This is a genomic window from Aeromonas sp. QDB03 (assembly GCF_027707985.1).
GTDB lineage: Bacteria > Pseudomonadota > Gammaproteobacteria > Enterobacterales > Aeromonadaceae > Aeromonas > Aeromonas hydrophila.
The window spans coordinates 1-56,270 of sequence record NZ_JAPCJG010000010.1 but is presented as its reverse complement, the minus strand read 5'-3'; the positions used below and the strand labels follow the sequence as shown (position 1 = coordinate 56,270).

50 protein-coding genes (1 of these 50 running past the window's edge) are annotated in these 56,270 nt (G+C 63.8%); 19 read left to right on the top strand and 31 right to left on the bottom strand.

Annotated elements, in window-relative coordinates; translation table 11 throughout:
• The 3 genes from nagA to ast form a co-directional block, all read left to right on the top strand.
• Window positions 1–846 carry the 3' portion of an N-acetylglucosamine-6-phosphate deacetylase gene (nagA, locus tag PG900_RS19270; protein ID WP_270832066.1) on the top strand. 354 nt of this gene lie to the left of the window's left edge, so 846 of the gene's 1,200 nt are visible here — the last part of the coding sequence; the start codon falls outside the window, past its left edge; it ends in the stop codon at window positions 844–846.
• Entirely contained in the window at window positions 837–1,691 is an 855-nt protein-coding gene (locus PG900_RS19265) for a tagatose bisphosphate family class II aldolase (protein WP_024946167.1), read from the top strand. Before nagA ends, PG900_RS19265 begins: the two co-directional genes overlap by 10 nt.
• 102 nt (window positions 1,692–1,793) lie before the next feature.
• The gene (ast, locus tag PG900_RS19260) at window positions 1,794–3,704 is read left to right on the top strand and encodes a thermostable cytotonic enterotoxin Ast (RefSeq protein ID WP_270832064.1); all 1,911 of its coding nucleotides are present in this window, start codon (window positions 1,794–1,796) and stop codon (window positions 3,702–3,704) included.
• A gap of 85 nt (window positions 3,705–3,789) precedes the next feature.
• On the opposite strand, the gene pdxJ is transcribed toward ast, so the two are convergent.
• The 10 genes from pdxJ to rpoE form a co-directional block, all read right to left on the bottom strand.
• Window positions 3,790–4,527 (bottom strand): pyridoxine 5'-phosphate synthase, encoded by a 738-nt coding sequence (gene pdxJ, locus PG900_RS19255; protein WP_016349522.1) that lies wholly within the window; start codon window positions 4,525–4,527, stop codon window positions 3,790–3,792.
• A gap of 140 nt (window positions 4,528–4,667) precedes the next feature.
• Window positions 4,668–5,375: a DNA repair protein RecO gene (recO, locus tag PG900_RS19250; protein WP_017410656.1), complete on the bottom strand. Its 708-nt coding sequence runs from the start codon at window positions 5,373–5,375 to the stop codon at window positions 4,668–4,670.
• Window positions 5,376–6,275 carry a GTPase Era gene (gene era / locus PG900_RS19245; RefSeq protein WP_011704750.1) on the bottom strand — a complete coding sequence of 300 codons (900 nt, stop codon included), beginning with the start codon at window positions 6,273–6,275 and terminating at the stop codon, window positions 5,376–5,378.
• Entirely contained in the window at window positions 6,272–6,943 is a 672-nt protein-coding gene (gene rnc, locus PG900_RS19240; protein WP_011704749.1) for a ribonuclease III, read from the bottom strand. The genes era and rnc overlap by 4 nt, the downstream gene beginning before the upstream one ends.
• Window positions 6,944–7,867, bottom strand: coding sequence for a signal peptidase I (gene lepB / locus PG900_RS19235; RefSeq protein WP_016349520.1), 924 nt, complete (start codon window positions 7,865–7,867; stop codon window positions 6,944–6,946).
• A gap of 3 nt (window positions 7,868–7,870) precedes the next feature.
• Window positions 7,871–9,664 carry a translation elongation factor 4 gene (gene lepA, locus PG900_RS19230; RefSeq protein WP_016349519.1) on the bottom strand — a complete coding sequence of 598 codons (1,794 nt, stop codon included), beginning with the start codon at window positions 9,662–9,664 and terminating at the stop codon, window positions 7,871–7,873.
• A gap of 120 nt (window positions 9,665–9,784) precedes the next feature.
• Window positions 9,785–10,246, bottom strand: a complete 462-nt coding sequence (locus tag PG900_RS19225; protein ID WP_016349518.1) for a SoxR reducing system RseC family protein — start codon at window positions 10,244–10,246, stop codon at window positions 9,785–9,787.
• 93 nt (window positions 10,247–10,339) lie between these two features.
• Window positions 10,340–11,320: a MucB/RseB C-terminal domain-containing protein gene (locus tag PG900_RS19220; RefSeq protein ID WP_016349517.1), complete on the bottom strand. Its 981-nt coding sequence runs from the start codon at window positions 11,318–11,320 to the stop codon at window positions 10,340–10,342.
• A gap of 19 nt (window positions 11,321–11,339) precedes the next feature.
• A complete protein-coding gene (locus PG900_RS19215; RefSeq protein ID WP_011704744.1) occupies window positions 11,340–11,930 on the bottom strand; it encodes an RseA family anti-sigma factor in 591 nt (196 codons plus the stop codon).
• Window positions 11,931–11,952: 22 nt separating this feature from the next.
• Complete coding sequence (gene rpoE / locus PG900_RS19210; protein WP_005309371.1) at window positions 11,953–12,534, bottom strand: RNA polymerase sigma factor RpoE; 582 nt, start codon at window positions 12,532–12,534, stop codon at window positions 11,953–11,955.
• 182 nt (window positions 12,535–12,716) lie between these two features.
• On the opposite strand from rpoE, the gene nadB reads away from it, so the two are divergent.
• Entirely contained in the window at window positions 12,717–14,324 is a 1,608-nt protein-coding gene (nadB, locus tag PG900_RS19205; RefSeq protein WP_270802001.1) for an L-aspartate oxidase, read from the top strand.
• A 224-nt stretch (window positions 14,325–14,548) separates the two neighbouring features.
• On the opposite strand, the gene PG900_RS19200 is transcribed toward nadB, so the two are convergent.
• Both PG900_RS19200 and PG900_RS19195 read right to left on the bottom strand, forming a co-directional pair.
• A complete protein-coding gene (locus PG900_RS19200) occupies window positions 14,549–14,926 on the bottom strand; it encodes a protein YgfX (RefSeq protein WP_270801998.1) in 378 nt (125 codons plus the stop codon).
• A gap of 19 nt (window positions 14,927–14,945) precedes the next feature.
• Window positions 14,946–15,215, bottom strand: coding sequence for an FAD assembly factor SdhE (locus PG900_RS19195; RefSeq protein WP_011704741.1), 270 nt, complete (start codon window positions 15,213–15,215; stop codon window positions 14,946–14,948).
• 113 nt (window positions 15,216–15,328) lie between these two features.
• Between PG900_RS19195 and ygfZ the strand changes: the two genes are divergently transcribed.
• On the top strand, window positions 15,329–16,234 hold the full coding sequence (gene ygfZ / locus PG900_RS19190) for a tRNA-modifying protein YgfZ (protein ID WP_270801996.1): 906 nt from the start codon (window positions 15,329–15,331) through the stop codon (window positions 16,232–16,234).
• Window positions 16,235–16,247: 13 nt separating this feature from the next.
• Here the strand turns inward: ygfZ and PG900_RS19185 are convergent, their stop codons facing one another.
• On the bottom strand, window positions 16,248–17,126 hold the full coding sequence (locus PG900_RS19185) for a LysR family transcriptional regulator (protein WP_011704739.1): 879 nt from the start codon (window positions 17,124–17,126) through the stop codon (window positions 16,248–16,250).
• Window positions 17,127–17,250: 124 nt separating this feature from the next.
• Here PG900_RS19185 and PG900_RS19180 point away from each other — a divergent pair, with 124 nt between their 5' ends.
• Window positions 17,251–17,688, top strand: a complete 438-nt coding sequence (locus PG900_RS19180; RefSeq protein ID WP_011704738.1) for a PACE efflux transporter — start codon at window positions 17,251–17,253, stop codon at window positions 17,686–17,688.
• Between the two features lie 95 nt (window positions 17,689–17,783).
• On the opposite strand, the gene PG900_RS19175 is transcribed toward PG900_RS19180, so the two are convergent.
• Window positions 17,784–18,125, bottom strand: a complete 342-nt coding sequence (locus tag PG900_RS19175) for a hypothetical protein (protein ID WP_029302400.1) — start codon at window positions 18,123–18,125, stop codon at window positions 17,784–17,786.
• A gap of 193 nt (window positions 18,126–18,318) precedes the next feature.
• Here PG900_RS19175 and cutA point away from each other — a divergent pair, with 193 nt between their 5' ends.
• From cutA to PG900_RS19160, 3 genes are all read left to right on the top strand, one after another.
• Window positions 18,319–18,636 (top strand): divalent-cation tolerance protein CutA, encoded by a 318-nt coding sequence (gene cutA, locus PG900_RS19170; RefSeq protein ID WP_039214661.1) that lies wholly within the window; start codon window positions 18,319–18,321, stop codon window positions 18,634–18,636.
• Window positions 18,633–20,405, top strand: coding sequence for a protein-disulfide reductase DsbD (locus PG900_RS19165; protein WP_039214663.1), 1,773 nt, complete (start codon window positions 18,633–18,635; stop codon window positions 20,403–20,405). The genes cutA and PG900_RS19165 overlap by 4 nt, the downstream gene beginning before the upstream one ends.
• A gap of 124 nt (window positions 20,406–20,529) precedes the next feature.
• Complete coding sequence (locus tag PG900_RS19160; RefSeq protein ID WP_024946158.1) at window positions 20,530–20,943, top strand: hypothetical protein; 414 nt, start codon at window positions 20,530–20,532, stop codon at window positions 20,941–20,943.
• Window positions 20,944–21,129: 186 nt separating this feature from the next.
• Here PG900_RS19160 and PG900_RS19155 read toward each other — a convergent pair whose 3' ends face one another.
• From PG900_RS19155 to PG900_RS19110, 10 genes are all read right to left on the bottom strand, one after another.
• Complete coding sequence (locus PG900_RS19155) at window positions 21,130–22,434, bottom strand: NAD(P)/FAD-dependent oxidoreductase (RefSeq protein ID WP_270832062.1); 1,305 nt, start codon at window positions 22,432–22,434, stop codon at window positions 21,130–21,132.
• A gap of 220 nt (window positions 22,435–22,654) precedes the next feature.
• A complete protein-coding gene (gene fbaA, locus PG900_RS19150; RefSeq protein WP_011704732.1) occupies window positions 22,655–23,734 on the bottom strand; it encodes a class II fructose-bisphosphate aldolase in 1,080 nt (359 codons plus the stop codon).
• A gap of 116 nt (window positions 23,735–23,850) precedes the next feature.
• Entirely contained in the window at window positions 23,851–25,014 is a 1,164-nt protein-coding gene (locus PG900_RS19145; protein WP_011704731.1) for a phosphoglycerate kinase, read from the bottom strand.
• A gap of 62 nt (window positions 25,015–25,076) precedes the next feature.
• Window positions 25,077–26,087, bottom strand: a complete 1,011-nt coding sequence (epd, locus tag PG900_RS19140; protein WP_010635047.1) for an erythrose-4-phosphate dehydrogenase — start codon at window positions 26,085–26,087, stop codon at window positions 25,077–25,079.
• Between the two features lie 49 nt (window positions 26,088–26,136).
• On the bottom strand, window positions 26,137–27,066 hold the full coding sequence (locus PG900_RS19135; protein WP_103827897.1) for an ROK family protein: 930 nt from the start codon (window positions 27,064–27,066) through the stop codon (window positions 26,137–26,139).
• 180 nt (window positions 27,067–27,246) lie between these two features.
• Window positions 27,247–28,314, bottom strand: a complete 1,068-nt coding sequence (gene hemE / locus PG900_RS19130; RefSeq protein ID WP_024943205.1) for a uroporphyrinogen decarboxylase — start codon at window positions 28,312–28,314, stop codon at window positions 27,247–27,249.
• Window positions 28,315–28,456: 142 nt separating this feature from the next.
• The gene (gene nudC / locus PG900_RS19125) at window positions 28,457–29,236 is read right to left on the bottom strand and encodes an NAD(+) diphosphatase (RefSeq protein WP_269384753.1); all 780 of its coding nucleotides are present in this window, start codon (window positions 29,234–29,236) and stop codon (window positions 28,457–28,459) included.
• 200 nt (window positions 29,237–29,436) lie between these two features.
• Window positions 29,437–32,601, bottom strand: coding sequence for a bifunctional proline dehydrogenase/L-glutamate gamma-semialdehyde dehydrogenase PutA (gene putA, locus PG900_RS19120; protein WP_270801978.1), 3,165 nt, complete (start codon window positions 32,599–32,601; stop codon window positions 29,437–29,439).
• A 269-nt stretch (window positions 32,602–32,870) separates the two neighbouring features.
• Complete coding sequence (locus PG900_RS19115; RefSeq protein WP_011704726.1) at window positions 32,871–33,476, bottom strand: TIGR04211 family SH3 domain-containing protein; 606 nt, start codon at window positions 33,474–33,476, stop codon at window positions 32,871–32,873.
• A 152-nt stretch (window positions 33,477–33,628) separates the two neighbouring features.
• On the bottom strand, window positions 33,629–34,450 hold the full coding sequence (locus PG900_RS19110) for a potassium channel family protein (RefSeq protein WP_039214669.1): 822 nt from the start codon (window positions 34,448–34,450) through the stop codon (window positions 33,629–33,631).
• A 31-nt stretch (window positions 34,451–34,481) separates the two neighbouring features.
• On the opposite strand from PG900_RS19110, the gene PG900_RS19105 reads away from it, so the two are divergent.
• The 3 genes from PG900_RS19105 (at window position 34,482) to glnE (ending at window position 39,268) form a co-directional block, all read left to right on the top strand.
• Window positions 34,482–35,732 carry a methyl-accepting chemotaxis protein gene (locus PG900_RS19105; RefSeq protein WP_042064136.1) on the top strand — a complete coding sequence of 417 codons (1,251 nt, stop codon included), beginning with the start codon at window positions 34,482–34,484 and terminating at the stop codon, window positions 35,730–35,732.
• A gap of 91 nt (window positions 35,733–35,823) precedes the next feature.
• The gene (locus tag PG900_RS19100; RefSeq protein WP_029305142.1) at window positions 35,824–36,264 is read left to right on the top strand and encodes a GNAT family N-acetyltransferase; all 441 of its coding nucleotides are present in this window, start codon (window positions 35,824–35,826) and stop codon (window positions 36,262–36,264) included.
• Between the two features lie 130 nt (window positions 36,265–36,394).
• The gene (gene glnE / locus PG900_RS19095) at window positions 36,395–39,268 is read left to right on the top strand and encodes a bifunctional [glutamate--ammonia ligase]-adenylyl-L-tyrosine phosphorylase/[glutamate--ammonia-ligase] adenylyltransferase (RefSeq protein WP_270832060.1); all 2,874 of its coding nucleotides are present in this window, start codon (window positions 36,395–36,397) and stop codon (window positions 39,266–39,268) included.
• Between the two features lie 50 nt (window positions 39,269–39,318).
• Here the strand turns inward: glnE and PG900_RS19090 are convergent, their stop codons facing one another.
• The 4 genes from PG900_RS19090 to PG900_RS19075 form a co-directional block, all read right to left on the bottom strand.
• Complete coding sequence (locus PG900_RS19090; RefSeq protein WP_270832058.1) at window positions 39,319–40,053, bottom strand: SDR family oxidoreductase; 735 nt, start codon at window positions 40,051–40,053, stop codon at window positions 39,319–39,321.
• Window positions 40,054–40,108: 55 nt separating this feature from the next.
• Window positions 40,109–40,645, bottom strand: a complete 537-nt coding sequence (locus PG900_RS19085) for a GNAT family N-acetyltransferase (RefSeq protein ID WP_270832057.1) — start codon at window positions 40,643–40,645, stop codon at window positions 40,109–40,111.
• Between the two features lie 175 nt (window positions 40,646–40,820).
• The gene (locus tag PG900_RS19080) at window positions 40,821–42,971 is read right to left on the bottom strand and encodes an AsmA family protein (protein WP_270832055.1); all 2,151 of its coding nucleotides are present in this window, start codon (window positions 42,969–42,971) and stop codon (window positions 40,821–40,823) included.
• Window positions 42,972–43,174: 203 nt separating this feature from the next.
• Complete coding sequence (locus PG900_RS19075; protein ID WP_270832054.1) at window positions 43,175–45,322, bottom strand: prolyl oligopeptidase family serine peptidase; 2,148 nt, start codon at window positions 45,320–45,322, stop codon at window positions 43,175–43,177.
• A 235-nt stretch (window positions 45,323–45,557) separates the two neighbouring features.
• On the opposite strand from PG900_RS19075, the gene PG900_RS19070 reads away from it, so the two are divergent.
• From PG900_RS19070 to PG900_RS19050, 5 genes are all read left to right on the top strand, one after another.
• Window positions 45,558–46,769: a threonine synthase gene (locus tag PG900_RS19070; protein WP_270832053.1), complete on the top strand. Its 1,212-nt coding sequence runs from the start codon at window positions 45,558–45,560 to the stop codon at window positions 46,767–46,769.
• Window positions 46,766–47,431, top strand: a complete 666-nt coding sequence (locus PG900_RS19065; protein ID WP_270832052.1) for an amino acid ABC transporter permease — start codon at window positions 46,766–46,768, stop codon at window positions 47,429–47,431. The genes PG900_RS19070 and PG900_RS19065 overlap by 4 nt, the downstream gene beginning before the upstream one ends.
• An 89-nt stretch (window positions 47,432–47,520) precedes the next feature.
• Window positions 47,521–48,183 carry an amino acid ABC transporter permease gene (locus PG900_RS19060; protein WP_257689856.1) on the top strand — a complete coding sequence of 221 codons (663 nt, stop codon included), beginning with the start codon at window positions 47,521–47,523 and terminating at the stop codon, window positions 48,181–48,183.
• Window positions 48,180–48,941, top strand: coding sequence for an amino acid ABC transporter ATP-binding protein (locus PG900_RS19055; RefSeq protein WP_270832050.1), 762 nt, complete (start codon window positions 48,180–48,182; stop codon window positions 48,939–48,941). Before PG900_RS19060 ends, PG900_RS19055 begins: the two co-directional genes overlap by 4 nt.
• A complete protein-coding gene (locus tag PG900_RS19050) occupies window positions 48,938–49,774 on the top strand; it encodes a transporter substrate-binding domain-containing protein (RefSeq protein WP_270832048.1) in 837 nt (278 codons plus the stop codon). The genes PG900_RS19055 and PG900_RS19050 overlap by 4 nt, the downstream gene beginning before the upstream one ends.
• Window positions 49,775–50,078: 304 nt before the next feature.
• Here the strand turns inward: PG900_RS19050 and PG900_RS19045 are convergent, their stop codons facing one another.
• Together PG900_RS19045 and PG900_RS19040 are read right to left on the bottom strand one after the other, a co-directional pair.
• On the bottom strand, window positions 50,079–52,025 hold the full coding sequence (locus PG900_RS19045) for a MacB family efflux pump subunit (protein ID WP_442866159.1): 1,947 nt from the start codon (window positions 52,023–52,025) through the stop codon (window positions 50,079–50,081).
• Between the two features lie 2 nt (window positions 52,026–52,027).
• The gene (locus PG900_RS19040) at window positions 52,028–53,188 is read right to left on the bottom strand and encodes an efflux RND transporter periplasmic adaptor subunit (RefSeq protein ID WP_270832047.1); all 1,161 of its coding nucleotides are present in this window, start codon (window positions 53,186–53,188) and stop codon (window positions 52,028–52,030) included.
• A gap of 161 nt (window positions 53,189–53,349) precedes the next feature.
• Here PG900_RS19040 and PG900_RS19035 point away from each other — a divergent pair, with 161 nt between their 5' ends.
• Window positions 53,350–54,030 (top strand): response regulator transcription factor, encoded by a 681-nt coding sequence (locus PG900_RS19035; RefSeq protein ID WP_270832045.1) that lies wholly within the window; start codon window positions 53,350–53,352, stop codon window positions 54,028–54,030.
• The gene (locus PG900_RS19030; RefSeq protein ID WP_270832043.1) at window positions 54,027–55,310 is read left to right on the top strand and encodes a HAMP domain-containing sensor histidine kinase; all 1,284 of its coding nucleotides are present in this window, start codon (window positions 54,027–54,029) and stop codon (window positions 55,308–55,310) included. The genes PG900_RS19035 and PG900_RS19030 overlap by 4 nt, the downstream gene beginning before the upstream one ends.
• Window positions 55,311–55,339: 29 nt before the next feature.
• Here PG900_RS19030 and PG900_RS19025 read toward each other — a convergent pair whose 3' ends face one another.
• Complete coding sequence (locus tag PG900_RS19025; RefSeq protein WP_270832040.1) at window positions 55,340–55,840, bottom strand: NUDIX hydrolase; 501 nt, start codon at window positions 55,838–55,840, stop codon at window positions 55,340–55,342.
• Window positions 55,841–56,270 lie beyond the last annotated feature (430 nt).

Genomic DNA, 56,270 nt, shown 5'->3' with positions numbered 1-56,270 from the left:
CTGCTCGGCAGCTATCTGGAGGGGCCCTACTTCACCCCTGACAACAAGGGCGCCCATGATCCGGCCCTGTTCCGGGAGCTGGATCTGGCGGAGCTCGACCAGTTGCAACAGGTGGCACGAGGCACCCTCAAGGTGGTCGCCCTCGCCCCCGAGAAAACCGGGGCGCTGGCCGCCATCCGTCATCTCAAGCAGATCGGCATCCGGGTGATGCTGGGTCACTCCGCCGCCGACCATGACACCACCATGGCGGCGCTGGCGGCGGGGGCCTCCGGACTGGTGCACTGCTTCAACGGCATGCGCGGCCTGCACCACAGAGAACCCGGCATGGCCGGCGCAGGCCTGGTGCATCCCGATGCCTGGCTGGAGCTCATCGCCGACGGCCACCACGTCCATCCGTGCGTGCTCAGACTCTGCCACTGCTGCGCCAGGGATCGCCTGCTGCTCATCACGGATGCCATGCGCGCCGCCGGCATGCCTGACGGTCACTACCTGCTCGGCGACTACCGGGTGGAGATGAAGGACGGAGTGGTGCGCACCGAAAGCGGTGGCCTGGCGGGCAGCACCCTCACCCTGCTCGGCGCCGTGCGCAACATGGTGCAGCTGGCCGGCGTGCCGCTGGCGGAGGCCATCCGCATGGCTTCGCTGGCACCGGCCCGGATGCTGGGGATGGCACATCGCCTCGGCTCGCTGGCCGTCGGCAAGCAGGCCAACCTGCTCGCCCTGACCGCGGAGCTCAATCAACAACACATCTGGGTAGCCGGCCGGGAGATCCTCCCCGCCCCTGCCCCGCTCTCTTTCCCTGAAGCTGGTGCCCGCCAGGGTGCCAAGGAGTCCTCATGTATCTGATCTCGTCCCACGAAATGCTTAAAGATGCCCAGCGCCGCGGCTATGCGGTGCCAGCCTTCAACATCCACAACCTGGAGACCGTCGAGGTGGTGGCCCGCACCGCCGCCAAGCTGAACTCCCCGGTGATCCTGGCCGCCACGCCGGGCACCTACCGTCACGCGGGGGTTGAGTACCTGGTCTCCATCTGCGCCTCGGCCGCCCACCAGTACCGCATTCCGCTGGTACTGCATCTGGACCACCACGAGGACGAGCAGGATATCCACTACAAGGTCGAGGCCGGCATACACTCCGCCATGATCGACGCCTCCCACCTCTCGTTCGAGGAGAACGTCGCCAAGGTGCAGCGGGTCGTCACCTTCTGCCACCGCATGGGGGCGAGCGTGGAGGCCGAACTGGGCCAGCTCGGTGGCCAGGAGGATGACCTCATCGTGGACGCCGCCAACGCCCATCTGACCGACCCGGACAAGGCGGCCGAGTTCGTGGCGCGCACCGGCATCGACTCCCTGGCCGTCGCCATCGGCACGGCCCACGGCCTCTACAAGGAGGAGCCGCGCCTGGACTTCGAGCGCCTTGCAGCCATCCGGGCCAGGGTCTCGGTGCCGCTGGTGCTGCACGGCGCCTCCGGCATTCCCGACCGGGACGTGCGCCGCTGCATCGAGCTCGGGGTGTGCAAGGTCAACGTGGCCACCGAACTCAAGATCGCCTTCTCCGACGCCATGAAGGCGTTCCTGGCCTCCCACCCCGACGCCAGCGATCCGCGCCAGTATCTGGTGCCCGCCATGGCCGCCATGGAGGAGGTGGTCGCCGCCAAGATCCGCATGTGCATGAGCGACGGCAAGCTGTAATCCCCGAGCCGGGCCCGCTGCGGCGAGCCCGCCTCCATCCCGGTATCACAGGCGAGGTTCTGCCGACTCACATCTGACTCAAATCAACACATGGAGACAACCATGCACGCACGTACCGCCATGACGCTGCTGCTAATGCTGACCCCCTTCGCCCAGGCCGAAACCCTGTCGCTGGAGGGTGACCAGTACCGTATCAAGGTCGAAACCGATGCCGGCAAGTTCCGGGAGCTGACCTTCACCAATACCGCCAACGGCGATCTCATTCGCTCTGACAACCTGTTCGACATCAAGGGGACGGATGATCGGCTGACCCCCTCCGCCGATTTCAAGGTCACCGCATTCACCAAGAGCGACGACCGGATCGAGATGGCGTTGGAAAATGCCGACTTCGTGGTCAAGAGCGCCATCCGGCTGGGCCGGGACAAGCGCTACGCCAGCATCGACTTTGCCCTCGACACCCTCAAGAACGGCAAAAAGATCAACGACTTCTCCATGCTTCCCTTCCACTCCCAGGCGCCGTTTGTCTATGGCGCCATCAACAGCTCGCCCATCGTCAGCGACAGCTTCTTCATTACCCCCCAGAATCCGCTGGTCAATACCCGGGCCTACGAGGGTGGCGTCAGCCAGCTGATCCCGCTCAAGCTGCCGCTCGCCCAGGGCAAGCCGCTCAGCTATCGCACCTACGTCGGCACCTTTGGCGAGGGTCAGCTCAGGCGCGACTTCAACCGCTTCCTCAACGAGGCCCGCGATCGCCCCTACGCCCCCTACCTGCATTACAACTCCTGGCTCGACATCGGCTTCTTCAATCCCTACACGGAGGCCGAGGCACTCAAGCGCATCGATCAGTTCGGCGAGGCGCTGATCAGCCGGCGCGGCGTGCCCATGAACGGCTTTCTGTTTGACGACGGCTGGGACGATCGACTAGGCAACTGGGGTTTCAGCAAGGATTTCCCCAACGGCTTCAGCAAGCTCAAGCGTGCGGCCGAACGCTACCATGCCCAGCTCGGGATCTGGCTCTCCCCCTGGGGTGGCTACAACAAGCCAAGGGATGAGCGAGTCTCCCATGCCGCCGAGTTCGGCTACGAGCTGAGCGATGGCAAGTTCGCCCTCTCCGGCCCGGTCTACTACCAGAACTTCCACCAGAAGGTGATGTCCCTCATCAAGGATCAGGGGGTCACCCACTTCAAGTTCGACGGGACCGGCAATGCGGACAAGCTGATCGAGGGGAGTCGCTTCACCAGCGACTTCGATGCCGCCATCCACCTGATTGCGGATGCGCGAGCCGCCAATCCGAAGGTGTTCATCAACCTGACCACCGGCACCACCGCCTCCCCCGCCTGGCTGTTCTTTGCCGACTCCATCTGGCGCGGCGGCGATGACATCAACTTCTACGGACCCGGCTCCAGGGTGCAGCAGTGGATCACCTACCGGGATGCCGAGACCTATCGCTCCATCGTCAAGAACGGCCCCCTGTTCCCGCTCAACTCCCTGATGCTGCACGGGCTGGTCTATGCCAAACAGGCCAAGCATCTGGATCGGCAGTCACCGCAGGACTTCGCCGATCAGGCCTGGAGCTACTTCGCCACCGGCACCCAGTTGCAGGAGCTCTATCTCACGCCGGAACTGTTGAGCGGCCAGAACTGGGACCTGCTGGCCAAGGCCGCGCTCTGGTCACAGCAGAACCAGGCCGTGCTGTTCGACAGCCACTGGATCGGCGGCGACCCCACCCTGCTGGCGGTGTACGGCTGGGCGGCCTGGAGTCCGAGCCGCGCCTTCATCACCCTGCGCAACCCCTCCAGCCAGCCGCAGACATTCCTGCTGGAGCCTCAGCGCCAGCTGGAGATCCCGGCGGGCGAGGCCACCCGCTTCACGGTGCAGTCGCGCTATGGCAGCAATGCCAGCGTGCCGGCCACCCTCGATGCCCCCCGCCTCATCACCCTGGCACCGCTGGAGCTGATCACCCTGGAGCTGACTCCGGCGGGAACCAAACCCGCGGCTGCGAAAAAGTCCTGATCCGGACCAAGTTTGACCTGACAAAAAGGGACGCCGCGGCGTCCCTTTTCTCTTCGTGCCGCGGGGCTCAGCCCCTGCCGACAGCTCAGATCCCCTGACGGGCTTCCTGCATCAGCAGGCGCATGTCGCTGACCGCCTTGGCCAGGCCGTCGAAGGCGGCGCGGCCGATGATGGCGTGGCCGATGTTGAGCTCATAGAGCTCGGGGATGGCGGCGATGGCCTTGACGTTGTGGTAGTGCAGACCGTGGCCGGCATTGACCTTCAAACCCTTGCCGGCGGCGTAGGAGGCACCGGCGGCAATGCGCTTGAACTCGGCGTTGCGCTCGGCATCGGTGGTGGCATCGGCGTAACGACCGGTGTGGATCTCGATGAAGGGGGCGCCGCTCTCGGCGGCGGCATCGATCTGCAGCGGATCCGCATCGATGAAGAGGGATACCTGAGCGCCGACGGCCGCAAGACGGGCCACGGCATCGGTCACCTTGTCCAGCTGGCCGGCCACGTCCAGACCACCCTCGGTGGTCACCTCGGTGCGCTTCTCCGGCACCAGGCAGACGAAGTGGGGCTGGATGCGGCAGGCGATGCCGATCATCTCTTCGGTCACCGCCATCTCCAGGTTCATTCTGGTCTGGATGGTCTGGCGCAGGATCTCCACGTCACGGTCGGTGATGTGGCGGCGATCTTCGCGCAGGTGCACAGTGATGCCATCGGCACCGGCCTGCTCGGCCACGAAGGCGGCCTGTACCGGATCCGGGTACTGGGTGCCGCGGGCGTTGCGCAGGGTGGCGATGTGATCGATGTTCACACCCAGATAGATTTCACTCATTGAGGACTCCTTGAAACTCTTCATCTGTTGACTGCGCGGCTACCGCGCGGATATCCGTATATCAGCTTGTAGGTTCGATTAGCGCAGCGTAATCGGACCTAGGTAACATTCTTGCCGTGTCGGGTAACGCCGAAAAGTGGTTAACCCAGACTGCTTCGTCGCTTCAAAAACAGCTCCCGGCTCTTCAACTGGCGCCGCCCCAGATAGGGCTGCAGCGCCAGCCGGCTGAAACGCTTGGCCGCCTGCAGCAGGGGCGGACTGTCGAAGCGCCCCTCGGCAAAGGCCAGCAGGTGCGCGCCGAGAAACAGGGTACGGGGATCCGGCGCCCTCTCGCAAGCGACAAAGCCCAATTCACGCTCGAAGCCGTACAGCAGCTCGGGCTGGATCGGCGACTCGTCGTCGGCCGCATATTCGAAGTCCACCGCGTAGCCGAGCGCCTGCAGCAGCAGGAATTCGAAGCGGCGCAGGGGCAGCTCCGGCGTCTCGCCGTCGGCCAGCGCCATGATGGCACGCGCATAGGCGTCAAACACTTCCGGGAACGGGGTGTGGGCTTCCAGCAGGTAGTAGACCAGCTCGTTGAGATAGAGGCCGTAGAAGAGACGATCGCCGCCGAGCCGCAGGGAGTGATCCGGGCACTCGACCTGGGTGAGATTCTTGAGATCGCCCTTGCCGCGCCAGGCGATGGTGAGCAGGGTAAAGGGTTGCAACAGCCCCTTCAGAGGCGAGCGTGGCCCGCGAGAACCGCGAGCCACCAGAGTAAAACGGCCACTATCCTGGGTGAAAACCTCGACCAGCTGACTGGTCTCCCGATAGGGCCGACTGTGGATGACGAAAGCCGGGGTCAGCAATCAGTCGTCACCGTAGCCGAGACTGCGCAGGGCGCGCTCGTCGTCAGCCCAACCGGATTTGACCTTGACCCACAGCTCCAAGTGCACCTTGTTCTGGAACAGCCGCTCCATGTCGAGGCGCGCCTCGGTGCCGATGGTCTTGATCTTTTCGCCCTTGTTGCCGATGACCATCTTCTTCTGGCCATCGCGCTCCACCAGAATGAGGCCATGGATATGGTAAAGACCGTTCTCTTCCACCTTGAAGCGCTCAATCTCCACCGTCACCGAGTAGGGCAGCTCCTCACCGGTGAAGCGCATCAGCTTCTCGCGGATGATCTCGGAGGCCATGAAGCGGGAAGAGCGGTCGGTCACGTAGTCTTCCGGGAAGAAGTGGACGTTCTCCGGCAGCAGATCCTTGGCCCACTCGCGGATCTTCTCCACGTTGGTGCCCTTCTCGGCACTGATGGGCAGGATGTGGGCGAAGTTCATCTGCTGGCCCAGCCACTCGAGGTGCGGCAGCAGATCCTCTTTCTCCTTGACGTTGTCGATCTTGTTGACCGCCAGCACCACCGGGCACTTGAGGTGACGCAGCTTGCCCAGCACCATCTCGTCGTCCTTGGTCCAGTGAGTCCCGTCCACCATGAACACCACCATGGCCACGTCCCCCAGCGAACTAGTGGCAGCGCGGTTCATCAGGCGGTTGATGGCCCGTTTCTCTTCGATGTGCAGACCCGGTGTATCGACATAGATGGTCTGGTAGTTCTCCTCGGTGTCGATCCCCAGGATCCGGTGACGGGTGGTCTGGGGCTTCTTCGAGGTGATGCTGACCTTCTGGCCAAGCAGCTTGTTGAGCAGGGTGGACTTGCCCACGTTGGGGCGGCCCACAATGGCGACAAAGCCGCAGTAAGTGGTATCTGTCATGACAGTTTTTCCAATGCTTGCTGCGCAGCGGCCTGTTCGGCCTTGCGACGGCTGGTGCCGACCCCGACCAGCGGACCATCCAGGCCTTCCACGTCACACTGGACGGTGAACTCCTGGTTGTGGGCTTCGCCCTTGACGTTGGTCACTGTGTAGGTCGGCAGGGATTTGCGGCTTCCCTGCAGAATTTCTTGCAGACGGGTCTTGGGATCCTTCTGCTCTATGCCCGGCTTGATCTCGTCCAGGCGGCTGGCGTACCAGCCCAGCAGCAGCGTCCGTACCGTCTCAAGATTGGTATCCAGATAGACGGCGCCGATCACCGCCTCGACCGTGTCGGCCAGAATGGATTCACGGCGAAAACCGCCGCTTTTCAGCTCGCCCGGCCCCAGGATCAGGTGATCCCCGAGGTCGAACTCCCGGCCCAGTTCGGCCAGGGTCTTCTCGCGCACCAGGGTGGCGCGCATGCGGCTGAGATCCCCTTCCGCCGCCTGCGGGAAGCGGTGGAAGAGATCATCGGCAATCACCAGACTCAAAATGGAGTCACCCAGGAATTCCAGTCGCTCGTTGTGACGGGAACCGGCGCTGCGGTGAGTCAGCGCCCGGGTCAGCAGTTCTTGATCCTGAAAGACATGCCCGAGACGGGACTGCAGTCTGTTCATCTTGATATTCATTTACTTGATTCCGCCAATGCGGTTGAAGCGCACCCCTGTCGGTACCCAGCTTGGCAGCAGGGAGCCTTCTTCGCGCTCGAATTCAAAACTTATCCAGATAGCGACCGCCTTGCCGACCAGGTTCTGCTCGGGCACGAAGCCCCAGAAACGACTGTCGGTACTGTTGTCACGGTTGTCACCCATCACGAAGTACTGGCCTTCCGGCACTACCCATTCGTCTGGGTAGGTACCGGGCTGGCGGTAGTAACGGCCGACCATATCGGGCATCAGCGGGTTGCGCAGGGTCTCGTGAGACACCTCGCCCAGCTGCTCGGTATAGCGGTCAAGCGGGATCCCCATCTGGGTAAATTCACCCCTTTGTTCAAACTTGACGTCGAGCTTCTGGAAGCCCGGGCACGTTTTCCCTTCCTGCTCATCGCACTTGGGCCGGATCATCAGCTCCTTGTTGCGATAGATGACCCGATCCCCCGGCATGCCGACCACCCGCTTGATGTAGTCCACCCGGGTATCCAGCGGATACTTGAACACCACCACGTCGCCGCGTTTGGGCTCACCGGTCTCGAGGAACTTGGTGTTGGTCACCGGATCCTTGAGGCCATAGGCAAACTTCTCCACCAGGATGAAGTCACCCACCAGCAAGGTGGGCATCATGGAGCCCGACGGGATCTGGAACGGTTCAAAGATGAACGAACGCAGGATCAGCACGAGCGTGATGACCGGGAATACCCCGGCGGTCTGCTCGATCCAGACCGGCACCGGCGCCACCTTGGCCAGGGTTTTCTCGTCCAGATGGGCGCCGCCGTGGGCACGGGCCACGGCAATCTTGGCGGCCCGCTGCTTGGACCAGATCATCTTGTCCAGACACCAGATAACACCGGTGATCGCGCAGACCACCACCAGGATCAGGGAAAACGTGCTTGCCATCTATTAGTCCTTTCCGACGTGGAGAATTGCGAGGAAAGCTTCCTGCGGCACGTCGACACGGCCCAGAGACTTCATCCGCTTCTTACCTTCTTTCTGCTTGTTCAGCAGCTTCTTCTTCCGGCTCACGTCACCACCGTAACACTTGGCGGTCACGTCCTTGCGCAGGGCCTTGACGGTACTGCGAGCGATGATCTGGTTGCCGATGGCAGCCTGGATGGCGATATCAAACATCTGGCGCGGGATCAGCTCGCGCATCTTCTCCACCACCTGGCGACCGCGATACTGGGCGTTCTCCTTGTGGGTGATGATGGCCAGGGCATCGACCCGCTCGCCGTTGATCATGATGTCCAGACGGACCATGTCGGAGGTCTCGAAGCGCTTGAAGCCGTAGTCCAGCGAGGCATAGCCGCGGCTGGTGGACTTCAGGCGGTCGAAGAAGTCGAGCACCACTTCCGCCATCGGGATCTCGTAGGTCAGCGCCACCTGCTTGCCGTGGTAGACCATGTTGGTCTGCACGCCGCGCTTCTCGATACAGAGGGTGATCACATTGCCCATGTACTCCTGCGGCAGCAGGATGTGACACTCGGCGATCGGCTCGCGCATCTCCTTAATGCTGGTGATGGCGGGCATTTGGGCCGGGCTGTCGATGTGGATGGTGGTACCGTCGGTCAGCTCGATCTCGTAGACCACGGTCGGCGCCGTGGTGATGAGATCCAGATCGTATTCCCGCTCCAGCCGCTCCTGGATGATCTCCATGTGCAGCATGCCGAGGAAGCCACAGCGGAAGCCGAAGCCCAGCGCGGTGGAGCTCTCCGGTTCGAAGAACAGGGAGGCATCGTTCAGGGAGAGCTTGTCGAGGGCATCGCGGAACGACTCGTAGTCATCGCTGGAGATGGGGAACAGGCCCGCATACACCTGCGGCTTCACCTTCTTGAAGCCAGCCAGCGCCTTCTCGGCACCGTTCTTGGCCTGGGTCAGGGTATCGCCCACCGGCGCGCCGTGGATGTCCTTGATACCGCAGACAACCCAACCTACCTCGCCGCAACCCAGTCCCATGGTGTCCACCTGCTTGGGCGTGAAGATACCGATACGATCGACACCCCACACCTGACCGGTGCTCATCACCTTGATCTTGTCGTTCTTCTTGAGAGAACCGTTCTTGATCCGCACCAGCGACACGACGCCCAGATAGGAGTCGAACCAGGAGTCGATGATCAGCGCCTGCAGCGGCGCATCCGGATCACCTTCCGGCGCCGGGATCCGGGCCACGATCTCTTCCAGCACCAGGTCAACACCCAGGCCGGTCTTGGCGGAGCAGCGCACCGCATCGACCGCGTCGATGCCGACGATGTCTTCGATCTCTTCGGCAACCCGCTCCGGCTCGGCGGCCGGCAGGTCGATCTTGTTCAGCACTGGCACCACTTCCAGATCCATTTCCATGGCGGTATAGCAGTTGGCCAGAGTCTGTGCCTCAACCCCCTGGCCGGCATCCACCACCAGCAGCGCCCCTTCACAGGCCGCCAACGAGCGGGAGACCTCGTAGGAGAAATCCACGTGGCCAGGGGTGTCGATAAAGTTCAGCTGGTAGGTGTTACCGTCTTGTGCCTGGTAGTTCAGGGTCACACTCTGTGCTTTGATGGTAATGCCGCGCTCGCGCTCCAGGTCCATGGAGTCAAGCACCTGAGCCTGCATCTCGCGGTCGGACAGGCCGCCACAAGTCTGGATCAGACGGTCCGACAGGGTCGATTTACCGTGGTCGATGTGCGCAATAATCGAAAAGTTACGAATGTGTTTCATCGAGCAAGAATCACTCAAAATTAGGTTAGGGCCGGATATGGAGGCAGGATTTTACTGGATAACCCGGTCGACGGCCAATCTTTAGTCGACGAAGCACCAGAAATACAGGCCTGGACAGTGTCAGGAGAGGTGGCGGGTGGGCAGGACCACACCCAGCATGCGGGGACCATAAGCCCCCTGATCGAGCCGGTTGGAAAAGTAACGAACCAGTGAAAATCCGACAAGGCCACCCAGCAGGCAACTGAGGATGGTGACCCCCTCCCCGGCCGACAGCAAGGGAGCCAGCCAGAGTTGCCCCAGCAGGGCTCCCGCCAGCAGACAGAACAGCGGCAGCACGTAGACCAACGCAGCCCCCTGCAGAATGCTCGCCTGGGGGATGCCGAGCCTCACTTGCTGACCGACGCTCACCTCGATGGTGAGCGCCACCCGCAGCCGCTGCGCCTGCAACGGAAACGCCTTGGCTACCGTGCCGGTGCCGCAGTTGGACTGTTGATGACAACCGCTGCAGGCGGAGCGCCGTTCGCACTCCACCCAGGCATGTTGTCCATCAATGGCCACTACGGTTGCCAGCTCTTCGCTCATTCCACTCACAAGACGGTTCCACATTAACTAGACAGAGATTGACCCAATCTGAACATGACTGTCTGGATTGGGCAAGCAACAGTGCATCGGCAGCTACTGGACGGTCTCGTTGCGGGCCAGCGGTTGCACCGACTCGGCGATGCGTTTGGCGGTGTCTGCCGGCACTTCCCCCACCACGGTGATCTCGACCCCCACGTCATTGACATAGCTCACCAGCGAAGTAGCCCCCTGGCGGATCAACTGCTGGCGCACCGCCTGCTTGGGGTCGACCCGGGCAACGTAGACCGAGAGATCCACCAGCCCGTCGGAGAGCATCATGTAATCCACCGGCAGGCTGGTGGTCACCAGCTGATGCCGATCCCGCGAGAGCACCTTGAACCCCTCCGGCAACCAGGTCAGGTGCCAGTTCAGCTGCTGCTGTGGCGCCGGGTAGGCGTCTTCCAGTGCCAGTGCCTGAGGCAGCTTGCTGCCAGCCAGCTTCACCAGCCAGGGCGCCGGGGCAGGCAGCCTGTCCAGATCCACCCCCAGCACCTGTTCCACCAGATTGCCTTCCCGATCCACCATGTCCACCCGCACCAGCAGGTGGCTCTGCTCGTCGATCCAGAGCACGAAGCCGTACTTGTCGGCCTCTTTGGGCACCAGTCGCACGACCTGAGCCACCAACCCGGCCGCCCGGCTGCGACCGGCCAGCACGGGGTCATAGCTCTCCAGCACCCGTGGCAACGGCATCCTGACCAGGCTCGCCCACACACCAGGGAAGCGGGCACCCTTGAGGGTGTAAGGTTCGTGGGTATTTTCGAAGAAGGTGTACTCATCCTGGCGCTGCAGATACTCGATGGTCTTGCCATCGAGATAGCTGAGGTGAGCCACCTCCTTGCCATCGATCACGCCGTGGCTGAAGCGGATGGGTTCGAGGCGCCCCTGCCGGGCCTTGACCATGGATAATTCAAAATTCTGTTGCGAGACGGCACTCTGCATCTGCTGCAACAAGGCCTCGGCCGACTTGTCGTCGGCCGAGGCCTTGGCACTGATCAGCAGGAGAGAGGCCAGCAAAATACGGCTGGACTGGCGCACGTTCTGATCCCTAAATCCGTTATTCCTGAATCTGCTTGTCTTGCAGCAGACGCTGTTGCAACTGGTGGTCACGCAGGAAAGCATTGATGCGCTCGCGCTGCTCCTGCATCTGCTGCTCGCTCAGCCCTTGCTGACGGGCAGTGGCCCGGTTGCCATCCTGCGGGTAGTGCACACTCACCGGTGAAGCACTGCCACCAACGGGGATAGTGTTGAGTACCGGGTTGGTCGGCAACCCATCCTGCCCCTGATACTGCTGTACCCCGAAGATGACGGCGGCAGCGACCGAGGCGGCGATGGCGTATTGTCCCACCTGCTGGCCGGCACGGCGCAGAAACGGCACGACCTTGGCGGTACCCGGCTGCGGTGCGGCAGGTTTGCTCTCCACCGGCTTGGGCGCCAGGATAGTGGGTTCATCTTCCAGCGCAGCCATGATGCTGTCGCTCAGATCCAGTTGCAGATTGACCGGCAGGTCCCCCCGCATGGCATCACCAATCAGGTGGTAACGAGACCAGGTGTCTTGCAGAGCCGGATCCGTTCCCAGCTCGTTCAGAACCTCAACATCGCTCAAGTCACCGTCCATCAGGGCCGAGAGTTGCTCTTTAGTTGCCATAAGTTAACCTGTCTTTCCCCAGTTAATTCTCGATCAGAGGTTGCAGCTTTTTATCGATTGCTTCCCTCGCCCGGAAGATTCGGGATCTCACCGTACCCACCGGACAATCCATGATTTCGGCAATCTCTTCGTAGCTCAGCCCTTCCAGTTCGCGAAGGGTGATAGCTGTCCTCAAGTCTTCCGGCAAAGCTTCTATGGCAGAAAACACGGTGCGCTTGATCTCGTCGGTCAGCGTCAGGTTTTCCGGGGTAGCCACCTCTTGCAAGGCTTCGCCACCGCCATAGTATTCTGCCTCTTCCGCCTCTACGTCACTGCTGGGCGGCCTGCGCCCTTGAGAGGTCAGATAATTTTTGGCCGTGTTCACGGCAATCCGGTACAACCAGGTGTAAAACGCGCTCTCGCCACGGAATGTCGGCAGCGCACGGTAGGCCTTGATGAATGCCTCCTGCGCCACATCCGGTACATCGCCCGGGTTGTTGACATACCTGGCCACCAGGTTGACCACCTTGTGCTGGTATTTTTTTACCAACAGGTTGAATGCATTTTTATCGCCACGCTGGACCCGTTCAACCAGCTGTTCGTCCAGTAGATTCTGGTCGCTCATCAGAGCCGTAAAACCCCCATCAGGTTATCGTTTTTCTTTTCCGGCCCTTCCTAAGCGCACAAGTTCAGACAGGAGGAATCAGGGAAAGTTCGCTTGCATTGAAAAAAATGTGACGCAGGCTGCATCACCACCCTCGCTTGGGCTACCATGGTGCCAGTTCTTAATCCAGGCCAATGATACTTATGAAAGCAAGTGTTGAATACCTTTGCGACGTACTGATCATTGGCAGCGGTGCCGCCGGTTTGTCTCTCGCGTTGCGATTGGCAGACCAGGCCAAAGTCCTGGTTCTGAGCAAGGGGCCCATCAGTGAAGGGGCCACTTTCTATGCGCAAGGAGGCATCGCTGCCGTGTTCGACGAGACCGACAGCATCGAATCCCACGTGAGCGACACGCTCAACGCCGGGGCCGGGTTGTGTGACCCGACCGTGGTGGAGTTCACCGCCCGCAACGCCCGCGAATCCATCCAGTGGCTGATCCAGCAGGGGGTCCCCTTCGATCAGGAGGAGGACGCCGAGGGCGAATCCCACTATCACCTGACCCGCGAAGGGGGCCACAGCCATCGCCGCATCTTCCACGCGGCGGATGCCACCGGCAAGGCGGTGCAGCTCACCCTGATCGATCAGGTGCGCGCTCACCCCAACATCCAGCTGATGGAACGCTTCAACGCGGTCGATCTCATCACCACCCGCAAGCTGGGTCTGCCGGGCAACCGGGTGCTGGGCGCCTATGTCTGGAACCGCAACGCCGAGCAGGTCGAAGTGATCCGTGCCCGCTTCGTGGCACTGGCCACCGGCGGCGCCTCCAAGGTGTACCAGTACACCTCCAACCCGGACGTCAGCTCCGGTGATGGCATCGCCATGGCGTGGCGCGCCGGCTGCCGGGTGGCGAACCTGGAGTTCAACCAGTTCCACCCCACCAGCCTGTTCCACCCCGATGACCCCAACTTCCTGCTGACCGAAGCCCTGCGCGGCGAAGGGGCCTACCTGCGCCGTCCCGACGGCAGCCGCTTCATGCCGGAGTTTGACGAGCGGGCCGAGCTGGCACCACGGGACATAGTCGCCCGCGCCATCGACCACGAGATGAAGCGGCTCGGCGCCGACTGCATGTATCTGGACATCAGCCACAAGCCGGCCGACTTCATCATCAAGCACTTCCCGACCATTCATGAACGCTGCCTCGCGGTCGGCATCGACATCACCAAGGAGGCGATGCCCATCGTCCCTGCCGCCCACTACACCTGTGGCGGCGTGATGATCGACAACAACGGCCAGACCGACATCCCCGGCCTCTACGCCATCGGCGAGGTGACCTACACCGGGCTGCACGGTGCCAACCGGATGGCCTCCAACTCCCTGCTCGAATGCGTGGTCTATGCCCATCAGGCGGGGGCCGACATTCTGGCCAAGCTGCCGATGAGCGTGGAGCCGCCCCGTCTGCCGGTGTGGGACGAGAGCAAGGTGGAAGATTCGGACGAACTGGTGGTGATCCAGCACAACTGGCATGAGCTGCGCCTGATGATGTGGGACTACGTGGGGATAGTGCGTACCAACAAACGCCTGGCCCGGGCCAAGCGCCGCATCGACCTGCTCAAGCAGGAGGTGCAGGAGTACTACGCCCACTTCCGGGTCTCCAACAACCTGCTGGAGCTGCGCAACCTGCTGCAGGTGGCCGAACTCATCGTCAACTGCGCCCTGCAGCGCAAGGAATCGCGCGGCCTGCACTACAACCTGGACTACCCGGACATGCAACCGGACTCCAAGCCGACCGTGCTGACGCCGGAACGAGACTAACCCTTTCGCTTCGCAATGAGCCTGAGAGTCACACGGCCTGCACTGCTGCGACCCGGACTACCCGGACATGCAGCCGGACTCCAAGCCGACCGTGCTGACGCCGGACAAGGATTGATCCTGCCCGCCATGAACCAGCATTGCTGACGATGGATAGGGATTAATCGATCCGCCTCCCCCAGATGACCTCGCTCCGGCGGGGTCATCTGTTTTATGGGGAAGAGAGACTAGCGGGTCGGCTGGGAGCAGTGGATGGCGCGGGCCAGCGTACGGTAATGAGCTGGCGCCAGCGCATCGCTGAACAGCCAGAGCCGGATGGCGGGACGCTCCGCCGCCACCAGTTGCAGCCAGAGTACCCCGGGCCAAATGCGGCTGCCCGCCCCCAGCTGATAACGGTTGCCCTGCCAGCTGAGCCACTGACCGTCCCACTCCAGCACGCCGGTCATCCGGCTCGTGTCGAGCCAGGCGCGCCACAACCCCAGACCCCAGCAGGGCAGCAACAGGGCCCACTGCCAGCCGTGGATCAGGGCGGCCAGCGGCCACAGGATCAGCAGAAACAGCGACAACAGCAGCAGACGCTGCTGTCTGGAGACGGTGACGGGCATCGACACCCGTACGGATGGATCAACGCTGGCGATCGTGGCGGGCCTGATTGCGTTCCAGGATCAGCGGGATCATGGCGGCGAAGGCGGGGTCTTCCGGCACGCCGTGGCCCATGCTCCAGCGGAACAGCTCCGGATCCTCGCACTCCAGCAGGCGGATGAAGGTTTGCTGCTCCGCCTCGCTCAGACCGTCGAACTCGTGTTCGAAGAAAGGCATAAAGATCACATCCAGCTCGAGCATGCCACGGCGGCAGGCCCACTTCAGGCGGGATTTTTCAATTGGGCTCAACATGGAACTCTCCTTACAAAGACCCGGCGATGGTAACAGCTGGATTTTCCGGCTGACAAACATTCCTTACGTCTTTACCATGCAGGTCACATACTTTCTGTCTCTGGAATGCCATCGTGAGCCTGCCAACCCTTCCCGCCGAGCCAACCCTGTTCCCTCTGACCGATCTGGCCATCACCAGCCTGAGCGGCCAGGATCGCGCCAAATACCTGCAGGGTCAGGTCACCTGTGACGTCAACGCCCTGCAGCCAGGCCAGCACACCCTGGGTGGCCACTGTGATCCCAAGGGCAAGCTGTGGAGCGATTTTCGCCTGCTCTGCCTGAGCGATCGCCTGCTGATGCTGACCAAGCCGTCGGTGCTGGCCCGCCAGCTGCCCGAGCTCAAGAAGTTCGCGATCTTTGCCAAGGTCGAGATCAGCGAAAATCACGGCCAGGCGGTCGGCGTGGCCGGTCAGGGGACCGATGGCTGGATCGCAGGGCAATTCGGCCTGCAGGAGAGCGGCCTCATCGAGGGTGGCATGGCGGTGCGGGTCGAGGCCGACCGCTGGCTGCTGGTCAGCGAACAGCCGCTGGCGCTGACCCTGCCCAGCAGCCCCGAGTCGCTCTGGTGGGGACTGGAGATCAAGGCCGGCATCCCCCATCTGGAAGCCGTGCATCAGGGTGAGTACATCCCCCAGATGCTCAACCTGCAGGCGTTGGACGGTATCAGCTTCACCAAGGGCTGCTACATGGGGCAGGAGACGGTGGCCCGCGCCAAGTATCGTGGCGCCAACAACCGCGCCCTGTTCGTGCTGAGCGGCACTGCCGCAACGCCGGTTGCCAGCGGCGACACCCTGGAGATCCAGCTCGGTGACAACTGGCGCCGTAGCGGCATGGTGCTCAACGCCTGGCAGCAGGATGGCGAGCTGTGGCTCACCGCCGTGCTGCCCAAGGACATCGAAGCCGACGCCCGTTTCCGGCTCAAGCAAGAGGAAGGCTCAAGCCTGAGCCTGCAGCCCCTCCCCTATCAGCTGACCGAGTAAGCGAAGAGCCCTGCTAGCGCGCCCGCGCCAGCAGGGCCTCCTTGAGCCAGCGCCCCGCCTGCCCGAGCGGGCGGGCGCGATGCCACTGCAGCTCCAGTGCCAGCTCCGGCTGGGTAATGAAGTCCGGCTTGAGCACCACCACCTCGCCCCGGGCCAGCGGCCGGTGCAGCAGAAAATCAGGCACCGCCGCCCAGCCCAGCCCCAACTTGACCAGCTCGAGTACTCCCAGATCCCCCTCGACCCACCACACCTGCGCCGACAGGCGAAAGCGATGACGCTCCGTTCCTTCCCGTCGCCCTGTCACCATCAACTGGCGCGCCCCCTGCAGATCGCTCTCCCGCAGCGGCGCCTTGTGGGCCAGCGGATGCTCGGGGGAGACCACCAGCGGCATGGGCACCCCCCCCAGCGAGCGGGCGACGATCTCCCGCTGCGGGTGCTCCTTCTGATAGCTGATGCCGAGCTGGGCGCGGCCGCTGGTCAGCATCTCGGTGAGATCCTCCATCAACGGAAACAACAGCTCCAGCTCCACCGTTGGATAGCGGGTGGCGAACCCCTCCAGCACGGAGCCGAGCCAGGGCAGGTGGGAGTCATCGTCGATGGCCAGGGTCAGGCGCGACTCGACACCGGTGGCCAGCTCGCCGGCGATGGCCTGCAAGCGCTCGCTCTGGGCCAGCAAAATGCCGGCCTCCTGGCTGATGCGCACGCCCGCCTCGGTCAGCACCGGATAGCGGCCGCTGCGATCGAACAGCTCGAGCCCCAGATCTATCTCCAGATTGGCGATGGCGGTGCTGACCACCGACTGCGCCTTGCCTAACTGGCGCGCCGCCGCCGAAAAGGAGCCCGCCTGTGCGGCGGCCAGCAATACCCTGAGTTGTTCCAGCGATGGATTCATCGTCCTGCTCCTGCAAATGCGGTCATCTATCTATTTTAGCGATGTATACCAACGTGAAACTATCAACAAATAGGGATAGATTGCCAACCAGTCAGTCAACATACCTGTTTAAAGAGAGGAATTTATGCGTACCCGCAACGACCGTATCCGCCATGCCATCGGCTTTGAAGTGATAGGTCTGCTCATCGCCGCCCCCCTGGCCAGCTGGGTCACAGGTATCGAGCTCAGCCACATGGGGCCGCTGGCCATCCTGTTCTCGGTGCTGGCCACCGTCTGGAACTATGTCTACAACATCGGCTTCGACAAGCTGCTGCTCAAGTACCAGGGTCACCCGCACAAGACCTTGTGGCAGCGCGTAGTCCATGCGTTTGGCTTTGAAGGGGGCTTCATGGCGCTGACCCTGCCGGTCATCGCCTGGTGGCTGGATCTCGCCCTGCTGGCGGCGCTGGCGCTCAACATCGGCTTCGTGACCTTCTATCTGGTCTACGCCTTCATCTACAACTGGAGCTATGACAAGGTGTACCCGATCCCGGGCCAGTGGCAGCAGAACGCACTGGGTTGAACGACGGCAAAAAACGGCAGGAAAAACGAGGCACCATCATGCAAGGGGCATGATGGTGCTGGGGGAGGACAAGCCCGGCGGGCCTGCCGCGGCGTTCAGGCTTGTGCCTTCAGCTCTTCGGTCGGGGTCTCTGCCTCGGCCGACTCCTGCGTCAGCATGGCCTCGATGTCGCTCTGGTACTGGGTCAGCAGTCGCTGGGCCGCGACCATGTCACCCTTGTGCAGGCGCTCGAACAGATGGTGCTGCACCACGCCGTTGAGATACTCCACCGTGACCGGTTGCTCGAGGGTATCCAGCAACTCCTCTTTTTCCAGCTCGGCATTGATTTCATCGGCACTGGTACGCAGCAGACCGGCCAGTTGCACCAACATACGGCGCTCACCTTCGCGCAACAGGCTCAACATGCGATTTCTCTGCTGCTCATTCTGTTGGGTCATACATTTCCTTACGTCGAATGGGAACAAGCCCGCTCATTCTGCCTTGTCGCTCTGACAGCGTCTATCTCATGCCCCCCACTTATTTTCATGTCGCAGCCGCAAAGTGCGCCAGATGCTATTTGACCCGTCGCTAGGTATAGTAGCCACTGGTTTACGGGCGCCGAGCCGCCCCGATCGGACGAGATATTTCACCATGACCGACACCATTCTGGTGCTTTGCACCTGCCCGGATGAGGCCAGTGCCGACCTCATCTGCGCACAACTGCTGAACCAGCGGCTGGCGGCCTGCATCAACCAGCTGCCCGGCCTCACCTCCGTCTATCGCTGGCAGGGCCAGATCGAACGGGCCACGGAGATCCAGCTCATCATCAAGTCGCACGCAGCCCTGTTCGAGCCGCTGCGCCAGTGCATTCTTGCTCATCACCCCTATGAGGTGCCGGAGATCCTGGCGCTGCCCACAAGCCAGGGCCATCAGCCCTATCTCGACTGGATAAAACAGGAAACCTCATGACACCGTCTCGCCTGCTCTTTCCCCTGTTGTTGCTCTGTGCCCTGCTGGCCGGCCTGGGCTCACTGCCGGCCCGCGCCAGCAGCACGGATCTGCTGAGCGCCCTCGGCATCGAGGCCAGCGCCCAGCCCAAATTTTTGAAAGTGGACGAGGCGTTCGTCCTCGAGAGCGAACAGCAGGGCAATCGGCTGCTGCTGCGCCTGCGCATCGCCGACGACTACTACCTCTATCGCCACAGCTTCCGCTTCAAGGGGGAAAACCTCGCCTTCGAGGAGCCGGTGCTGCCCGCCGGCAGCGAGCATGAAGATGACTTCTTCGGCAAGACCCAGGTCTATTACCGGGAGGTGCAGATCCCCGTCACCCTGACCGAGGCCGGCCAGCAGGCCAGCCTCAAGATCAGTTATCAGGGCTGTACCGACGGCCTCTGCTATCCCCCCACCGACAAGCTGATCAGCATCCAGCCGCTCACCGCCCAGCAGAGCGAGCAACCTGACCAGCCCACACCGGCCAGCAGCCAGCAGGATCAGCTGGCGGCTGCCCTCGGCAGCCAGGGCTTCTGGCTCAGCGTCGCCGCCTTTTTCGCACTCGGGCTCGGCCTCGCCTTCACCCCCTGCGTCTTCCCCATGTATCCCATCCTGACCGGGATCATCGCCGGGGCCGGCCATCACCTCTCCACCCGCCGCGCCTTCCTGCTCTCCTTCGTCTACGTGCAGGGGATGGCGGTCACCTACACTCTGCTCGGGCTGGTGGTGGCCTCGGCAGGCTTGAAATTCCAGGCCGCGCTGCAGCATCCCTACGTGCTGATCGGCCTCTCGGTGATGTTCGTGCTGCTGGCCCTCTCCATGTTCGGGCTCTACACCCTGCAACTGCCGAGCAGCCTGCAGACCCGGCTGTCCGGCCTCTCCAACCGCCAGCAGGGCGGCTCCGTGCTCGGGGTAGGCATCATGGGGATGATCTCCGGCCTGGTCTGCTCCCCTTGCACCACGGCGCCGCTCTCGGGAGCGCTGATCTACGTGGCCCAGAGCGGCGATCTCTGGCTCGGCGGCGCGGCTCTCTATGCCCTGTCGCTCGGCATGGGGCTGCCACTGCTGCTGCTCGGCACCTCGGGTGGCAAGCTGCTGCCCAAGGCGGGCGCCTGGATGGACGTGATCAAGCAGCTGTTCGGGTTTGCACTGCTGGCGGTACCCATCCTGCTGCTCTCGAGGCTGTGGAGCGATCAGGTCACCACTCTGGCCTGGCTCGGCTGGGGGCTGCTGCTGTGCGGCTACCTCTATCATCACAACCAGCATCAGGGCCATTCGGTGGGTCGCAGCCTGCGCGGCTTCGTGCTGCTGCTGGCCATGATCAGCGCCGTGGTGGTGGGCAAGGATCTGCTGTTGCCACCCCAGGGTGCCAGCGCAGCCGCTCAGGCCGAGGCACCAGCCTTCATTCGCATCAAGACGCTGGACGATCTCAAGACCCAGCTGGCCGCCGCCCGCGGCAAGCCGGTGCTGCTCGATCTCTATGCCGACTGGTGCGTGGCCTGCAAGGAGTTCGAACACAAGACCTTCAGCGACCCCGCCGTGCGCGAGCGGTTCGGCCAGATGGTGCTGCTGCAGGCGGACGTCACCGCCAACGACGATGCCGATGTGGAACTGCTCAACGGCCTCAACGTGCTGGGGCTGCCGACCCTGATCTTCTTCGACCGCGCCGGCAACGAGGTGGGTGGCCAGCGGGTCACCGGCTTTATGGGGCCTGCCGAATTTCTCGGCCAGCTGGACAAGCTGCGCTGAGGCCGGGTGGCCCGTGCAACCGTGCGGGCCTCCGGTTTGACCGCCATTTTTCCGGCAATCCCTTGTATATGATCGACAGCGTGGCAATATTTGCGCTTTCCCGTCTCGTTCGTCCGGAGTTTTGATGAAAAAGTGGTTCATCCCCCTGCTAGCCCTCTGGCTGTATGGCTGTTACGCAGGTCCAGGTGAAGAGGCAATCCGGACCCAGGTCACCGCCAAACTGCAGGCAGACACCGACGCCAATCTGTTCGAGATCAGTGACTTTGCCATCCTGGACAAGGAAGAGCGCATGGAAGGAGTCTATCTGGTCAAGGTGAGCTACCAGCTCCACTTCAAGCAGGGGATGGAACAGCTGCAGGTGCTGCACGACGAGGATCTGGTCTATGACAGGGTCGGCCCCTTCCAGCAGGAGATGGGGCTGATGGAGCTGGAACGCAAATACGGCGAGTTCGAGGCAGGCCAAGTGCTGCCGCAGCAGGCCGAAGTGTGGATGATGAAAACCGAGCAGGGCTGGCGTCTGGCCGAGCCCGCCCACTGACACGCAACCGGCCAGAATACCCAGGCTGACTCAGGCCTGGGTATCCGCCCTATCCCCCTCGCTAGCCGGCGCGCAGCCCCGTTCAGTACACGGGATGGGCGGACGCTGATTGTTGGACAGCTCCAGCTAAATAGCAGTATCAATCCGGCCAACCACCACGCCGTGGCGCACCAGATTCAGCCTCCCTTAGAACAGATCCTTGAAGCGGTACCAGAGCATGCCGAGCGCCAGCAGGGGCGAGCGCAGCGCCGGGCCGCCGGGGAAGGTCATGTGGGGCACGCTGCCAAACAGATCGAAACCCCGGCTCTCCCCCTTGATCGCCTCCGCCACCAGCTTGCCCGCCATGTGGGTGGCATTGAGACCGTGGCCGGAATAGGCCTGAGCATAGAAGACATTGGGCTGCTCCGGCAAGCGGCCGATCTGGGGCAGCCGGTTGGCCCCGATGCCTATCATGCCGCCCCACTGGAATTCGATGGCGGTATCCGCCAGCTCGGGAAACACCCGCAGCAGCTTGGGCAGCATGAAGGCCTTGATGTCGCGAGGATCCCGGCCCGAATAGTTGCAGGCACCGCCAAACAGCAGCCGACCGTCGGCGGAGAGACGGTAGTAGTCGAGCGCCACGTTCTGATCGCACACCGCCATGTTCTGCGGCAGCAGGCGCTGGCGCAGCCGCTTCTCCAGCACCTCGGTGGCGAGGATGTAGGAGCCCGCCGGCAGCACCTTACCCCCCAGCTCGGAGTTGAGGTCGTTGAGATAGGCGTTGCAGCCGATCACCAGGTAGTCGGCGCTGACCCGGCCGTGGGCGGTGGTGACCTGCAGCCGATCGCCATAGTCGATGTGCACCACTCTGGACTGCTCAAACAGGGCCACACCCAGGCTGGCCGCCGCGCGCGCCTCACCCAGCGCCAGGTTGAGAGGGTGCAGATGGCCGGAGCCCATGTCGATCATGCCGCCGATGTAGCGATCCGAGCCCACCACACTGTGAATATCCTCCCGTGCCACCAGCTTCACCTCATGCCGGTAGCCGAGGCTCGCCAGGTGCGCCGCCTCCTCTGCAAACCCGGCCAGATGGCGCTGACGGGTGGCGAGATCGCAGTAGCCCCAGCGCAGGTCGCAGTCGATGTTGAAGCGCTCGATCCGCTCGCGTACCAGCTCGACCGCCTCCAGCCCCATCAGATCCAGCTCGCGCACGCCCTCTTCACCAATCCAGCGGGCGAACTGACTGGTGTCGTGACCGATACCGCGAATGAGCTGACCACCGTTGCGCCCGGAGGCGCCCCAGCCGATGCGGTTGGCCTCCAGCAACACCACCTTGTAGCCGGCTTCGGCCAGATTGATGGCGGTGTTGAGACCGGTGAAACCGCCGCCAATGATGCAGACCTCGGCATTCAGTTCGCCACTGAGCTCAGGCCACTGCTGATTGTCGTTGCGGGTGGCCGCGTAATAGGAGGCCACGTGCTCCTGATGGGGGTAGTGCTTTCCTGCCTGCATGCTCAGCATCCTGCCTTGATAGCGTTGCGTTTACTAAAATAAACGGCCTGTCATCGATAATACTCAGCCACTCGCCGCCAATCCAGCCCGCAGGGATCACAGAAATGCAAAAGGTGCCTCGAAAGGCACCTTGTTCACGTCCACTGGCGACCCCGCCATGCTGCAATGCAAAAGGCGCCCCGCAGGGCGCCTTTTCATGCAATCAAACTACCGTAACGAATTACAGTACGTCGATGGCGTTCAGGTCGGAGAACGCCTTCTCCAGACGAGCGATCATGGTAGTCTGGCCGGCACGCAGCCATACACGCGGATCGTAGAACTTCTTGTTCGGCTTGTCGGCGCCTTCCGGGTTGCCCAGCTGACCTTGCAGGTAGGCTTCGTTCTTCTTGTAGAAGCCCAGAATGCCTTCCCAGGTCGCCCACTGGGTGTCGGTGTCGATGTTCATCTTCACCACGCCGTAGGAGATGGATTCGCGGATCTCTTCCAGAGTGGAACCTGAACCACCGTGGAATACGAAGTCCAGAGACTTGGCAGGGATGCCGAACTTCTCGGAAACGTACTTCTGGGAAGCGTCCAGGATGGACGGAGTCAGCTTGACGTTACCCGGCTTGTAAACACCGTGTACGTTGCCGAAGGAGGCAGCGATGGTGAAACGCGGGCTGATCTTGGACAGACGCTCGTAGGCGTAGGCCACGTCTTCCGGCTGGGTGTACAGGGCGGACTGGTCCATGTGGCTGTTGTCGACACCATCTTCTTCGCCACCGGTGCAACCCAGTTCCAGCTCCAGAGTCATGTTCATCTTGGCCATGCGGGTCAGGTACTCGCAGCAGATGTCGATGTTCTCTTCCAGAGACTCTTCGGACAGATCCAGCATGTGGGAGGAGAACAGCGGCTTGCCGGTTTCGGCAAAGTGCTTCTCGCCCGCGTCCAGCAGACCGTCGATCCACGGCAGCAGCTTCTTGGCGGCGTGGTCGGTGTGCAGGATGACCGGTACACCGTAGGCTTCGGCAACGGCGTGAACGTGCTTGGCACCGGAGATGGCACCGATGATGGCAGCTTGCTGGCCTTCCAGTTTCAGACCCTTACCGGCGGTGAACACGGCACCACCGTTGGAGAACTGAACGATAACCGGTGCTTTCACCTTGGCGGCAGCTTCCAGTACGGCGTTGACGGAGTCGGTACCGACGCAGTTGACGGCCGGCAGAGCGAAGCCGTTCTCTTTCGCGATGGCGAACACTTTCTGAACGTCATCACCAGTGATCACGCCGGGTTTTACGAAGTCGAAAATTTTCTTAGACATGTTTAATCGTCCTGTTCTCGTATGCCGTTAATAAAAAATGGGGGGTTCATCATGAACCGGCACAGCGGGCACATGATAAACGAAACGGGAGGCTTTTGCCCCCCGTCTCGGGTCAATTAGGCTTTGGCGCGCTGTTCCAGAATCGCAACAGCCGGCAGTACCTTGCCTTCCACGAACTCCAGGAAGGCGCCGCCGCCGGTGGAGATGTAGGAGACCTTGTCGGCGATGCCGAACTTGTCGATGGCAGCCAGGGTGTCACCACCGCCAGCGATGGAGAAGGCCGGAGAAGCAGCGATGGCTTCGGCGATCACCTTGGTGCCTTCAGCGAACTGGTCGAACTCGAACACGCCGACCGGGCCGTTCCACAGGATGGTCTTGGCGTTCATGATGATGTCGGCCAAGGCCTTGGCGGAATCCGGGCCGATGTCGAAGATCATGTCGCCGTCGGTCACGTCAGCGACGGACTTGATGGTGGCCGGGGTGGACTCGGAGAACTCGGCACCGACAACTACGTCGGTGGTCACCGGGATGTTGGTTTCGGCAGCCAGTTTCTTGGCGGTGTCGATCAGGTCGTGCTCGCACAGGGATTTGCCGACGTTGTGACCGGCAGCAGCGATGAAGGTGTTGGCGATACCACCACCGACCACCAGCTGGTCAGCGATCTTGGAGAGGGATTCCAGTACGGTCAGCTTGGTGGAGACCTTGGAGCCGCCCACGATGGCAACCATCGGGCGCTCGGGCTTCAGCATGGCTTTGCCCAGGGCTTCCAGTTCACCCGCCAGCAGCGGGCCGGCACAGGCGACCGGTGCGAACTGGGCCACACCGTAGGTGGAACCTTCGGCGCGGTGAGCAGTACCGAACGCATCCATTACAAAGACGTCACACAGGGCGGCGTATTTTTTGGCCAGCTCTTCGGTGTTCTTCTTCTCGCCTTTGTTGAAGCGGCAGTTTTCCAGCACAACCAGCTCACCGGCGGCGACTTCTACGCCATCCAGGTAGTCTTTGGCCAGACGAACCGGGCAGGACAGTGCGTCTTTCAGATAGTTGACAACCGGAGCCAGGGAGAATTCTTCGTTGTATTCACCCTCGGTCGGACGACCCAGGTGGGAGGTGATCATCAGCTTGGCGCCCTTTTCTAGAGCCAGCTTGATGGTCGGCAGAGTCGCCACGATACGTGCATCGGAGGTGACCTTGCCGTCTTTTACCGGCACGTTCAGGTCAGCACGGATCAGAACGCGTTTGCCCGCCAGATCCAGGTCAGTCATCTTGATAACAGACATATTCAGTCCTCTATATTTTCAGGTAATGTTAAAAACAGTAACCTTGCGCCCGGTGCAGGCTCTCAGCCTGCGGCCATCATGGCCCGGGTGGTATCCAGCATGCGGTTGGCGAAGCCCCATTCGTTATCACACCACATCAACATCTTGACGAGGTTGGCATCGCTGACCCGGGTCTGGGTACCATCAATGATGCAGGAGTGAGCATCATGATTAAAGTCTACGGAGACCAGTGGCTCTTCCGTGTAATCCAGAATACCGCTTAATGTACCTCTGGATGCCCGTTGCAGGGCTTGATTTACGTCAGTAACCGTCACTTTTTTACGAACAGTAATACTGAGATCCATTGCCGTTACATTGATGGTCGGTACCCGCACCGCGATCGCCTCGAACTTGCCGGCGAAGTGGGGGAGGATCCGCTCCAACCCCTTGGCCAGCTTGGTATCCACCGGGATGATGGACTGGCTGGCAGCGCGGGTTCGACGCAAGTCGCTGTGGTAGGCATCGATGACTTGCTGATCATGCATGGCCGAATGAATTGTCGTAATAGTACCACAATTTATCTCGAATTCTCGATGCAATGTTTCGATGACAGGGACCACGCAGTTGGTGGTACAGGAGGCGTTGGAGACGATCCGCTCGCGCCCGGTCAGCACCTGATGGTTGACCCCGTAGACGATGGTGGCGTCCACGTCCGCCTCGGCCGGATGGGAGAACAACACCTTGCCCGCCCCCGCCGCCAGATGCAGCTCGGCATCGGCCCGCGAGCCGAACACCCCGGTACAGTCCAGCACCACGTCCACCCCCAGCGCCCGCCACGGCAAGCGCGACGGATCCCGCTCGGCAAACAGGGAGATGAGATCCTCCCCCACCAGCATGCTGTTGCCGGCCAGCTGCACCGGATGGTGGAAGCGACCGTGGCTGGTGTCGAAGCGGGTCAGGTGCACCATGGCTTCGGGGGCGGCCAGCTCGTTGATGGCCACTATCTTGATGTTCTTGTCGCGGCCGCTCTCGTAGAGGGCCCGCAGCACGTTGCGGCCGATCCGCCCGTACCCGTTGATGGCAATCTTGATCATGAAAATTCCGGGTCCTCAGCATGGACAAAGGGACAAGCGGATGGCTGACTCACGACAGCAGGGCATCCTGAAATTCACCGCGGGCCAGCAGTGCCGCCCCGAATACCCCGGCGCTGTCCCCCAGGGCTGGAGCAATAATGGGGGTGGCGAAGCGGGGATTAAAGAGGAAGGGCAAAATAGTCTCCCGTCCCACGCTGTACAGGCTCTGCACGTTGCCGACCCCGCCGCCGATGACGATCACATCCGGATCCAGGATGTTGACCACGTTGGCGAGCGCCTGGCCAAACAGCAGATGCAGCCGGTCGATGGTGAGCTTGGCCACGTGATCGTGAGCCGTCGCCGCCACTATCTTGGCCAGTGGGAGGTGACGCTTGGCCTTGGCCTCGTACCAGGCCTCCAGCGCCGGGCCGCTGATGAAGGTCTCGACGCAGCCGCGCTTGCCGCAGTAGCACTCGGGGCCGTCGGGCGAGAGCACGTTGTGGCCCCACTCGCCAGCGATGCCGTGGTGACCGTTGAGGATGCGACCGTTGATGACGATGCCGGAGCCCACTCCGGTGCCCATGATGATGCCGAACACTACCTTGGCATCAGGGTGGTGCTGGCGCACCGCCCCCAGATGGGTTTCCGCCAGCGCGAAGCAGTTAGCGTCGTTGGCGATCAGCACCGGCACGCCGAGCCGGCGCTCCAGATCTTCCTTGAACGGCTTGCCGTTGAGCTCGGTGGTGTTGCAGTTCTTCATCAGGCCGGTTTGCGGATCCCGCGCCCCCGGCGTCCCCATGCCGATAAGCGTCGGCCGCTGACCGATCTTGTCGGCGCACTCTGCCACCAGTTTGGCGATCTGGCCGATCATGTGGTCATAACCGCCGGCACGCTCGGTGGGAATGCGATGGCGCAGCAGCACCTCGTCCCCTTCCAGTACCACGCATTCGCACTTGGTACCGCCAAGGTCGATACCCCAATCCAACAACCTGTTGCTCATCCTGCCTCCAGCCATGACCTTGGGGCGTCAGGCCCGGGTGCACCTTGCCGTGCCCGCCTGCCGTCGACCGCCCGCTACCGGGTTGCAGTGTAACCCGAGCGGTGGTCAGGATGCAGCCCCCGCCGCAGACAGCAAAACGGGGCCCGCAGGCCCCGTTGGTCACTGTGCTGTCGGCGGCGCTCAGCGGCCGTGGTACTGGGCGGACAGCTCGTGTACCGCGTTGACGAACACGCCGGCATGTTCCGGGTTCACATCCTGATGGATGCCGTGCCCCAGGTTGAAGACGTGGCCGTTGCCGTGGCCGAAACCGGCCAGGATGGAGGCGACCTCTTCACGGATGCGAGCCGGGCTGGCGTAGAGCATGGAGGGGTCCATGTTGCCCTGCAGCGCCACCTTGTCGCCGACCCGGCGCTTGGCGTCGGCGATGTCAGTGGTCCAGTCCAGACCCAGTGCATCGCAACCGGTGGCGGCGATCTGCTCCAGCCACTGGCCGCCGTTCTTGGTGAACAGGGTGACCGGCACGCGGCGACCATCGTGCTCGCGGATCAGGCCATCGACAATCTTGTGCATGTACTGCAGGGAGAAGTCGCGGTAATCGCGCGGGGTGAGCACGCCGCCCCAGGTGTCGAACACCATGACCGCCTGGGCACCCGCCTTGATCTGGGCGTTCAGATAAGCAATCACGCTGTCGGCCAGCTTGTCGAGCAGCAGGTGCAGGGTCATGGGCTCTGCATACATCATCTGCTTGATCTTGGTGAACGCCTTGGAGCTGCCCCCCTCCACCATGTAGGTGGCCAGGGTCCAGGGGCTGCCGGAGAAGCCGATGAGCGGCACTTCGCCCTTGAGCTCGCGGCGGATGGTGCGCACCGCATTCATCACGTAGCCGAGTTCATCTTCCGGATCCGGCACCGGCAGCGCCTGCACGTCGGCCATGGAGGTGATCGGACGCTCGAAGCGCGGGCCTTCACCCTGCTCGAAGTAGAGACCCAGCCCCATGGCATCGGGCACGGTGAGGATGTCGGAGAAGAGGATGGCGGCATCGAGTGGATAGCGGCGCAGCGGCTGCAGGGTGACTTCACAAGCCAGCTCGGCGTTGCGGCACAGGGACATGAAATCCCCCGCCTGGGCGCGCGTGGCCTTGTATTCCGGCAGATAGCGGCCAGCCTGGCGCATCATCCATACCGGGGTCATGTCCACTTCCTGGCGCAGCAGGGCACGCAGGTAACGATCGTTCTTCAGCTCTTTCATCCCAGTTCCTGAGTCATATCCAGCATAAAATGGCGGATATGATACCACTTTGTGCGCGGCGGGGGGCGGCTCAAACGCCTGCCGCCGCCGTTGGAGTGCAAAGATGTGAAGGGGCGCAAACAAGCGCCCCTCTTTGCATCCCTCAGGCCTGCTCGCCGAGGCTGAGCTCGATCAGCCGCCGCGCTATGGTGCCGTGGGGCGGCAGCCTTGGCAGCCCGTCGGCCTCGAAGAAATCGGCGGCCACCAGCTCTTCGTCCTGCACCCGGATCTCGCCACTCTCATAATCGGCGGTGAAGCCCATCATCAGGCTGTGGGGAAACGGCCAGGGCTGGCTCGCCACATAACGCACGTTGGTCACCCGGATGCCGCTCTCCTCGAACACCTCCCGCGCCACGCACTGCTCGAGGTTCTCCCCCGCCTCCACGAAGCCGGCCAGCACGGTATACATGGGATCCTCGGCCTGATAGTGACGGCGGTGGGCCGCCAGCAAGATGGCGGCCCCCTTGCGCACCGCCACTATGATGCAGGGGGAGATGCGCGGATAGACCAGGTGGCCATGGCGGCACCCTTGCGCCCACTCCCCCGCCTTCGGGCTCATGGGGGCGCCGCACTCGCCGCAGAAGCGGTGGGTGCGGCGAAAGGTGGCGAGTTGCCAGGCGCGGCCGGCCAGCTGAAAGCCCGTTTCATCCCCGGCCACCATCAGCTGGCGCAGGGGAGTCAGGGTCGCGGTGTCGGCCGCCTCCCCCAGATCCAGCAGCAGGCAGGGCAGCCCGTCCCACTCGTCAAAGCGCTCAAAGGCGGCATGCTGCAAATGGCTGGGCAGACAGGCACGGGGGCCTTGTGGAATGCGCCCCTGGTCATCCAGCAGGACGAGGTGATCGCCCCCCAGCACGAACCAGCGGGCCTGTTCGGTTAATGGCATAAATGCAGCACTCTTTGTTGTGACGTCGGTCGGAATGCGCGCCCGGGGCTGGGCGGCGGTGACGGATGAAAGCGACAACCAGCCACCATATTAAGACGCGGCAAGCCGGGTGGCGACCCCAAGATGGCGGCTTTTCAATGCTCATGAGAACGCCCATGAAAAAGGCCGCCCGCAGGCGGCCTGATGTTGGTCACGGTCGATCAGGCGTCGCCCATCGCCAGCAGGGAGGCGTTGCCGCCCACCGCCGTGGTGTTGATGGTGCGGGTCTTCTCGGTAATGAAACGGCTAAGGTAATGAGGGCCGCCCGCCTTGGGACCGGTGCCGGAGAGGCCCTGTCCGCCGAACGGCTGCACCCCGACCATGGCGCCGATCTGGTTGCGGTTGATGTAGACGTTGCCCACGTTGATGCGGCTCGCCAGCTCCTCGGCATGGGATTCGTTGCGGCTGTGGATCCCCAGCGTCAGGCCGTAACCGGTGCCGTTGATGTCGCTGATCACCTTGTCCAGATCCCGGGCGGCGTAGCGCACCACGTGCAGGATGGGGCCGAACTGCTCGCGGGTCAGCTCGCGGATGGAGCCGATCTCCAGCGCGGTCGGCTGCACGAAGTGGCCCCCCAGGGTCACGGCCGGCATCGGCGCCTGGGCGATCAGGCGGGCACGCGGGATCATGTGCACCAGGTGCGCATCCAGCCCGGCCTTGGCCTCGGCGTCGATGACCGGGCCGACGTCTGTGTTGTGCTCGGCCGGGTTGCCCACTTTGAGCTCCTGCAGGGCACCGGTCAGGATCTCCAGCACCCGCGGCGCGATCTCTTCCTGCAGGTAGAGCACCCGCAGGGCGGAGCAGCGCTGGCCGGCGCTCTGGAAGGCGGCGCTCACCACGTCGCGCACCACCTGCTCCGGCAGGGCGGTGGAGTCGACGATCATGGCATTCTGACCGCCGGTCTCGGCGATGAGCGGCAGGATGGCGCCATCGCGCTGGGCCAGAGTCATGTTGATGAGCTTGGCGGTCTCGGTGGAGCCGGTGAAGCAGACGCCGCCGATGCGGGCATCCGCCGTCAACTTGGCACCGACGGTGGCGCCGTCACCGGGCAGCAGTTGCAGCACGTCGCCGGGAATGCCGGCCTGATGGGCCAGAGTCACCGCCAGATGGGCGATGAGACCGGTCTGCTCCGCCGGTTTGGCGATGACGGTGTTGCCGGTGGCCAGCGCCGCGGCGATTTGGCCGAGGAAAATCGCCAACGGGAAGTTCCACGGGCTGATGCAGACAAAGACGCCGCGCCCCTGCAGGAACAGCTCGTTCATCTCGCCGGTGTAACCGGGCAGCAGGGTCGCCTGCCCCATCAGGCCGCGGGCCTGCACCGCGTAGTAGCGGCAGAAGTCCACCGCCTCGCGCACCTCGTCGATGCCGTCCTGCAGCAGCTTGCCCGCCTCGCGGGTACAGAGGGAGATGAACTGCTCGCGGTTCGCTTCCAGCAGATCCGCCAGTTTCTCAAGGGCGGCGGCACGCTCGCTCACCGGGGTCTCGCGCCAGCGCGGGAAGGCGGCATGGGCCGAGGCCAGCGCCTGCTCCACCGCCTGCTCGTCGGCCCAGTGGATCTTGCCCACTAGCTGGCTCACATCCTGCGGGCTCAGCACCACGCGGGCCTCATTGCGCTTGAGGGTCTCGCCATCGACGATGGGGCCCGCCAGCCACTGCTTGCTCTCCAGCTCCTTCAGCTTGGCGAAGAAGGGGCGCTGGATGGAGACAATGTTCATGTTGACGCCGCTGGAGTTCTTGCGGTCGCTGAACAGGTTCACCGGCTGCGGAATGCGATCGTTGGCCAGGCTGGAGTAACGCTTGAGGGTGCGCAGCGGGTGCTCGGCCAGGGAGTCGACCGGGGTGTTGGGATCCACCAGCTTGTGGACGAAGGAGGTGTTGGCCCCGTTTTCCAGCAGACGGCGCACCAGGTAGGGCAGCAGATCCTTGTGGGCACCCACCGGCGCATAGATGCGGCAGTGCAGGCCGGGATGTTCGTTCAGTACGGCGTTGTGCAGCTCCTCCCCCATGCCGTGCAGGCGCTGAAACTCGAACTGGCGATCGCCGGCCATCTCCAGAATGCTGACCACGGTGTTGGCGTTGTGGGTGGCAAACTGGGGCGAGATGAAGCCGCGGGTCGGCTCGCTCAGCAGGTAGCGGGCGCAGGCGAGGTAGGAGATGTCGGTGCCCGCCTTGCGGGTAAACAGCGGGTAGCCGGGCAGGCCGGCCTGCTGGGCGTATTTCAGCTCGCTGTCCCAGTAGGCGCCCTTCACCAGCCGCACCGGGATCAGGTCCCCCTGCTCGCGAGCCAGCCCGGTCAGCCAGCAGAGCACCGGCAGAGCGCGCTTGGAGTAGGCCTGCACCACCATGCCGAGCTTGCCCCAGCCGCGGTTGGCGTCGGAGCGATAGAGCTGCTCGAACAGATCGAGGGAGAGCTCGAGGCGGTCCATCTCTTCGGCGTCGATGCTGATGGCCACGTCCTTGTCGCGGGCGAGGCGCACCAGTCCCACCAGCCGCTCGCACATCTCGCCGAGCACCCGCTCGCGGTTGGCCACGTCATAGCGCGGATGCAGCGCCGACAGCTTGATGGAGATGGAGGGGGCCGGGCCGCCGTCGCTGATGCGCTCGTTGCCCACCGCCTCGATGGCGCGCTGGTAGTCACCGAAATACTTGTCGGCATCGGCCAGGGTCAGGGCGGACTCCCCCAGCATGTCGTAGGTATGGGTGTAACCCTTCTCGCGGGACTTGCGGCTCGCCTTGAGGGCTTCCTTCATGTCGCGCCCCAGCACGAACTGCTTGCCCATGATCTTCATGGCGGCGTACATGGCGGAGCGCACCACCGGCTCCCCCAGCTTGTTGACCATGCGGCCCAGCAGGTTGGCCGGGTTGCCGTCCAGCTTCTTGTCCAGCTTGATGATCTTGCCGGTCAGCATCAGCCCCCAGGTGGAGGCGTTCACCAGGGTGGAGTCGCTCTTGCGAAAATGGGACGACCAGTTGGCGCCGGAGAGCTTGTCCTTGATCAGGGCATCGGCAGTCTCGGCATCGGGAATGCGCAGCAGCGCCTCCGCCAGGCACATCAGAATGATCCCCTCCTGGGTATCCAGGCTGTACTCCTGCAAGAAGGCGTCGATGCCGTCGCCAGAGCCGCTCTCCTTGCGCACCTTGGTCACCAGGGTGCGGGCACGCTGGGTCACCCGCTCCAGCGAGGCGCCGTCCCCCGGCAGCATGGCCGACAGCTCGGCCAGATAGGCATTTTCATCCACCACGTAGTTCTGGGTGATGGCTTCGCGCAGGGCGGCCAGATCGGAGGGAACATAGTCAGCGGCAAGCACTTGGGTAGCTTTGAACATATGGGGTCTTCCTGTACGCCCTAGGGCTGATATCGACGAAGGCGGCCGTGCCGCCGAAACGCCGATAATGTATACAATATCGACCCATAGATGAAATGAAATTGTTGCCTGTTATTAACAAAGATCGCTGATTGGCTCATATGGCGCACTATATCGGTGCCATATGCTAACTAGGTAAAATTCATCGCCTTATTTTGTATACAATTTTTATCAAGGCAAAAAAGAAGGGTCGCCATGGCGACCCTTCACTCTGCTTCCGACAGCCGTTGTCAGTTCATCCAGCGATCGCCGCGGCTGCGACGACGGGGCAGCATGGGCAACAGGATGCCGAGCAGGATGCCGCCACCCACCATGGCACCACCGCGGATGAACCAGTCCATCTGCATGTCGTGCTCCTGGTTGTCGTAGCTCTGGGTCAGGGCGTCGTTCTGCTCTTTGAGGTTGCCCATCTCCTCGCTCTGGCTGGCCAGCTGAGCCTTCAGGCTGGCGATCTCCTTGCTCTGCTCGGCGATCTTGCCATCCTTCTCGGTGAAGCGTTTCTCGTTGTCACCGTTGAGGTTCAGCAGGCGGGCCTTGGCCTCTTCCAGCTCTTTTTGCACCTGGGGCAGCCGTTCGCGCAGGCTGATCTCGCCCTGCAGCTCGCTGCTTTTGATCCAGCCTTCACGGCCACGACCATCCACCACCTGGGTGAAACCGGCTTCGTTGTTCACTGCCTTGACGTCCAGCGGCTCACCCGCCTTGACGCTGCCAAGGATCCGGTACTGGGTACCCGGACCATTGTGAATAAAGGTAAAGATGTTGTCTGAAACATAACGGGTATCGGCCAGTGCCTGTTGGGCACACAAGCAGATCAGGATCCCGAGAAGGGCGCGCATGGTCGATCGGTTCTCTTCGTTTGGTTAGGTGACTGGCGAATGTTAAGCCGCCTGCGGGTCAAAGGACAAGCAAAGAAAAGTGGCGCCCCCCGAGCTGAGAGCTGGCTCGCAACTTGTCTGCGCCGCGACGCGACCATTCCGGACGCCGCTGCCTATTTCTGTTTCAGTGCCTTCACCTCATCCCGCAGGGCACGCAGCTCCTGCAACAACAGATCCTGCTGCGCACTCTGGTGATGGCGCCACTTCTCCAGCTCGCCGTCCCCCCGCCCCGGCTGCAGAAACAGGCTGGCCATGAAACCGCTGATGGCGCCGAACAGGCCGACCCCGAACAGGATCAGCAGGCTGGCGACGAAACGCCCTTGCTCCGTCTTGGGCACCAGATCGCCGTACCCCACGGTCGACAGGGTCACCAGCGTCCACCAGAACGCATCGTAGGGGGTCTGGATCTGGCTGCCGGGCTGGCCCGATTCGATCAGATACATGACCCCGGAACCGACCCCCAGCAGCAGGAAGAACAGGAACAGAATGCCGGAGAGGGTGGTCTCGTTGCGCTCGCGGCGAAACATGGCCAGCAGATCCGGTTGATCCCGCAGTAGCCGGTAGACCCGCCACAGCTGAATGAGCCGTGCCCAGCGCAGCTGCTCCACCATCGGCAGGCTGCCCGGCAGATAGAACCAGTTGGCCTTGAAGAAGGCCATCCGGTCGGAGGCCCGGGCCCAGCCATAGGCGAAGTGGGCGAGGAAGAAGTAGCAGATCAGGCTGTCGACGTCATAGAACAGCTGCAGGGTCTGGGGGGTGAGCTGGGCATGTCCCCACCAGCGGGCCGTGACCAGCAAAACCGAGATCACCGACAGAAACGCCATCAGCAGATCCATGGCGCGCAGATGAGTTAAGTGATGTCGCATACATTTTCCCACTTTAGGCACGGTGCGAATTAATAAAAAGGAAGATAATGCCGATAGTCCTGAGGACAAAGGAAAACCGGTCATTAAAAGGAGAAATATTATGCAGTTAAACCCGCTGGAGAGGCGAATGAGCAATATCCGGCTGGTACCCAAAGTGGTACTGCTCATGGTGTTCAGTACTGTGCTGCTGCTGGTCAAGCTCTGGTTCGACGCCAGCAATCTGGAAACCACCCTGCTCAACGAAGGCATCGCGCCCGACAAGGCGGACACTATCGCCAACAGCCTGCTCTGGACCGGGTTGATGGAGACCGCCATCATGGGGCTGCTGTTCGTGGTGCTGCTGCTGACCGGCTCGCGCCTGATGGTCAAGCAGGTGCACTATCTGGTGGGCCTGCTGGAGCGCTTCGCCCGCAAGGATCTGAGCCACCGGGTACTGCTCAAGTCCCGTGACGAGTTCGGTGACATCGCCAAGGCGGTGGCCCACTCCCAGGAGAATCTCAAGGAGGTGTTTGGCACCCAGCGCGTCGCCTGCAAGGAGCTCAACGACATCGCCTCCCAGGTCACCCTTTGCATGGAAGAGGCCAACGAGGCCATCAGCGAGGAGTTCACCCAGATTGAACAGCTGGCCAGCGCCATGAGCCAGATGGTGGGCGCCATTCGCGAGGTGGCCGCCCATGCCGAGCAGGCCTCCCACGCCACCGCCGAAACCAGCCTGCTGGCCGAGGAGGGCAGCCGCTGCGTGGCCGCCACCGTCAACACCATAGATACCCTCTCCGGCAACATTCAGCGCTCCTCCACCGTGGTCAATCAGGTGGAACAGGGGGTCGAGCAGATCGGCTCCGTCGTGGATACCATTCGCGGCATCTCGGAGCAGACCAACCTGCTGGCGCTGAACGCCGCCATCGAAGCCGCCCGCGCCGGCGAGGCCGGCCGCGGCTTCGCGGTGGTCGCCTCCGAGGTGCGCGAACTGGCCAACCGGGCCCAGGCCGCCACCGTCGAGATCCAGAAGATGATCGAGCAGCTGCAGGGCAACGCCCGCCAGGCCGCCGAACTGATGGCCCAGAGCGTGCAGCAGGCCGACAAGGGGGTGGAGCAGGTGACCCAGGCCGGTGACCAGCTCGCCACCATAGTGCAGCGGGTGCAGGGGGTGGCCGACATGAACCGCCAGATCGCCGCCGCCTCCGAGCAGCAGAGCTCGGTGGCCGAGGAGATGAGCGGCAACCTGGAGCAGGTCAAGCAGGTGGTGGAGGGCTCCGTCGTGGTGCTGCGGGAGCTGCAGGAGGCCTCCGAACTGGTGGAGCGCCACAGCCAGACCCTGGATACTCATATCCAGGCCTTCAAGCTGGCCTGACACAGGGCCGCTGTTGTTGAACGTCGCAATACGGTTAGACTGGAAGGCCCCACGAGGGGCCTTTCTTTTTTTATCGCGGCAAGGAGCCAGGATGCAGACCACAGAACTTGCGCTTGAAATCAGCGCCGACAAGGGACGGCTCGACGTGCCGCTGATCCACCGCTTCTTGTCTGAAGAGGCCTACTGGTGTCGCGGCATTCCCCTTGCCACCCTGCAGCGGGCCATCAACCATTCGCTCTGCTTTGGCGGCTACCTCGGCGCTCAGCAGGTCGCCTTCGCCCGGGTCATCACAGACAAGGCCACCTTCGGCTATCTGGCCGACGTATTTGTCCTGCCTGAGCATCGCGGCCGCGGCTACAGCAAGGCGTTGGTGGCGGCCATGCTCGACCATCCAGAGTTGCAGGGATTGCGTCGCCTCTCCCTCGCCACCTCCGACGCCCACGGCCTCTACGCCGGTTTCGGCTTCGTGCCGCCCGCCAGCCCCGGCAGCCTGATGGAGATCTACCACCCCGATATCTACCAGCGCACCTGAATCACTGGCTGCCGATAATTCCCGCCGGATCATGCTTCTCGCCCCTGCGCTGTGACGCGGGGGCCCGACAGTGCTAGATTGGCAGCCAGCTTTTTATCCGGCAGTTTCGTTAATCACAAGGACGGCAACCGTGGCCCAGCACTCTCCCTCTTTCTCCGCCTTCTCCCCCCTGCTGCAGGAGCTGGCCCAGCGCCACTGGCAACGGCTGATTGAACTGGCCCCCGACTATGGCAACCAGCCCGAGTCGGTGCGCCAGACCCTGCTGACCCTGCTCGGCCTCTCCGATTTTGTCGCCGATTCCCTCTTCAAACAGCCGGAGTTGCTGGGGCAACTGCTGGCCTCCGGAGATCTGGAGCAGGCCGAGCGCTGGCCCGCCTACCAGAGCGATCTGACCGCCCTGCTGGCCGAGGTGGACGACGAGGAGGCGCTCAAGCGCATCCTGCGCCAGTTCCGTCGCAGCCGCATGCTGGTGATCGCCTGGCGCGAGCTGCTGGGCCACGCGGCGGTAGAAGAGAGCTTTGTCCATCTCACCAGACTGGCGGATGCGCTGATCTGCGCGGCCCGCGACTGGCTCTACGCCAAACAGTGCGGCGAGCTGGGCACCCCGATGGATGGCAACGGCAACCCGCAACCGCTGCTGATCCTCGGCATGGGCAAGCTGGGGGGCGGCGAGCTCAACTTCTCCTCGGACATCGACCTTATCTTCACCTTCCCCGAGAACGGCTACACGGTCGGTGGGCGGCGCGAGCTCGCCAACCAGCAATTCTTCATCAAGCTGGGCCAGCGCATCATCAACGCCCTGCACCAGAGCACGGTCGACGGCCAGGTGTTTCGGGTCGATATGCGCTTACGCCCCTTTGGCGACGCGGGGCCGCTCGCCATCTCGTTTGCCGCCATGGAGGATTACTACCAGCACCACGGCCGCAACTGGGAGCGCTACGCCATGGTCAAGGCGCGGGTGCTGGGGCCCCAATGCGAGCACGCGGTCGGGCTGGCCGAGATGCTGCGCCCCTTCGTGTTTCGCCGCTATATCGACTTCGGCGTCATCGACGGTCTGCGCCAGATGAAGGCGATGATCGCCGCCGAGGTGCGCCGCAAGGGGCTGGAGGGCAACATCAAGCTGGGGGCCGGCGGCATTCGCGAGGTGGAGTTCATCGCCCAGGCGCTGCAGCTTATTCGCGGCGGGCGTGAGCCGGCGCTGCGGGTGCGCCATCTGCCGGAGGCGCTGGCCGCCATCGCCCAGTGCGGCGCCCTCGAATCCGCCCATTGCGAGCGCCTGCTGACGGCCTATCGCTTCCTGCGCCGGGTCGAGAACATTCTGCAGGAGATCGGCGATCAGCAGACCCAGACCCTGCCCACCGAGGAGCGGGATCGCCAGCGGCTGATCGCTGCTCTGGGTTTTGCCGACTGGGACGCCTTTATGGCTCATCTCGACGAGGAGATGGCCGCCGTCCATCAGGAGTTCGCCGCCGTGGTGGGGGAAGAGAAGGAGGCCCCCGCCCATCTGGAGCAACTCTGGCTCGATCTGTGGCGCACCGAGCTCGACGCCGCCGAGCTGGAGCAACTGCTGACTGCGCAGGGGGTGGCCGAGCCCGCCTCGCTCTGCACCGCCCTGCTGCGCTTCAAGGAGGAGTACAAACGCCGTCAGGTCGGCCCGCAGGGGCGCATCGCGCTGGACTGGCTGATGCCGGAACTGCTGCGACTGGTGGTGGCCAGCGAGCAACCCGCCCGCCTGTTCGAGCGGGTGTGCGAGCTGCTGACCCGCATCTTCACCCGCAGCGCCTATCTGCAGCTGCTGGCGGAAAACCCGGGCGCCCTGCGCCAGCTGGTGCGGCTGTGTGACGCCAGCCATCTGGTGAGCGAGCAGCTGGCCCGCTACCCCATCCTGCTGGACGAGCTGCTCGATCCCCAGCACCTCTACCACCCCACCCCGCTCGATCAGTACAAGCCCCAGCTGCGCCAGTTCCTGCTGCGCATCCCCGAAGAGGACGTGGAGCAGCAGATGGAGGCGCTGCGTCAGTTCAAACAGGTGCAGCTGCTGCGCATCGTGGCGGCCGACATCGCCGGCGCCCTGCCGCTGATGAAGGTGAGCGACCACCTCACCTGGCTGGCGGAGGCGATCACCGAGGAGGTTGTCAATCAGGCCTGGGCCCAGATGAGCGAGCGCTACGGGGTGCCGCCCGAGGTGGCAACCAGCGGCCAGCGCGGCTTTGCGGTAGTGGCCTACGGCAAGCTGGGCGGCATCGAGCTCGGCTACGGCTCGGATCTGGATCTGGTGTTCCTGCACGGCGGCGACCCCAACAGCTACACCGACGGGCGCAAGCCCATCGACAGCCGCCAGTTCTACCTGCGTCTCGCCCAGCGGATCCTGCACCTGTTCAGCACCCGCACCCCCTCCGGCATTCTCTACGAGATCGATATGCGGCTGCGTCCCTCCGGCGACTCCGGCCTGCTGGTGTCGTCGCTGTCGGCCTACGAGCTGTATCAGCAAAACGAGGCCTGGACCTGGGAGCATCAGGCACTGGTGCGGGCCCGTCCGATTTATGGCGATGAGGCGGTGATCGCCGAGTTTGCCCGCATCCGCCGCGCCGTGCTGGCCAAGGAGCGCGAGCTGCCGACCCTGGCCCGCGAGGTGCGCGAGATGCGCCACAAGATGCGGGATCACCTGCTCAAAGCGGGCGCCGGCGAGTTCGACCTCAAGCAGTCCCCCGGCGGCATGGTGGACATCGAGTTCATCGCTCAATACCTGGTGCTGGCCCATGCCTGCGGCGAACCCGAGGCGCTCACTCGCTGGTCCGATAACGTGCGCATCTTCGATGAGTGCGTGCTGGCGGGGGTGCTGACCCTGGAGCAGGCGGAGGGGCTCAAGCATGCCTATCTGGAGATCCGCAACCTCGGCCATCGCCTCAACCTCTCCGAGGTCTCCCGCAAGGTGGGCGACGACAGGCTGCTGCCGGAGCGCGGCCATGTGCTGGCAGTCTGGCAACAGCTGCTGGGGGAATAAACAGCAGGGGCGCCGAGGCGCCCCTTGTTGTATCTATCATCGGGTCGGGGTCAGCGCCCGCCGGCCACGTCGATGAAGGTGCCGGTGACGTAGGAAGCCTCGTCAGACAGCAGCCAGGCGATGGCGGCAGCCACCTCGGCCGGCTGACCGCCCCGTTGCAGCGGGATCTGCCCCTTCACCCGGTCGACCCGACCTGGCTCGCCGCCGTCGGCATGCATGTCGGTGTAGATAAAACCCGGACGTACCCCGTTGACCCGGATCCCCTGGGCCGCCACCTCCAGCGACAACCCCCTGGTCAGCACGTCGACGGCCCCCTTGGCGGCGGCATAGTCCACGTACTCCCCCGCCGAACCCAGCCGGGCGGCGGCCGAGGAGACATTGACGATGGCGCCCCCCGCCCTCATCCGGCGCACCGCCTCGCGGCAGCAGAGAAAGCAGCTGGTGACATTGGTGGTCAGGGTCTGGTTGATGCGCTCGGCGCTCATCTCCAGCACCCGCATCTGCGGCTGCAACCTGCCGGCGTTGTTGACCAGATGAGTGACGGGGCCAAGCCGCGCGTCCATCTCCTCGAACAGACGCACCACCTCGGCCTCCACCCCGACATCGGCCTGCACCGCGATGCAGCGGACCGGATGATGGGCCAGGATCTCGGCCACCAGCGCCTCGGCACTGGCCTGGTCATGGCGATAGTTGAGGCACAGATGATAACCCTGCCCCGCCAGATGGCGGGCGGTGGCGGCGCCAATGCCTCTGCCACCGCCGGTGATCAGCACCCGTTTGTTCATGAACCCTCCTGGTCGTGTGGCGCATGGTGGCACTGCGAGATGGATGGCAGCCGTATCAGACCGGGCCGTGATCCATCACAGTCTCCACCAGCACCTTGTTGAAACGCTTATAGCCCTGCTCATCGAGCGGGGCCGGATAGCTCAGCACCCGCAGCGCATGTCCTCGATAATCCGGCTGATAGGGCGGGTGCACATGGTCATGCTCGCTCAGACAAAAGCCCAGCCCCTGATAGAAGCGCAGCCGGCGAAGGGAAATCTCGTCCTCTGGCGGGTCTATCTCCAGGATGACCGGGCGCCCCGCCGTCTCACAGAAGGCGGCAAGCAGGCGTGAGCCGTGGTTCTGGCCGCGCAGGGCCGGGTTGATGGCCAGGTGTTCGATATAGATCTGCTCACCGCAGTCCCACCAGAAGATAAAGCCGAGCAGCTGCTCGCCCTGATAAAAGAGCTGACAGTGAAAGCGGGAGTCTCCCATCTTGAGCTCTTGATGCTGCGGCTGGCGCTGCTCGTAGCGGGGAAAGCTGCTGCCGTAGATCTGCCAGGCCAGCGGCCAGTCCGGATGGGATGTCTCTCTTGCGATTTCACTTCGACTCATTCATCTACTCCTTGGTAAAACTACAGTGATACCATCTTTGTCCGGCCCAAACACCCCTCTCTTTCGCTACCGATGCCGGCAGCATCGAGTTTCCATGCCTTGCCCAAGCGCAGCCAAAAATGCACAGAGCCCGCACGGGGCGGGCTCTGCATGGCGATAAAGCGAGAGGCTGTGGCTATTTGAACAAGCCCTTGAGCAGCTGATCGGCCACCCCCTTCACCCCTTCATTGTCGGCCTTGTCACCCAGCAGCTTCTTGAGACCGCGCTCGGCCTCCTTGCGAGCCTTCTCCTCCAGCAGCTTGTTGTTGCTGAGCAATTCCTTCACGTCGAGCCGGTAGCTCGGCGCCTGCCAGTGGCCGCCGATGCGCACCGGTATGGTGATGTCCTTGAGCTCGTCCACGCTCTTGCCCCCCTGCCCCTTGCTGCTCTCCACCACGGAGGTGAGGAACAAAAAGTCGAGGGTCTCCGGCACCAGGGCGGTCTGGCCCTGCCCCTTCACCCGCAGGGCGGGAGCAAACAGCTGGATGTCGTCGCTCCTGGCAACCCCGTCGGCAATCCGGAAGCTGGCGGTGAGGGCGCTGAAATCGGTCTTGCGCACCTCCTTCACCTGATCCGCCCCCTTGCCGGTCAGGGTGGCTCGCGCCTCGCGGATCATCTCCGCCAGGTTGATGCCGTGCAGGGCACCGTCGCTCAGCCTGAGGCTCACCTTGCCCTGCATCCGGCTGCGCAGCGCCTGCTCGGAGAGTCCTGAGCCCTGCGCCTCGACCTCCAGATCCCCCTTGCCTTCCAGCAGGTCGGTCTGGGCCAGGGTCTGCAGCAGTGGCCGCACATCGACCCCCTGCACCCGCTTGTGCACCTGATAGCGGGCCGGCTGCTGACGGGCATCGAGCACGCCGCTGGCGGTCACCTGACCACCGGCCACCCCAGCGCTGAACTGCTTGAGGGTGAGCTGGCCACCGGCCAGGGCCAGTTGCAGATCGACGGCGCTCAGATCCAGCCCCTTCAATCGCAAGCTGCCCAGTTGCAGCCGGCCCGCCAGGTCCACCGACTTGAGGGCGGTAAGATCCGGTTCAGCCGTGGAGAGCGCCTTGGCGGCGGGCGCAGCGGTCTGCGCCTGTGCTCCGGCCGGCGCTGCGGCGCCCGAGGTGGCGGCCACAGGGGCAGCCTTGGCCGGCTGACCGAGCCAACTGTCGAGATCCAGCTTCTCTCCCTTGAGGTCGAACCCCACCTTGGGCACGGCACCCAGCTGCACGCTGCCGTTGCCGCTCAGCAGGGCCTCATCCACCCCCATCACCAGGTTGCTGAGGGTGACGGCCTGTTTGCCCAGCTCGGCGCGGGCAAAGCCCGCCAGCTTCACCTGCATCTGCGGGCGCGGCAGGGCATCGCCGCTCAGCTTGGCGGCCAGCACGGCATCCGATATCTCCAGCAGTTGCCGGTTGTCATCGAGCCGCGCCTTGAGGGTTCCCTCCAGCGTACCGGCCAGGGCCGGCTTGTCCGCCGCCCCCTGTGCCCCCTGCAGACTGAGGGTGAGGCTGCTCCACTGTCCCAGTGCCAGCCGGTCGGCCTTGAGGGAGAAGGCATCCAGCCGCTGGGTCGGTTCGCTCAGGCTCCCCGCCAGTGCGACATCTTTCAACTCACTGCGGCTGGCATCGGACGCCAGCTTGAGCTGGGCCGACCCCTTGAGATCAAACGCCAGCTCACCCTGGGCCCCCTTGGCGGCCAGGGTCACCGGCACCCACTGATCCACGGCCAGCTGGCCCAGGTTCAGGTCCAGCTGTTCGAGGCGGGAGACGGTGCCGTTGCGATCGTCCTGCAGCAGGGCGCTGGCCTGTTGCAGCTCCACCCCTTGCAGGCTGATCTGCCAGGGCTGCTTGTCATTGGCGGGCGGGGGCGTCGTTGCGGAGGTCGTCGCCTCCCCCTTGGGCTCGGCGGAGGCCTTGAGCAGATCGCTCAGGTTGGAGCTGCCGTCAGCCTTGGTCTGGATAAACAGATGGGCGCCGCTCAGGGTCACCTTGCCGATCTCAAGCTTGTGGGAGAGCAGCGGCAGCAGGCCCACCGAGGCCTCCCCGCGCGTGAAGCGCACCAGATCGGGCTCGGCAAAGCCGGCGGGGTTGCGCAGCGCCACCTGCTCGAGGGAGAGGCCGAGGCTTGGCCAGAAACGCCAGCCGATCGCCCCCTCCATCACCAGCTCGCGGCCGGTGCTCTTGCGTACCTGTTCCACCAGCTGGGGCTTGAATTGATTGGGATCGATGAGGGACACCAGGGCGGCGATGGCCACCACGGCCGCCAGCGCCAACCCCAGCAGGATGTAGATGATCTTCTTCACGATGGACTCCTTGAATGCGGATCTTGTTGCTGACTATACCACCGGGGGGATGACAGATGGGGCCCGTCTGCCAAAACGGGCCAGCGGCGAGACAGGGATGGTCGCAGCGAGTGCTGCCAGCGCAGCCCTGCCAACGCGCGGCAATGAAAAGGGCCCCGCAGGGCCCTGATGATAGTGGATGGCTGGCGCCCGTCTCGCCCGGATCAAGGCTGACGCGGCAACTGCTGATAGCCCATCTCGTACAGGGTGAAGGCATAGATGTCCGCACTCTGCTCGATAAGCTTCGCCACCGGCGTGCCCGCCCCGTGCCCGGCATTGGTCTCGATGCGGATGAGCTGGGGATGGGGGCCGGCATTGTCGGCCTGCAGGGTGGCGGCAAACTTGAAGGAGTGGGCCGGCACCACCCGATCGTCGTGATCCGCCGTGGTCACCAGGGTCGAGGGGTAGCTGACCCCGGCCCGAACGTTGTGCAGCGGCGAGTAGCCCTTCAGGTAGTCGAACATCGCCTCGCTGTCGGCGCTGGTGCCGTAGTCATAGGCCCAGCCTGCCCCGGCGGTGAAGCTGTGGTAGCGCAACATGTCGAGCACCCCCACCGCCGGCAGGGCGACCCGCATCAGATCCGGCCGCTGGGTCATCACAGCCCCCACCAGCAGACCGCCGTTGGAGCCACCGCGGATCGCCAGCCGATCGGTGCGGGTGTAGCCCTCGGCCTTGAGGTACTCGGCCGCCGCGATGAAGTCGTCGAACACGTTCTGCTTGTTCATCCTGGTGCCTGCCAGGTGCCAGGCCTGGCCGTACTCGCCGCCCCCGCGCAGGTTGGCCACCGCATAGACGCCCCCCAGATCCAGCCAGTTGGCCACCGACACGCTGAAGCTCGGGGTCAGGCTCACATCGAAACCGCCATAGCCGTAGAGGATGGTCGGGTTGCTGCCATCGAGTTTCAGCCCCTTGCGGTAGCTGATGATGAGCGGCACCCGGGTGCCGTCCTTGCTCTGGTAGAAGCGCTGCTCGGAAACATAATCCTCTGGCTTGAACGGCGCCGCCGAGGCGCGATAGAGGCTGATGGCGCCGCTCTTGGGCTCGAACCGGTAGAGAGTGGGCGGCTGGGCATAGTTCTCGAAGCCGAAGTAGAGGGCGGGATCATCGTGCTTGCCGTTGAAGCCGCTGACGCTGCCAAGGCCGGGCAGCGCCACCTCGCGCACCCGCTTGCCCTCATAGTCGAACTGCTCGACCCGGGCGGTGGCATCCACCATGTACTCGGCGAACAGATAGCCGCTGCCGCTGTGCACCGTCAGCACCTGCTGGCGCTCGGGGATGAGATCCCGCCAGCGGGCCGGCCCCGGGTTGGCGACATCCACCGTCACCAGCCGGCGGTTGGGGGCGTCCCGGTTGGTCAGCAGGTAAAGGGTGCTGCCCTGGTTGTCCACCAGGCTCACATCCGCCTCCAGATCCCCCTGCACCGTCAGCAGCGGCGCGTTCTCCTGGCTCAGATCCTTGACATAGAGGCGGTTGCCGGAGGTGGAGTTCGCCGCCGAGATGAGCAGGAAGCGGTCATCTTCGGTGACGGTCGCCCCCACGTAGCGGTGGTGCTGGGCCGGGATGGCGCCGAACACCAGCCGGTCATCCTCCTGCGCCGTGCCGAGCCGGTGGAAATAGACCTTGTGCTGATCGGTCTTGGCCGACAGCTCGCTGCCATCCGGCTTGTCGTAGCTCGAGTAGAAGAAGCCCTCGTTGCCGAGCCAGCTGATGCCGCTGAACTTCACGTCCTTGAGGGGCGCCTCCAGCGGCTGCTTGCTCTGTACGTCCATCAGGTGGATCTCGCGCCAGTCGCTGCCGGCCAGCGACAAGGAGTAGGCCAGGATGCGGCCATCGCGGGAGAAACTCAGCTGATCCAGCGCCGTGGTGCCGTCGGGGCTAAGGGTATTGGGATCGAGGAACACCTCGGCCGGCTTGCCCTCCAGCTGGCGCCACAGCACGTTCTGGTTCTGCAGGCCGTCGTTCTTGAAGAAGTAGTGGTAGCGCCCCTCGCGAAACGGCGCCCCCTCCTTGGCGTAGTTCCAGGAAGAGGCGAGCTTCTCCTTGATGGCGGCGCGATACGGGATCTGTGCCAGGTAGTCCCGGGTCACGGCGTTCTGGGCCTTGACCCAGGCCTCGGTCTCGGGGCTGCGATCATCCTCCAGCCAGCGATAGGGGTCGGCCACGGCCTGGCCGAAGTAGTGATCCACCTGCTCACCCTGACGGGTGACGGGGTAGTGAAGGCGCGCTTTCCCTGACATGGCATCCTCTTTGGTTGACTGGCCACTGCATGCACACAGCAGTGACAGGGCCAGCAGGCTGACAATGGCTCGCATCGATGCGGCTCCCTGCGATTTCGGGTGAAGCGGGCAGGTTAGCAAAGAGTGCCGGACGGCCCAACCCCCCAGCGGGTGACCAGGCGACATGAGCGGGAAGCCGCCACAACCCTGACCAATCGGAGTCATATGAATTTTTTCGCTTAGGTTTGCCAGTTTATTTTGTTTGTTATCCGGCACTTGGGTCACAGGATGGAATAAGCGACTGACCATCTCGACTCATTCAGGATAAAGCATGCCGTACAGCTACCTATCACATCTGCGTTGCAGCAAGACCGGCGAGATTGTGGATGCCGATCAGCCCCAGCAGCTTAGCCCGGTCGGCGCCCCCTTGCTGGCCAGCTACGACCTCGAGGCCCTGAAGCAGGCCTGGCATCCGGCCGCCCTGCTGGGACGCCCCGCCAGCCTGTGGCGCTACCACGAGCTGCTGCCGGTGCGCGACCCCGCCCAGGTGGTCACCCTGGGGGAAGGCTTCACCCCGCTGTTGCCGCTGCCGCGCCTCGGCCAGCAGGTCGGCATCCCGGATCTCTGGATGAAGGATGAGAGCCTCACCCCCACCGGCTCCTTCAAGGCCCGCGGTGCCGCGGTCGGCGTCTCCCGCGCCCGCGAACTCGGCGTTACCCACTTCGCCATGCCCACCAACGGCAACGCCGGCGCGGCCTGGGCACTCTACGGTGCCCGCGCCGGCTTGCGCAGCACCATAGTCCAGCCGCAGGCGGCCCCCGCCATCACCCGGCTGGAGAGCGCCCTGGCCGGTGCCCGCCTCTATCTGGTGGACGGCCTCATCAGCGACGCCGGTCGCCAGGTGGCCGAGGCGGTGGCGCAGCAGGGGCTGTTTGATGCCTCCACCCTCAAGGAGCCCTATCGCATCGAGGGCAAGAAGACCATGGGGTTTGAAATCGCCGAGCAGCTCGGCTGGACTCTGCCGGACGTCATCCTCTACCCCACCGGCGGCGGAGTCGGCCTCATCGGCATCTACAAGGCGCTGCGGGAGTTGCAGGAGCTGGGCTGGGTGCAGGGGCCGCTGCCGCGCCTGGTGGCGGTGCAGGCGAGCGGCTGCGCCCCCATCGTCCAGGCCTGGCAGCAGGGGGAGCGCGAGTCGCGCTTCTGGCCCGACTCCCAGACCCTGGCGTTCGGCATCAACGTACCCAAGGCGCTGGGGGATTTTCTGGTGCTGGATGCCCTCTATCGCACCGAGGGCTGCGCCATCGCGGTGGAAGACGGCGCCATCCAGCGCGAGCTGCGTCAACTCGCCTCCCAGGAGGGCTGCTTCGTCTGCCCGGAAGGGGCGGCTGCCTTCGCCGCCGCCCGTCAGCTGCGCGAAGCGGGCTGGATCCAGGGGGGCGAGCGGGTGGTGGTGCTCAACACCGGTGCCGGCATCAAGTACCCGGACGCCATCACGGTCGTGCCCCAGCGGCTGCGCCGCGACGGGAGGATCCCGGCATGAGCTTCGACTGGTCTTTTGTTCTCACCACCCTGCCGGCGTTCGGCCAATCGGTCTGGGTCACCTTGCAGCTCGGCGCCATCGTGATCCTCACCTCGCTCGCCGTGGCGCTGCTCAATGTGACGCTGCAAAGCCTGCACAAGCCCTGGCTGAACGGAGTTATCCGCGCCTATGTGGAGCTGGCCCGCAACACGCCGCTCTTGATCCAGCTGTTCTTTCTCTACTTCGGGCTGCCGGCGCTCGGCATCTCGCTGTCGGGCTTTGCTACGGCGGTGATCGCCATGACCTTCCTCGGCGGCGGCTACCTGACCGAGGCGCTGCGGGCGGGCATTCAGGCGGTCCCCCCCAGCCAGCTGGAGGCGGGGCGAGCCATCGGTCTCTCCCGCTGGCAATTGCTGCGCCACGTGCAGCTGCCCCAGGCCTGGCTTGCCAGCCTGCCGGCGCTGTTTGCCAACTTCATCTTCCTGCTCAAAGAGACCACGGTGGCCTCGGCGGTGGCGGTGCCGGAGCTGCTCTACACCACCAAGAACTACATAGCCCTCTACTACAAGACCTACGAGATGCTGGCGGTGCTGACCTTGATGTGCGTGCTGATCTTTCTGCCGCTGTCCCTCACCCTGCGCGTCGTTGAAAGGAGGCTGCAACATGGTCAGTTCGGTCATTGAATCGCTGATGCAGTCGAGGATCCCGATGTGGGCACTTACCTTCCTGCTGCCACCGTTCGCCACCCATGCACCAGAAAGGAGGGATCGCTATGGCCAGTCCAGTCACTGAGCAGCTGACGCAGGCGCTGCCGCTGCTGGCGGTGGGCGCGGGTCAGACCCTCACCATCTCGCTGCTCGCCATCCTGTTCGCCACCCTGGGGGGGGTCGGTTACGGCGTGCTGGCCCAGCAGGGGGGAAGGCTGACGCGGGGAGTGTTGCGAGTCTATCTGGAGCTGTTTCGGGTGGTGCCCGTGCTGGTCTGGCTCTACCTCTTCTTCTTCGGGCTGCCGATCTTCTTTGGCGTAGACATCCCGGCCTTCTGGTGCGCCGTGCTGGTGCTGGCCCTGTGGGGAGCCAGCGAGGTGGGGGAAGTGGTGCGCGGCGGCCTGGGATCCCTCGCCCGCGGCCAGCAGGAGGCCGGCCTGGCGCTCGGGCTCTCCCGCTGGCAGCTCTATCGCCGCGTGCTGCTGCCCCAGGCGCTGCAACGGCTGACGCCGCCGACCATCAACATCTACACCCGCATCATCAAGACCAGCTCGCTGGCGGTGCTGATCGGGGTGGTGGAGGTGATCAAGGTGGGCCAGCAGATCATCGAGCGCACCTATGGCTCGCTGCTTATCTACGGTCTGCTGTTCCTGTTCTTTTTTCTGGTCTGCTATCCGCTCTCGCTCGCCTCGCGCCGGCTGGAGCAACAATGGGGTAATGCGGTATGACACCTCTGCTTGAGCTCAATGCTGTCAGCAAACAATTCGGCCAAAACCGGGTACTGGACGAGGTCAGCCTCACGGTGAACGCCGGAGAAGTGATCGTCATCCTGGGGCCGAGCGGCTGCGGCAAGAGCACCCTGCTGCGCACCCTCAACGGGCTCGAACCCATTCAGGGGGGCGACATTCGCTTCGATGGAGACAGGCTGGATGCCAGCACCGACTGGCAGCGGGTACGCCAGCGCATCGGCATGGTGTTCCAGAGCTATCACCTGTTCCCCAACCTGACGGTGCTGGAGAACGTGCTGCTCGGCCCTCTGCAGGTGCAGAAGCGGGAGCGGCAGGAGGCCCTGCTGCAGGCGGAACAACTGCTGACCCGCATCGGCCTGTGGGAGCGGCGCCACGACTATCCGCGCCAGCTCTCCGGCGGCCAGCAGCAGCGCATCGCCATCGTGCGGGCGCTGTGCATGAACCCGCAGGTGATGCTGTTTGACGAGGTGACCGCTGCGCTGGATCCCGAGATGGTGCAGGAAGTGCTGGAGGTGATCCGCGATCTCGCCGGCAGCGGCATGACCCTGCTCATCGTCACCCACGAGCTGGCGTTCGCCCAGGCGGTGGCGGATCGCATCGTCTTCATGGACGGCGGCCACATCCTGGAGCAGGCCGCGCCCCATCAATTTTTCGAGAACCCGCGCAGCCAGCGTGCCCGCCAGTTCCTCGCCAAGTTTTCTTATACAACTGTCATCAAACGAAAGGAGTCAGCATGAAAAAAATTACCTCGGTTCTGTTCAGTGCCTTGTTGGGACTGGGTCTCGCCAGCGGCGCCGTCCATGCGGCGGACGGTTCCCTCGACAAGATCAAGGCCCGCGACAAGCTCATCGTCGGCGTCTTCACCGACAAGCCCCCCTTCGGCTATGTGGACGAGAAGGGCAACTACGTCGGCTTTGACACCGACCTCGGTCGCCGTTTCGCCAAGGATCTGCTGGGGGACGAGAACAAGGTCGAGTTCGTGGCGGTGGAGCCCGCCAGCCGCATCCCCTTCCTGCAGAGCGACAAGGTGGATCTCATCCTCGCCAACATGACGGTGACCCCGGAGCGGCGGCAGGTGGTGGACTTCACCAACCCGAACCTGCGAGTGGCGGTACAGGTGCTGGTGCCACAAGGGAGCCCGGCCAAGAAACTGGATGATCTGGCCAGCAAGACCCTGATCGTCACCACCGGCACCACGGCCGACATCTGGCTGACCCGCAACCACCCGGACTGGAAGGTGCTCAAGTTCGAGAAGAACACCGAATCCCTGCAGGCACTGGCCCAGGGCCGTGGCGACGCCTATGCCCAGGACAACCTGGTGCTGTTCAGCTGGGCCAAGGAGAACCCGGGCTATCGGGTGCTGCCCGAGAAGCTGGGCTCGGAAGACCCCATCGCCCCGGCGGTGAAGAAGGGCAATATCGAGCTGCGTGACTGGGTCAACGACCGTCTCGCCAAGCTGGGGGAAGAGAAGTACCTGCTGAAACTCTACGACCAGTATGTGCGCGACAAACTGAGCGCCGATACCGATCCCAACGATGTGATAGTGGAAGGAGGCAAGTGGCAGGGCTGAGCCTGCCAGAAGTGCTGAGAGTGTGATGTGTGTGAAATCTTGGTTCCGTTGGTCCGCAAACCGCAAGGTTTGACCTTTCAGGCGTCCCCCTCGGGTGGCGCCTTTTTTTCGCATGAGAAAAAGAACCGGGCCAGGGGCCCGGTTGAAAACCCGCGCAGAGCAGGCTGTGTCACGTCGATGACACGGTTCAGGCTGCCGGACTGGCACAGGGTGCCGTCCGGCCAACTCGCCAGGCCCCCGAGGCGGGATGAGCCCTCGGCAACGCCGGCGAATGGGGTGGCGCAGCGGGCGCCGAAGAGGGTGCCTACTCCCGCTCCAGTGCGTGGATGGGGTCCATCCGCGCCGCCCGCCGCGCCGGAAAGAAGCCAAACAGCACGCCGATGAGGCTCGAGCAGAAGAAGGCCATCAGCACGGCGTCCAGGGAGTAGCTCAGGGTGAACTGGCTGCTGAAGTGCTCGAACAAGACGCCGACCAGCAGGGAGAGCAGCACCCCGGCCGCCCCGCCCAGCAGGCAGACCAGCACCGCCTCGATCAAGAACTGCTGCAGTATGTCGCCGGTTCTGGCACCCACCGCCATCCGCACGCCGATCTCGCGGGTGCGCTCGCTCACCGACACCAGCATGATGTTCATCACCCCGATGCCGCCCACCACCAGGGAGATGAGCGCAATCATGGCGATCAGCAGGGTCAGGGTGGCATTGGTGCTGGTGATCGCCTGACGGATGCTGTCGGTGTTGAGCACGAAGAAATCCTGAGCGCCGTGCCGTTCACGCAGCAAGCGGCTGATGCCATCCTCGGCGGCGGCCAGCGCCACCTCGTCCTGCACCCGCACGCTGATGCTGCGCAGGTGGCTCTGGCCCAGCATCCGCGTCATGGCCGTGGTATGGGGGATCCAGACGTTGAGGTTCTCGTCGCTGCCAAAGCCGCTCTGGTTGCGGGCCACCACCCCGATCACCCGGCACGGCAGGCTCCCCAGCAGGATCACCTGACCGAGCGGTGACTCCCCCGCGGCAAACAGGCGCGCCTGGCTGTTCTCGTCGATCACCACCTCCTGCGCCAGAGCGGTCACGCTGGCGGCATCGAACAGCATGCCCTGCAGCAGTCGGTAGCCACGCACCTGGAAGAACTGCTCCCCCACCCCGTTCACCGAACCCAGGACCGCCTGGCTACCCCGGCGCAGGGTGACGCTGGTGGCCAGACTGGGGGTGACGCTGTGCACATAGCCGAGCCCGGCGAGGGCCTCGGCATCCTCCACCCTGAGGGTCTGGACCGCCTCGGCCCGCCGATCGCCGAAGCCGCTGCCGGGGAAGATCTCCAGGGTGCTGGTGCCCATGGCATTGATATTGGCCAGCACCTGCTGCTGGGAGCCTCGCCCCAGCGCCACCACCGACACCACGGCGGCGATGCCGATGATGATGCCGAGCATGGTGAGGAAGGTGCGCATGCGCTGGGCCCGCATGGCCAGCAGCGCCATCTTGAAGGCGGCGCCGAACCGCCCGGCCAGAGCGCCGCGTCCCTCGGTGTCGGTACGGGGAGTGGTTGGCGCAGGGGACGGTGGTGTCGGCTCGCGACGACGGTCGGCTACCACCGCCCCGTCTTTGAGCTCGATGATCCGCTCGGCCTGTTCGGCGATCGCCATGTCGTGGGTCACCAACACCAGCGTGTGGCCCTGTCGATGGAGTGCGCCCAGGATGCCGAGTACCTCGGCCCCGCTCTGGCTGTCGAGGGCACCGGTCGGTTCGTCCGCCAGGATCACCTGACCGCCGTTGATGAGGGCGCGGGCAATGCTGACCCGCTGCTGCTGGCCGCCGGAGAGCTGGCTCGGCTTGTAGTCGAGCCGGCTGCCGAGCCCGAGCCGCTGCAGCAGGCTCTCGGCCCTCGCCTTGCGCGCGTTGCCGGCCAACCCGGCATAGAGGGCGGGCAGCGCCACGTTGTCGCGGGCACTGAGATCCCCCAGCAGGTGGTAGCGCTGAAAGATGAAGCCGAAGTGCTCGCGGCGCAGGGTCGCCAGCGCATCGGCCGTCAGCCGGCCCGTCTCCCGCCCGGCCACCCGATAGCTACCCTCGCTCGACTGATCGAGGCAGCCCAGAATATTGAGCAGGGTCGATTTGCCGGAGCCGGAGGCGCCGACGATGGCCACCATCTCGCCCCGCGCTATGATCAGATCGATCCCCTTGAGCACCTCGACGCGCCGCTCCCCGTCACCAAAATGGCGGCGGATCCCGCTCAGTTGCAGCAATGGTTCCCTCATGATCACATCCCCATCGGCGGGCCCATTCGCCCGCTCTGCTGGTTCTGAGCCGTCAACTGACTCACCACCACGGCCTCCCCGGCGGTCAACCCCGCTAGGATCTGGGCATCCACCTTGTTGTTGAGGCCTACCTTCACCGGCCGCCATTGTGGGCGGCCGGCCTCATCCACCACCTGCACCCGCCCCTCGCTCAGGGCGATGGCCGGGATCACCAGGGCGTTGCGCTCGGTCGCCAGCACTATGTGCACCTGGGCCGTCATGCCGATACGCAGGGCCCCTTCAGGGTTCTCCACCTCAAACAGACCGTGGTAGTAGACGGCCGTGCTGGTCGAACTGCTGCTGGTCGTGTCGTCGTTGATGGTGTCGGGGGCGGGCTCTATGGCGCGCAGACGGGCCTGGTAGCGCTGCTCGGGCGCCCCCAGCACGGTGAAATAGCTGGGCAGGCCGGCCTTCACCTTGATCACGTCCGCCTCCGAGATCTGCGCCTCCACCGTCATGGTGTCGAGTCGCGCCACCTTGACCATGGTCGGGGTGCTCTGCACCGCGTTGACCGTCTGCCCCTGCTCCACCGGGATCGCCACTATGGTGCCCGCCATGGGGGAGACGATGCGGGTATAACCCAGATTCACTCTGGCGGTGTCCACCGCGATGCGGGCCTGCACCGCCTGTGCCGTCAGCGCCCGGATGTCGGCGCGGGTCGCCGTCAGGGTCGCCTCCGCGCTGTCGTAGTCGGCCTGACTGCCCAATCCCCGGGCCAGCACCTTGCGCTGGCGCTCGAAGGCCAGCTGGTTGTTGCGCAGAGTTGCCCTGCGCGAGGCCAGCTGGGCCTGCACGTTGTCGAGGGCGGCTTCGGCATCCTTGAGGGCGTTCTGCTGGGTGAGATCGTCGATCTCGACCAGCAGATCGCCCTGCTTCACCTCATCCCCCAGCGCCACGTGCAGCGCCTTGATCTGCCCCGACACCTGCGCCCCCACGCTCACCAGCTTCTGGGCCTGCAGGGTGCCGTCGGCCAGCACGCTCTGCTCCAGATCCCGCCGCTCGACCGGTGTGGTGATATAAGAGGTGGTTGGTGCCGCAGTGGAAGGCAGCAGCAGCCAGCCGGCACCGACCAGCACCAGGGCGGGCAGCAGCAGGCGAACAACGAGGAGACGGACACGGGCCATCGCGGATATCCTTGGCTGAAACAAAGGGTGAAACAGACCCGGGCAATCTACTCCAATGTCCGGTTAAGCCTCTTGCAGGGCAGTGTAAGGATTGCGTAAAAGCAGCTGTCAGGCGGAGACGGACACGGGAAAATGGCGCCAACCCGAGACGGAGAAGAGCGATGAAGATCCTGCTGGTGGACGATGATCTGGAACTTGGCACCATGCTGAGCGAATACCTGGGCGGCGAAGGCTTTGCCACCACCCATGTGCTGACCGGCAAGAGCGGCGTGCAGCACGCCCTCTCCGGCAACTATGCCGCCGTGGTGCTCGACATCATGCTGCCCGATCTGAATGGCAGCGAGGTGCTGCGCCAGATCCGCCGCGACAGCCGGATCCCCGTCATCATGCTCACCGCCAAGGGGGACAACATCGATCGGGTGATCGGGCTGGAGATGGGGGCCGATGACTATGTGCCCAAGCCCTGCTACCCGCGGGAACTGGTGGCCAGGCTGAGGGCCGTGCTGCGCCGGGTCGAGCCTGCCCCCGTCCATCCGGGCAAAGAGCAGGGCCTGCGCCTTGGCGAGCTGGTGCTCTCCCCCGCCAGCCGTCAGTGTCGCTGGCAGGCGCAGCCGCTGGAGTTGACCGCCACCGAGTTCAACCTGCTGGAACTGCTGCTGCGATCCCCAGAGCGGGTAGTCAGCAAGGATGAGCTCTCCCTGCACGGGCTCGGCCGCCCGCGCGAGCCCTATGATCGCAGCGTCGACGTGCACATCTGCAATATCCGCCAGAAGCTGCAGGCCCTGGCGGGCGAAGCCGTCGGCATCGAGACGGTGCGCAGCATAGGATACCGGCTGGCATGATCCTCAAGGGGCGCCTGTTCTGGAAGATCCTGTTCGGCTTCTGGTTCACCATCATCATGATGAGCCAGCTGCTGTGGGTGGCCTTCAGCCTCTCTCGCCACGAAGGGCCGCCGGAGCAGCGGATGGCCAACCAGCTGGCCGAACGTCAGCTGGCAGCCGCCGCCAGTTTGTTGCAGCAGCAGGGACCGGCTGCGGTTGCGGCCCTGCAGGCCAGCTGGCCGGCCCGGGAGCGAAGGCTGCTGCAGCTTGAACCGGTCGCAGCAAAGCCATCCACAACGCAGAGCGGCCGTATCCTGCTGGGAGCCGATGGCCAGCACTACCGGCTCGACTACGACAGTGCCGGCCTGCAGCAGTTGCTGGCACCGCCCCAGCCCCGCCGCAACTGGCTCAACATGCCACCGCCCATGTGGTGGATCGGCGGACTTGGCGGCCTCTTCTTCAGCGCCCTGCTCGCCTGGCACCTGACCCGCCCCATGAACCGCTTCCGGCAGGGATTCGAGCGCCTCTCCCAGGGGGATCTGGCAGTGCGCCTCTCCCCCACCATGCGGCGGCGCCACGACGAGATCAGCGATGCGGCCCGCGACTTCGATGCCATGGCCGAGCGGCTGCAACTGCTGGTGGAGAGCCGCGAGCAACTGCTGCACGACGTCTCCCACGAGCTGCGCTCCCCCCTTGCCAGGCTGCAGCTGGCCATCGGCCTGGCCCAGCAGGATCCGGCCAGGATCGAGGGAGCCCTCGCGCGGATCCAGCTCGAAACCCAGCGCATGGACAAGATGATCGGCGAACTGCTGACCCTCACCCGCGCCGGCCATGGCGAACGGGACGGCGAGGAGTATTACGATCTGCAGGGGCTGATCGACGCCGTGGTGAGCGACGCCCGCTACGAGGCGCAGCACATGGGGGTCGAGATCAAAACCTGGGTGGATGAGACTCAGGAATACACGGTCTGCGGACAGGCGGAGCTGATCCGCCGGGCCCTCGACAACGTGCTGCGCAATGCCCTGCGCTTCTCCCAGACGGGACAGACCATCCGCCTGACCCTGATACGGCAGGGAGCAGAGTTTGTCATCGAGGTGGCGGATCAAGGAGTGGGAGTGGATGAGAGCAAGCTCTCCAGCATCTTCGATCCCTTCGTGCGGATCGGCTCCCCTGCAGCAGGCAAGGGTTATGGACTGGGGCTCGCCATCACCCGCAAGGCAATCCAGGCCCAGGGCGGGCGGGTCGACGCCAGAAACGGCGAAGAGGGCGGCCTGATCGTCACCCTCCACCTGCCGGGCTAGCTGCTCCGCCCTGTCATTACTGCTATCGGTTAGCCCCGCAGCCGCTGCAATTGACTGATGGCGGCGCCGGTAGAGCGGAAAGCAAACTCGGCAGGGGCAAGGCCGGCCAGCTTGCGCCACTCGCAGGCGGCCACATCGTCGGCCGCCACCACAGCAGGCTTGTCTGCCAACTCCAGCAGAAAGACGGTGTCGCAGGTGTGATAGGTCACCTCGTCATAGGGATAGACGTTGGCATAGGAGCCCAGGTAGCGCGGCGTCTCCCCCGTCAGATCCAGCCCCAGTTCCTCCTTGAGCTCCCTCATCAAGGCTTCCTCCAGCGATTCGCCTGGATCGACGAAGCCGCCCGGCAGATCCAGCAAGCCCCGGCCGGGATCCCGGGCCCGCACCGCGACCAGCAGCTCGTCCTGCCAGCACAGCGCCACCATCACGGCCGACGCCACATTCTGGAAATAGTGAAAACCACAGCCACAGGCAAACTCTTTCTCGCTGCGCTGTTGCAGCGATCCGGAACCACAACGCGGACAAAACATAGGGGACTCCCATCTGACACCAAAGGGGCATTGTATGCCGAACCCCATCCCCGATGGAAAGCCTTGAGGCACAACACCCATAGCGTGATAAATCTGCGGGATATAAAAGAGGGAGAAGGGGTAACACAGAGGGAATCGAACGAAAAGAAGCCCAGTCTTTCTACTGGGCTTCTTAAGTATTGGCGGAGCGGACGGGGAAACGGACAGAGTCCGGCTCAAGCACAAAGGACAACAGACAGGGACCGAGTTGCCTGTGGCAAGTCGCAGCCCTGTCTGTTGCCCTTTGCTTCCTTATTTTATTCGCCAAAACCAGATAGCAAAAAGGCCTTCCCATCTGGGAAGGCCTTTCAAATTAGTGGCGGAGCGGACGGGACTCGAACCCGCGACCCCCGGCGTGACAGGCCGGTATTCTAACCGACTGAACTACCGC

Excerpts from the sequence above, each read along its gene's own strand:
- nadB (WP_270802001.1), top strand. The coding sequence starts at position 12,717 with ATGAAAGCAAGTGTTGAATACCTTTGCGACGTACTGATCATTGGCAGC.
- ast (WP_270832064.1), top strand. The coding sequence starts at position 1,794 with ATGCACGCACGTACCGCCATGACGCTGCTGCTAATGCTGACCCCCTTC.
- PG900_RS19100 (WP_029305142.1), top strand. The coding sequence starts at position 35,824 with ATGCAGACCACAGAACTTGCGCTTGAAATCAGCGCCGACAAGGGACGG.
- epd (WP_010635047.1), bottom strand. The coding sequence starts at position 26,087 with ATGATCAAGATTGCCATCAACGGGTACGGGCGGATCGGCCGCAACGTG.
- nudC (WP_269384753.1), bottom strand. The coding sequence starts at position 29,236 with ATGCCATTAACCGAACAGGCCCGCTGGTTCGTGCTGGGGGGCGATCAC.
- PG900_RS19265 (WP_024946167.1), top strand. The coding sequence starts at position 837 with ATGTATCTGATCTCGTCCCACGAAATGCTTAAAGATGCCCAGCGCCGC.
- PG900_RS19065 (WP_270832052.1), top strand. The coding sequence starts at position 46,766 with ATGAGCTTCGACTGGTCTTTTGTTCTCACCACCCTGCCGGCGTTCGGC.
- putA (WP_270801978.1), bottom strand. The coding sequence starts at position 32,601 with ATGTTCAAAGCTACCCAAGTGCTTGCCGCTGACTATGTTCCCTCCGAT.
- rpoE (WP_005309371.1), bottom strand. The coding sequence starts at position 12,534 with ATGAGCGACCAGAATCTACTGGACGAACAGCTGGTTGAACGGGTCCAG.
- pdxJ (WP_016349522.1), bottom strand. The coding sequence starts at position 4,527 with ATGAGTGAAATCTATCTGGGTGTGAACATCGATCACATCGCCACCCTG.
- lepA (WP_016349519.1), bottom strand. The coding sequence starts at position 9,664 with ATGAAACACATTCGTAACTTTTCGATTATTGCGCACATCGACCACGGT.
- PG900_RS19195 (WP_011704741.1), bottom strand. The coding sequence starts at position 15,215 with ATGTTGAGCCCAATTGAAAAATCCCGCCTGAAGTGGGCCTGCCGCCGT.
- PG900_RS19145 (WP_011704731.1), bottom strand. The coding sequence starts at position 25,014 with ATGTCTGTTATCAAGATGACTGACCTGGATCTGGCGGGCAAACGCGTT.
- PG900_RS19085 (WP_270832057.1), bottom strand. The coding sequence starts at position 40,645 with ATGAGTCGAAGTGAAATCGCAAGAGAGACATCCCATCCGGACTGGCCG.
- fbaA (WP_011704732.1), bottom strand. The coding sequence starts at position 23,734 with ATGTCTAAGAAAATTTTCGACTTCGTAAAACCCGGCGTGATCACTGGT.
- PG900_RS19030 (WP_270832043.1), top strand. The coding sequence starts at position 54,027 with ATGATCCTCAAGGGGCGCCTGTTCTGGAAGATCCTGTTCGGCTTCTGG.
- PG900_RS19115 (WP_011704726.1), bottom strand. The coding sequence starts at position 33,476 with ATGCGCGCCCTTCTCGGGATCCTGATCTGCTTGTGTGCCCAACAGGCA.
- hemE (WP_024943205.1), bottom strand. The coding sequence starts at position 28,314 with ATGAAAGAGCTGAAGAACGATCGTTACCTGCGTGCCCTGCTGCGCCAG.
- era (WP_011704750.1), bottom strand. The coding sequence starts at position 6,275 with ATGACAGATACCACTTACTGCGGCTTTGTCGCCATTGTGGGCCGCCCC.
- PG900_RS19070 (WP_270832053.1), top strand. The coding sequence starts at position 45,558 with ATGCCGTACAGCTACCTATCACATCTGCGTTGCAGCAAGACCGGCGAG.
- PG900_RS19180 (WP_011704738.1), top strand. The coding sequence starts at position 17,251 with ATGCGTACCCGCAACGACCGTATCCGCCATGCCATCGGCTTTGAAGTG.
- PG900_RS19185 (WP_011704739.1), bottom strand. The coding sequence starts at position 17,126 with ATGAATCCATCGCTGGAACAACTCAGGGTATTGCTGGCCGCCGCACAG.
- cutA (WP_039214661.1), top strand. The coding sequence starts at position 18,319 with ATGACCGACACCATTCTGGTGCTTTGCACCTGCCCGGATGAGGCCAGT.
- PG900_RS19215 (WP_011704744.1), bottom strand. The coding sequence starts at position 11,930 with ATGGCAACTAAAGAGCAACTCTCGGCCCTGATGGACGGTGACTTGAGC.
- PG900_RS19135 (WP_103827897.1), bottom strand. The coding sequence starts at position 27,066 with ATGAGCAACAGGTTGTTGGATTGGGGTATCGACCTTGGCGGTACCAAG.
- lepB (WP_016349520.1), bottom strand. The coding sequence starts at position 7,867 with ATGGCAAGCACGTTTTCCCTGATCCTGGTGGTGGTCTGCGCGATCACC.
- PG900_RS19225 (WP_016349518.1), bottom strand. The coding sequence starts at position 10,246 with ATGAGCGAAGAGCTGGCAACCGTAGTGGCCATTGATGGACAACATGCC.
- PG900_RS19200 (WP_270801998.1), bottom strand. The coding sequence starts at position 14,926 with ATGCCCGTCACCGTCTCCAGACAGCAGCGTCTGCTGCTGTTGTCGCTG.
- PG900_RS19155 (WP_270832062.1), bottom strand. The coding sequence starts at position 22,434 with ATGCAGGCAGGAAAGCACTACCCCCATCAGGAGCACGTGGCCTCCTAT.
- PG900_RS19050 (WP_270832048.1), top strand. The coding sequence starts at position 48,938 with ATGAAAAAAATTACCTCGGTTCTGTTCAGTGCCTTGTTGGGACTGGGT.
- PG900_RS19175 (WP_029302400.1), bottom strand. The coding sequence starts at position 18,125 with ATGACCCAACAGAATGAGCAGCAGAGAAATCGCATGTTGAGCCTGTTG.
- PG900_RS19105 (WP_042064136.1), top strand. The coding sequence starts at position 34,482 with ATGCAGTTAAACCCGCTGGAGAGGCGAATGAGCAATATCCGGCTGGTA.
- PG900_RS19075 (WP_270832054.1), bottom strand. The coding sequence starts at position 45,322 with ATGCGAGCCATTGTCAGCCTGCTGGCCCTGTCACTGCTGTGTGCATGC.
- PG900_RS19090 (WP_270832058.1), bottom strand. The coding sequence starts at position 40,053 with ATGAACAAACGGGTGCTGATCACCGGCGGTGGCAGAGGCATTGGCGCC.
- PG900_RS19060 (WP_257689856.1), top strand. The coding sequence starts at position 47,521 with ATGGCCAGTCCAGTCACTGAGCAGCTGACGCAGGCGCTGCCGCTGCTG.
- PG900_RS19040 (WP_270832047.1), bottom strand. The coding sequence starts at position 53,188 with ATGGCCCGTGTCCGTCTCCTCGTTGTTCGCCTGCTGCTGCCCGCCCTG.
- PG900_RS19045 (WP_442866159.1), bottom strand. The coding sequence starts at position 52,025 with ATGAGGGAACCATTGCTGCAACTGAGCGGGATCCGCCGCCATTTTGGT.
- PG900_RS19160 (WP_024946158.1), top strand. The coding sequence starts at position 20,530 with ATGAAAAAGTGGTTCATCCCCCTGCTAGCCCTCTGGCTGTATGGCTGT.
- PG900_RS19055 (WP_270832050.1), top strand. The coding sequence starts at position 48,180 with ATGACACCTCTGCTTGAGCTCAATGCTGTCAGCAAACAATTCGGCCAA.
- PG900_RS19025 (WP_270832040.1), bottom strand. The coding sequence starts at position 55,840 with ATGTTTTGTCCGCGTTGTGGTTCCGGATCGCTGCAACAGCGCAGCGAG.
- PG900_RS19165 (WP_039214663.1), top strand. The coding sequence starts at position 18,633 with ATGACACCGTCTCGCCTGCTCTTTCCCCTGTTGTTGCTCTGTGCCCTG.
- PG900_RS19035 (WP_270832045.1), top strand. The coding sequence starts at position 53,350 with ATGAAGATCCTGCTGGTGGACGATGATCTGGAACTTGGCACCATGCTG.
- rnc (WP_011704749.1), bottom strand. The coding sequence starts at position 6,943 with ATGAATATCAAGATGAACAGACTGCAGTCCCGTCTCGGGCATGTCTTT.